The sequence below is a fragment of the Pseudalkalibacillus sp. NRS-1564 genome (assembly GCF_050467905.1).
GTDB lineage: Bacteria > Bacillota > Bacilli > Bacillales > Guptibacillaceae > Guptibacillus > Guptibacillus hwajinpoensis_B.
On sequence record NZ_JBITPM010000019.1, the window covers coordinates 115,344 to 172,774 of the forward strand.

57 protein-coding genes, 1 other RNA gene, 2 pseudogenes and 1 other annotated feature are annotated in these 57,431 nt (G+C 40.2%); of the genes and pseudogenes, 51 read left to right on the forward strand and 9 right to left on the reverse strand.

Annotation, left to right across the window (positions count from 1 at the left end; genetic code table 11):
• Positions 1 to 72: 72 nt before the first annotated feature.
• Genes queA through yajC form a run of 3 tightly spaced genes read left to right on the forward strand, consistent with a single transcriptional unit; the run spans position 73 to position 2,571 of the window.
• Entirely contained in the window at positions 73 to 1,119 is a 1,047-nt protein-coding gene (gene queA / locus ACIFPW_RS10535; protein WP_430244067.1) for a tRNA preQ1(34) S-adenosylmethionine ribosyltransferase-isomerase QueA, read from the forward strand.
• On the forward strand, positions 1,116 to 2,258 hold the full coding sequence (gene tgt / locus ACIFPW_RS10540) for a tRNA guanosine(34) transglycosylase Tgt (RefSeq protein ID WP_430244069.1): 1,143 nt from the start codon (positions 1,116 to 1,118) through the stop codon (positions 2,256 to 2,258). The genes queA and tgt overlap by 4 nt, the downstream gene beginning before the upstream one ends.
• Positions 2,259 to 2,298: 40 nt before the next feature.
• A complete protein-coding gene (gene yajC / locus ACIFPW_RS10545; protein WP_194219645.1) occupies positions 2,299 to 2,571 on the forward strand; it encodes a preprotein translocase subunit YajC in 273 nt (90 codons plus the stop codon).
• A gap of 42 nt (positions 2,572 to 2,613) precedes the next feature.
• Here yajC and ACIFPW_RS10550 read toward each other — a convergent pair whose 3' ends face one another.
• On the reverse strand, positions 2,614 to 3,003 hold the full coding sequence (locus tag ACIFPW_RS10550) for a TIGR04086 family membrane protein (protein WP_194219419.1): 390 nt from the start codon (positions 3,001 to 3,003) through the stop codon (positions 2,614 to 2,616).
• Positions 3,004 to 3,070: 67 nt separating this feature from the next.
• On the opposite strand from ACIFPW_RS10550, the gene ACIFPW_RS10555 reads away from it, so the two are divergent.
• The gene (locus tag ACIFPW_RS10555) at positions 3,071 to 4,420 is read left to right on the forward strand and encodes an ArsB/NhaD family transporter (RefSeq protein WP_430244071.1); all 1,350 of its coding nucleotides are present in this window, start codon (positions 3,071 to 3,073) and stop codon (positions 4,418 to 4,420) included.
• A gap of 154 nt (positions 4,421 to 4,574) precedes the next feature.
• A complete protein-coding gene (locus ACIFPW_RS10560) occupies positions 4,575 to 5,240 on the forward strand; it encodes a YetF domain-containing protein (protein WP_430244073.1) in 666 nt (221 codons plus the stop codon).
• Positions 5,241 to 5,269: 29 nt separating this feature from the next.
• Here ACIFPW_RS10560 and spoVB read toward each other — a convergent pair whose 3' ends face one another.
• The gene (gene spoVB, locus ACIFPW_RS10565) at positions 5,270 to 6,823 is read right to left on the reverse strand and encodes a stage V sporulation protein B (protein WP_430244075.1); all 1,554 of its coding nucleotides are present in this window, start codon (positions 6,821 to 6,823) and stop codon (positions 5,270 to 5,272) included.
• Between the two features lie 120 nt (positions 6,824 to 6,943).
• Between spoVB and ACIFPW_RS10570 the strand changes: the two genes are divergently transcribed.
• The 9 genes and pseudogenes from ACIFPW_RS10570 to dtd all read left to right on the forward strand — a co-directional run bounded on the left by ACIFPW_RS10570 (position 6,944) and on the right by dtd (position 17,336).
• Entirely contained in the window at positions 6,944 to 7,429 is a 486-nt protein-coding gene (locus ACIFPW_RS10570) for a COG2426 family protein (RefSeq protein WP_194219422.1), read from the forward strand.
• A gap of 89 nt (positions 7,430 to 7,518) precedes the next feature.
• Positions 7,519 to 7,776, forward strand: a complete 258-nt coding sequence (locus ACIFPW_RS10575; protein WP_226614507.1) for a post-transcriptional regulator — start codon at positions 7,519 to 7,521, stop codon at positions 7,774 to 7,776.
• A 111-nt stretch (positions 7,777 to 7,887) separates the two neighbouring features.
• Positions 7,888 to 10,102: pseudogene (secDF, locus tag ACIFPW_RS10580) on the forward strand (protein translocase subunit SecDF).
• A gap of 134 nt (positions 10,103 to 10,236) precedes the next feature.
• Positions 10,237 to 11,146, forward strand: a pseudogene (locus ACIFPW_RS10585) (cation diffusion facilitator family transporter).
• Between the two features lie 38 nt (positions 11,147 to 11,184).
• Positions 11,185 to 11,520 (forward strand): LapA family protein, encoded by a 336-nt coding sequence (locus ACIFPW_RS10590; protein WP_430244078.1) that lies wholly within the window; start codon positions 11,185 to 11,187, stop codon positions 11,518 to 11,520.
• Positions 11,521 to 11,652: 132 nt separating this feature from the next.
• Positions 11,653 to 14,010, forward strand: coding sequence for a single-stranded-DNA-specific exonuclease RecJ (recJ, locus tag ACIFPW_RS10595; RefSeq protein WP_194219428.1), 2,358 nt, complete (start codon positions 11,653 to 11,655; stop codon positions 14,008 to 14,010).
• A complete protein-coding gene (locus ACIFPW_RS10600; protein ID WP_194219429.1) occupies positions 14,011 to 14,523 on the forward strand; it encodes an adenine phosphoribosyltransferase in 513 nt (170 codons plus the stop codon).
• A 187-nt stretch (positions 14,524 to 14,710) separates the two neighbouring features.
• Positions 14,711 to 16,873: a RelA/SpoT family protein gene (locus ACIFPW_RS10605; RefSeq protein ID WP_430244352.1), complete on the forward strand. Its 2,163-nt coding sequence runs from the start codon at positions 14,711 to 14,713 to the stop codon at positions 16,871 to 16,873.
• Positions 16,874 to 16,892: 19 nt separating this feature from the next.
• The gene (dtd, locus tag ACIFPW_RS10610) at positions 16,893 to 17,336 is read left to right on the forward strand and encodes a D-aminoacyl-tRNA deacylase (protein WP_194219431.1); all 444 of its coding nucleotides are present in this window, start codon (positions 16,893 to 16,895) and stop codon (positions 17,334 to 17,336) included.
• Between the two features lie 93 nt (positions 17,337 to 17,429).
• Here dtd and ACIFPW_RS10615 read toward each other — a convergent pair whose 3' ends face one another.
• Positions 17,430 to 18,851, reverse strand: a complete 1,422-nt coding sequence (locus tag ACIFPW_RS10615; protein ID WP_430244354.1) for an N-acetylmuramoyl-L-alanine amidase — start codon at positions 18,849 to 18,851, stop codon at positions 17,430 to 17,432.
• A gap of 149 nt (positions 18,852 to 19,000) precedes the next feature.
• Here ACIFPW_RS10615 and ACIFPW_RS10620 point away from each other — a divergent pair, with 149 nt between their 5' ends.
• From ACIFPW_RS10620 to ssrS, 4 genes are all read left to right on the forward strand, one after another.
• Complete coding sequence (locus ACIFPW_RS10620) at positions 19,001 to 19,174, forward strand: RNA polymerase subunit sigma-70 (RefSeq protein ID WP_194219659.1); 174 nt, start codon at positions 19,001 to 19,003, stop codon at positions 19,172 to 19,174.
• An 81-nt stretch (positions 19,175 to 19,255) separates the two neighbouring features.
• Positions 19,256 to 19,480 (forward strand) — a binding site (T-box leader).
• Positions 19,481 to 19,586: 106 nt separating this feature from the next.
• Positions 19,587 to 20,873 carry a histidine--tRNA ligase gene (gene hisS, locus ACIFPW_RS10625; protein ID WP_430244082.1) on the forward strand — a complete coding sequence of 429 codons (1,287 nt, stop codon included), beginning with the start codon at positions 19,587 to 19,589 and terminating at the stop codon, positions 20,871 to 20,873.
• Positions 20,870 to 22,657, forward strand: coding sequence for an aspartate--tRNA ligase (gene aspS / locus ACIFPW_RS10630; protein ID WP_283153941.1), 1,788 nt, complete (start codon positions 20,870 to 20,872; stop codon positions 22,655 to 22,657). The genes hisS and aspS overlap by 4 nt, the downstream gene beginning before the upstream one ends.
• A gap of 78 nt (positions 22,658 to 22,735) precedes the next feature.
• Positions 22,736 to 22,919, forward strand: a non-coding RNA gene (gene ssrS / locus ACIFPW_RS10635) — 6S RNA.
• A 610-nt stretch (positions 22,920 to 23,529) separates the two neighbouring features.
• Here ssrS and ACIFPW_RS10640 read toward each other — a convergent pair.
• Positions 23,530 to 24,198, reverse strand: a complete 669-nt coding sequence (locus ACIFPW_RS10640) for an RsfA family transcriptional regulator (RefSeq protein WP_430244084.1) — start codon at positions 24,196 to 24,198, stop codon at positions 23,530 to 23,532.
• Between the two features lie 150 nt (positions 24,199 to 24,348).
• A complete protein-coding gene (locus ACIFPW_RS10645) occupies positions 24,349 to 25,692 on the reverse strand; it encodes an AAA family ATPase (protein ID WP_194219437.1) in 1,344 nt (447 codons plus the stop codon).
• Between the two features lie 147 nt (positions 25,693 to 25,839).
• On the opposite strand from ACIFPW_RS10645, the gene ACIFPW_RS10650 reads away from it, so the two are divergent.
• From ACIFPW_RS10650 to ACIFPW_RS10735, 18 genes are all read left to right on the forward strand, one after another.
• Positions 25,840 to 26,547: a YczE/YyaS/YitT family protein gene (locus tag ACIFPW_RS10650; protein ID WP_430244087.1), complete on the forward strand. Its 708-nt coding sequence runs from the start codon at positions 25,840 to 25,842 to the stop codon at positions 26,545 to 26,547.
• Entirely contained in the window at positions 26,480 to 26,899 is a 420-nt protein-coding gene (gene cymR / locus ACIFPW_RS10655; protein WP_160918687.1) for a cysteine metabolism transcriptional regulator CymR, read from the forward strand. The genes ACIFPW_RS10650 and cymR overlap by 68 nt, the downstream gene beginning before the upstream one ends.
• Positions 26,900 to 26,936: 37 nt before the next feature.
• Positions 26,937 to 28,079, forward strand: a complete 1,143-nt coding sequence (locus tag ACIFPW_RS10660; protein ID WP_430244089.1) for a cysteine desulfurase family protein — start codon at positions 26,937 to 26,939, stop codon at positions 28,077 to 28,079.
• A 44-nt stretch (positions 28,080 to 28,123) separates the two neighbouring features.
• Entirely contained in the window at positions 28,124 to 29,239 is a 1,116-nt protein-coding gene (gene mnmA / locus ACIFPW_RS10665) for a tRNA 2-thiouridine(34) synthase MnmA (protein ID WP_430244092.1), read from the forward strand.
• Positions 29,240 to 29,348: 109 nt separating this feature from the next.
• Complete coding sequence (locus ACIFPW_RS10670) at positions 29,349 to 30,017, forward strand: tetratricopeptide repeat protein (protein ID WP_226614495.1); 669 nt, start codon at positions 29,349 to 29,351, stop codon at positions 30,015 to 30,017.
• Positions 30,018 to 30,121: 104 nt separating this feature from the next.
• Positions 30,122 to 32,314 (forward strand): SF1B family DNA helicase RecD2, encoded by a 2,193-nt coding sequence (gene recD2 / locus ACIFPW_RS10675; RefSeq protein WP_430244096.1) that lies wholly within the window; start codon positions 30,122 to 30,124, stop codon positions 32,312 to 32,314.
• A gap of 177 nt (positions 32,315 to 32,491) precedes the next feature.
• On the forward strand, positions 32,492 to 32,680 hold the full coding sequence (locus ACIFPW_RS10680; RefSeq protein WP_194219443.1) for a hypothetical protein: 189 nt from the start codon (positions 32,492 to 32,494) through the stop codon (positions 32,678 to 32,680).
• 29 nt (positions 32,681 to 32,709) lie between these two features.
• Positions 32,710 to 33,765, forward strand: coding sequence for an AI-2E family transporter (locus ACIFPW_RS10685; protein ID WP_430244100.1), 1,056 nt, complete (start codon positions 32,710 to 32,712; stop codon positions 33,763 to 33,765).
• Between the two features lie 375 nt (positions 33,766 to 34,140).
• Positions 34,141 to 36,774: an alanine--tRNA ligase gene (gene alaS / locus ACIFPW_RS10690; RefSeq protein ID WP_430244103.1), complete on the forward strand. Its 2,634-nt coding sequence runs from the start codon at positions 34,141 to 34,143 to the stop codon at positions 36,772 to 36,774.
• Between the two features lie 79 nt (positions 36,775 to 36,853).
• Positions 36,854 to 37,117 (forward strand): IreB family regulatory phosphoprotein, encoded by a 264-nt coding sequence (locus tag ACIFPW_RS10695; RefSeq protein ID WP_048312684.1) that lies wholly within the window; start codon positions 36,854 to 36,856, stop codon positions 37,115 to 37,117.
• A 9-nt stretch (positions 37,118 to 37,126) separates the two neighbouring features.
• Positions 37,127 to 37,546 (forward strand): Holliday junction resolvase RuvX, encoded by a 420-nt coding sequence (ruvX, locus tag ACIFPW_RS10700; RefSeq protein WP_226614489.1) that lies wholly within the window; start codon positions 37,127 to 37,129, stop codon positions 37,544 to 37,546.
• A gap of 12 nt (positions 37,547 to 37,558) precedes the next feature.
• Positions 37,559 to 37,846 (forward strand): DUF1292 domain-containing protein, encoded by a 288-nt coding sequence (locus tag ACIFPW_RS10705; protein ID WP_194219446.1) that lies wholly within the window; start codon positions 37,559 to 37,561, stop codon positions 37,844 to 37,846.
• A 273-nt stretch (positions 37,847 to 38,119) separates the two neighbouring features.
• Positions 38,120 to 39,280, forward strand: coding sequence for an endolytic transglycosylase MltG (mltG, locus tag ACIFPW_RS10710; protein WP_430244107.1), 1,161 nt, complete (start codon positions 38,120 to 38,122; stop codon positions 39,278 to 39,280).
• An 86-nt stretch (positions 39,281 to 39,366) separates the two neighbouring features.
• The gene (locus ACIFPW_RS10715) at positions 39,367 to 40,011 is read left to right on the forward strand and encodes an O-methyltransferase (RefSeq protein WP_430244110.1); all 645 of its coding nucleotides are present in this window, start codon (positions 39,367 to 39,369) and stop codon (positions 40,009 to 40,011) included.
• A gap of 60 nt (positions 40,012 to 40,071) precedes the next feature.
• Positions 40,072 to 40,707 carry a uridine kinase gene (gene udk / locus ACIFPW_RS10720; RefSeq protein ID WP_430244112.1) on the forward strand — a complete coding sequence of 212 codons (636 nt, stop codon included), beginning with the start codon at positions 40,072 to 40,074 and terminating at the stop codon, positions 40,705 to 40,707.
• 82 nt (positions 40,708 to 40,789) lie between these two features.
• Positions 40,790 to 41,266 carry a transcription elongation factor GreA gene (greA, locus tag ACIFPW_RS10725; protein WP_430244113.1) on the forward strand — a complete coding sequence of 159 codons (477 nt, stop codon included), beginning with the start codon at positions 40,790 to 40,792 and terminating at the stop codon, positions 41,264 to 41,266.
• A gap of 148 nt (positions 41,267 to 41,414) precedes the next feature.
• Positions 41,415 to 43,142 carry a peptidoglycan D,D-transpeptidase FtsI family protein gene (locus ACIFPW_RS10730; RefSeq protein WP_430244115.1) on the forward strand — a complete coding sequence of 576 codons (1,728 nt, stop codon included), beginning with the start codon at positions 41,415 to 41,417 and terminating at the stop codon, positions 43,140 to 43,142.
• Between the two features lie 80 nt (positions 43,143 to 43,222).
• A complete protein-coding gene (locus tag ACIFPW_RS10735) occupies positions 43,223 to 43,903 on the forward strand; it encodes a DUF1510 family protein (protein ID WP_430244118.1) in 681 nt (226 codons plus the stop codon).
• Between the two features lie 31 nt (positions 43,904 to 43,934).
• Here the strand turns inward: ACIFPW_RS10735 and ACIFPW_RS10740 are convergent, their stop codons facing one another.
• Positions 43,935 to 44,141, reverse strand: coding sequence for a YrzA family protein (locus tag ACIFPW_RS10740; RefSeq protein WP_194219452.1), 207 nt, complete (start codon positions 44,139 to 44,141; stop codon positions 43,935 to 43,937).
• 160 nt (positions 44,142 to 44,301) lie between these two features.
• Here ACIFPW_RS10740 and ACIFPW_RS10745 point away from each other — a divergent pair, with 160 nt between their 5' ends.
• From ACIFPW_RS10745 to ACIFPW_RS10770, 6 genes are all read left to right on the forward strand, one after another.
• A complete protein-coding gene (locus tag ACIFPW_RS10745; protein ID WP_430244356.1) occupies positions 44,302 to 44,940 on the forward strand; it encodes a class I SAM-dependent DNA methyltransferase in 639 nt (212 codons plus the stop codon).
• A 19-nt stretch (positions 44,941 to 44,959) separates the two neighbouring features.
• Positions 44,960 to 45,664 (forward strand): 5'-methylthioadenosine/S-adenosylhomocysteine nucleosidase, encoded by a 705-nt coding sequence (gene mtnN, locus ACIFPW_RS10750; protein ID WP_226656728.1) that lies wholly within the window; start codon positions 44,960 to 44,962, stop codon positions 45,662 to 45,664.
• Positions 45,657 to 46,124, forward strand: coding sequence for an S-ribosylhomocysteine lyase (locus tag ACIFPW_RS10755; RefSeq protein WP_430244121.1), 468 nt, complete (start codon positions 45,657 to 45,659; stop codon positions 46,122 to 46,124). The genes mtnN and ACIFPW_RS10755 overlap by 8 nt, the downstream gene beginning before the upstream one ends.
• 15 nt (positions 46,125 to 46,139) lie before the next feature.
• Positions 46,140 to 47,063 carry a PLP-dependent cysteine synthase family protein gene (locus ACIFPW_RS10760; protein WP_430244124.1) on the forward strand — a complete coding sequence of 308 codons (924 nt, stop codon included), beginning with the start codon at positions 46,140 to 46,142 and terminating at the stop codon, positions 47,061 to 47,063.
• Positions 47,064 to 47,066: 3 nt separating this feature from the next.
• Positions 47,067 to 48,200 (forward strand): bifunctional cystathionine gamma-lyase/homocysteine desulfhydrase, encoded by a 1,134-nt coding sequence (locus tag ACIFPW_RS10765; protein ID WP_430244126.1) that lies wholly within the window; start codon positions 47,067 to 47,069, stop codon positions 48,198 to 48,200.
• Positions 48,201 to 48,315: 115 nt separating this feature from the next.
• Positions 48,316 to 48,522, forward strand: a complete 207-nt coding sequence (locus tag ACIFPW_RS10770) for a YrhC family protein (RefSeq protein WP_430244129.1) — start codon at positions 48,316 to 48,318, stop codon at positions 48,520 to 48,522.
• 94 nt (positions 48,523 to 48,616) lie between these two features.
• On the opposite strand, the gene ACIFPW_RS10775 is transcribed toward ACIFPW_RS10770, so the two are convergent.
• Both ACIFPW_RS10775 and ACIFPW_RS10780 read right to left on the reverse strand, forming a co-directional pair.
• A complete protein-coding gene (locus tag ACIFPW_RS10775; RefSeq protein WP_430244131.1) occupies positions 48,617 to 49,306 on the reverse strand; it encodes an OmpA/MotB family protein in 690 nt (229 codons plus the stop codon).
• Positions 49,303 to 50,844, reverse strand: coding sequence for a hypothetical protein (locus ACIFPW_RS10780; RefSeq protein ID WP_430244134.1), 1,542 nt, complete (start codon positions 50,842 to 50,844; stop codon positions 49,303 to 49,305). The genes ACIFPW_RS10775 and ACIFPW_RS10780 overlap by 4 nt, the downstream gene beginning before the upstream one ends.
• Before the next feature lie 504 nt (positions 50,845 to 51,348).
• On the opposite strand from ACIFPW_RS10780, the gene ACIFPW_RS10785 reads away from it, so the two are divergent.
• The 6 genes from ACIFPW_RS10785 (at position 51,349) to ACIFPW_RS10810 (ending at position 54,018) form a co-directional block, all read left to right on the forward strand.
• Positions 51,349 to 51,495: a hypothetical protein gene (locus ACIFPW_RS10785; RefSeq protein ID WP_194219461.1), complete on the forward strand. Its 147-nt coding sequence runs from the start codon at positions 51,349 to 51,351 to the stop codon at positions 51,493 to 51,495.
• Between the two features lie 27 nt (positions 51,496 to 51,522).
• Entirely contained in the window at positions 51,523 to 51,657 is a 135-nt protein-coding gene (locus tag ACIFPW_RS10790; RefSeq protein ID WP_276511805.1) for a hypothetical protein, read from the forward strand.
• Positions 51,658 to 51,778: 121 nt separating this feature from the next.
• The gene (locus tag ACIFPW_RS10795) at positions 51,779 to 51,922 is read left to right on the forward strand and encodes a YrzI family small protein (RefSeq protein WP_194219462.1); all 144 of its coding nucleotides are present in this window, start codon (positions 51,779 to 51,781) and stop codon (positions 51,920 to 51,922) included.
• A 196-nt stretch (positions 51,923 to 52,118) separates the two neighbouring features.
• Positions 52,119 to 52,940, forward strand: coding sequence for an ammonia-dependent NAD(+) synthetase (gene nadE, locus ACIFPW_RS10800; RefSeq protein ID WP_430244136.1), 822 nt, complete (start codon positions 52,119 to 52,121; stop codon positions 52,938 to 52,940).
• A gap of 92 nt (positions 52,941 to 53,032) precedes the next feature.
• Positions 53,033 to 53,464 carry a hypothetical protein gene (locus ACIFPW_RS10805; RefSeq protein WP_430244139.1) on the forward strand — a complete coding sequence of 144 codons (432 nt, stop codon included), beginning with the start codon at positions 53,033 to 53,035 and terminating at the stop codon, positions 53,462 to 53,464.
• A gap of 107 nt (positions 53,465 to 53,571) precedes the next feature.
• Entirely contained in the window at positions 53,572 to 54,018 is a 447-nt protein-coding gene (locus ACIFPW_RS10810; protein ID WP_430244141.1) for a hypothetical protein, read from the forward strand.
• Between the two features lie 42 nt (positions 54,019 to 54,060).
• Here the strand turns inward: ACIFPW_RS10810 and hmpA are convergent, their stop codons facing one another.
• Positions 54,061 to 55,275, reverse strand: a complete 1,215-nt coding sequence (hmpA, locus tag ACIFPW_RS10815; protein ID WP_430244143.1) for an NO-inducible flavohemoprotein — start codon at positions 55,273 to 55,275, stop codon at positions 54,061 to 54,063.
• A 197-nt stretch (positions 55,276 to 55,472) separates the two neighbouring features.
• On the opposite strand from hmpA, the gene ACIFPW_RS10820 reads away from it, so the two are divergent.
• The 3 genes from ACIFPW_RS10820 (at position 55,473) to sigK (ending at position 56,962) form a co-directional block, all read left to right on the forward strand.
• Entirely contained in the window at positions 55,473 to 55,913 is a 441-nt protein-coding gene (locus tag ACIFPW_RS10820; protein ID WP_430244145.1) for an Rrf2 family transcriptional regulator, read from the forward strand.
• Between the two features lie 53 nt (positions 55,914 to 55,966).
• Complete coding sequence (locus ACIFPW_RS10825; protein ID WP_303531793.1) at positions 55,967 to 56,125, forward strand: hypothetical protein; 159 nt, start codon at positions 55,967 to 55,969, stop codon at positions 56,123 to 56,125.
• 123 nt (positions 56,126 to 56,248) lie between these two features.
• Positions 56,249 to 56,962: an RNA polymerase sporulation sigma factor SigK gene (gene sigK, locus ACIFPW_RS10830; RefSeq protein ID WP_404681504.1), complete on the forward strand. Its 714-nt coding sequence runs from the start codon at positions 56,249 to 56,251 to the stop codon at positions 56,960 to 56,962.
• Positions 56,963 to 57,431: the final 469 nt, after the last annotated feature.

Consider the following 57,431-nt stretch of genomic DNA (forward strand, 5'->3'; position numbering starts at 1 on the left):
GGGTGCGCCAACAGGTAGAGCTGTGGTAAAATCAATAAAGTTGAACACTTTCTAGAAACAGTGGTGAATAAAATGAACGTAAATGATTTTGATTTTGAACTTCCAGAACGGTTAATTGCTCAAACGCCGTTAAAGGAACGGACAAAGTCCAGATTGATGGTATTAGATCCATTAAAGCAAAAGCTTCAGCATCGCGAATTCTCCAATTTAGAGGATTACATAAATCCCGGTGATTGTCTTGTGTTGAATGATACACGAGTCATGCCAGCTAGATTGTATGGATCAAAAGAAGAAACAGGAGCTAAAATTGAAGTGCTGCTTCTTAAGCAAATGGAAGAGGATCAATGGGAGACTCTTGTTAAACCGGCTAAGCGAGTGAAGCCAGGCACTGTGATTTCATTTGGCGATGGACGTCTAACAGCCGTATGCAAAGAGTCACTTGAACATGGCGGACGTGTATTAGAGTTTCAATACGAAGGCGTTTTCTATGAAATTCTTGATCAGCTTGGCGAAATGCCTCTTCCACCATATATTACTGAAACGCTCGATGATCAAGAACGATATCAAACCGTTTTTGCTAAGCATAGAGGATCAGCAGCAGCACCAACTGCTGGCCTCCACTTCACAGAAGAAATGCTTCAGCGTCTTGAAGATAAAGGCGTTCATGTCGCATTTATCACACTTCATGTGGGTCTTGGCACTTTCCGACCAGTTTCCGTCGATAATATTCTTGAACATGAAATGCACGGGGAATTTTATCAACTGACAAAGGGCACGGCTGAACTGTTGAACAGTGTAAGGGAATCGGGAGGCCGAATCATTTCTGTCGGTACTACTTCAACGAGAACACTTGAAACCGTGGCATCAGCACATGATGGACAATTTGAAGAAGCTTCTGGTTGGACCGACATTTTTATTTATCCGGGTTATACTTTTAAAGCAATCGATGGGCTGATTACAAACTTTCACCTGCCTCAGTCAACATTGATCATGCTCGTGAGTGCCCTTGCGGGAAGAGATTTTGTGCTTTCTGCTTATCGCACGGCTGTTGAGGAAGAGTATCGCTTCTTCAGTTTTGGTGATGCAATGTTGATTTTGGAAGGGAGTATGAAAGAATGACAGAACCAATTCGCTATGAATTAATAAAAACGTGTAAACAAAGTGGGGCACGTCTTGGAAAGTTGCACACGCCACATGGTACGTTTGATACACCGATGTTTATGCCTGTTGGAACACTTGCGACAGTGAAAACGATGAGTCCAGAAGAACTAAAAGAAATGGGCGCTGGCGTTATCCTTAGTAACACGTATCATCTTTGGCTTCGTCCTGGTCATGATATTGTCAAAGAAGCTGGGGGCCTTCATAAATTTATGAACCGGGATCAGCCGATTCTTACGGATTCTGGAGGATTTCAGGTCTTTAGCTTAAGTGACCTGAGACAGATTGAGGAAAAAGGCGTTCATTTTCGGAATCACATGAGCGGTGAGAAGTTATTCTTATCTCCAGAAGGCGCAATGGAAATCCAAAATGCACTCGGTTCTGATATTATGATGGCATTCGATGAGTGTCCTCCATACCCAGCAGAATTTGATTACATGAAAAGTTCTGTTGAGCGTACGAGTCGCTGGGCTGAACGATGCCTGACAGCTCATGAACGAAAAGACATCCAGGGGTTGTTTGGAATTGTTCAAGGTGGAGAGTATGAAGAGTTAAGAAAACAAAGTGCTGAGGATCTTGTTTCACTTGATTTCCCGGGCTATGCTATTGGAGGCCTTTCAGTAGGTGAACCGAAAGACGTGATGAATCGCGTGCTCGAGTTTACGACACCTCACCTTCCAACTCAGAAACCTCGTTATTTAATGGGGGTTGGTTCACCAGATTCTCTTATTGACGGAGCTATTCGAGGCGTGGATATGTTTGATTGTGTTCTTCCTACTCGTATCGCGCGAAATGGAACACTAATGACTAGCAATGGTCGTCTAGTCGTTCGAAATGCAAAATATGCACGTGATTTCCGTCCGCTTGACGAGAATTGTGATTGTCATGTCTGCCGCAATTATTCAAGGGCGTATATTCGTCATCTTGTAAAATCCAATGAAACATTTGGCTTTAGATTAACGACTTACCATAATCTCTATTTTCTGTTAAACTTGATGAAGCAAGTTAGGCAGGCGATTATGGATGATCGTCTCCTGGACTTTAAGGATGAGTTTTTTGAACAATATGGGTTTAATAAACCAAATGCGAAAAACTTTTAATCCATAGATTGTATGATTGCTGGAAAGGGGTGAAATGAATATGGGTTCTACGTTAATGAATATAGTCCCGCTTCTACTAATGTTTGCGATTTTCTATTTCCTTTTGATTCGCCCGCAACAGAAGCGTCAAAAGAAAACGAAAGAAATGCAAGCAAGCTTAGAAAAAGGAAATAAAGTTGTAACGATCGGTGGTATGCATGGCATCATTGATGCAATGGATGAAGGTACAATTACAATCCGTACTACAGACGGTACAAAAATGGTGTTTGACCGAGCGGCTATCCGCGAATCAATCACTGAAAACAGCAAGTAACATAATAAAGAGCGTCCTCATCAGAGGGCGCTCTTTGTTCGTCTAAGCCTCTCGATGATTTCCGCCTCTAACATTTACCCCCATGATTCCTCCTAGAATGCAAATCAGACCATAACCAGCATGGTAAAGCAATTGTTCAAGATTCATGTTTATTCTGTAACCCAGATACTGAATGAGAAAGAGGAGAATGACGTACATAATGGCTGTTCCTCCTCCTAGTAGCCAACCGCGTTCTCCTCCTTTCCCACCTGAAATAAAGCCACCTATAAAAAATGCAATAACGGTAGCAACAATAATGAACGGGCTTAGTCCGTTTTCTGATACAGATGTGAAACGAAGAATTAAAGAAAAAAGCACGCTAGTTGCAAGCACAATCACGATTATTGCTAATAGCCCTGAGCCCATACTTGAGACTGCATGTTTCGATCTCATTGTCTTCCTCCTTAAACGAGATAGTTTGTACATTCTATTCGTTTGAGAAGGAAATAGAAGTCTATTCATGAAATCGAACAGCTCGTCATACGATGTTAGAAACGGGACAGGGAAGGGGCAGCATGGATTGGAAATGATCATCGCGCTCATCATATTTGTTCTTGCTTATGTCGGCATATTAACTGAGAAAATTAATCGTGCGATCGTTGCCTGTGGCGGTGGTCTTCTCATGCTACTTTCAGGAATTACAACCACAGATTCTGCTTTCATGAACCACGTTGATTGGAATACGATTGCATTATTGTTTTCAATGATGATTCTTGTCTCCATTACAAGTCAGAATGGATTGTTTGAATATATTTCAATCAAACTTGCGCAACAGGTACAAGGAAAACCGCTGCCGCTACTTGCTGTAATAGGGACATTGACTGCAGTTGGATCAGCTTTATTAGATAATGTGACCACCGTTCTTCTTCTCGTACCAATTACTCTTACCTTAACAAGGATACTTAAAATTACAAGCATGCCCTTTTTAGTAACTGTTATTTTATCTTCTAATATAGGTGGAACAGCAACGTTGATTGGTGATCCGCCGAACATTATGATCGGGCAGGCTGTTGATCATTTAGACTTTAATGATTTTCTATATAATCTGGCACCAGTGGTTGTTGTCATTTATGCCGTGATCATGACAGGTCTTTTATTTTTATATCGAAAGGGATTGACTGTAGATGACGACCATCGACAAACGTTGCTTCGAATTAATGCAGATGATTATTTAAAGAGAGGGCCTCTTCTTTATAAATCGTCGGTCGTGCTGCTAATGACGATTTCAGGCTTTCTGCTACATCCTATTTTACATACAGAGCTAACTAACATTGCGATGGCAGGAGCGGTCCTCTTATTACTCATCACACAAAATGAACACAAGATTGAAGAGGTTTTCGAGTCAATTGAATGGGTGACCTTGTTCTTCTTTATTGGATTGTTCATTTTAATCGGTGGATTAGAGGAAGTAGGGATTATTGATGAAGTGGCGAGAAGTATTCTCTTATACACGGACGGCGATTTGCCTAAAACATCGCTTGTGATTTTATGGGGATCTGGTTTTCTTTCAGCCTTTTTAGATAATATTCCATTTGTAGCAGCGATGATTCCTGTCATTACGGAATTTTCGGGTTATGGAATGACAAACCTTGATCCATTGTGGTGGTCGCTTGCCTTAGGCTCATGTCTTGGGGGGAACGGAACGTTAATCGGTGCTTCAGCAAACGTAGTAGTAGCAGGTCTAGCGCTGAAAGATAAACAAGAAGTTCGCTTTATTGAATTTTTGAAAATCGGAATACCTGTTGTTTGTGTTTCACTTGCCATTAGTACAATCTACATTTATTTCCGCTATTTGCTTCCCTACTATTGAGGGAAGCTTTTTTATTTGTGCTAAGATAATCCTATCTTTGGTTTACACGTTATTTTAATGAAATGTAAAAATCCGTTTTTTCAATACATTCCCTCATGCTGAGCTGAAACATGGTTACACTAATCAAAACAAGACTGGAAGGAGGGATTCAGGGATGGAATTTATGACAGTCATAATGAGGACACTTGTTTTATATTTTGTCATCATTTTTGTTTTTCGAGTCATGGGAAAACGAGAAATTGGTCAGTTAAGCATTCTTGATTTTGTTGTCTCCATTATGATTGCTGAGCTTGCCGTTATGTCAATTGAAGACCCTCAAACGCCAATGATAAATACAATTGTTCCAATGGTCATTCTAGTACTTATTCAAATGATTATGGCTTATATTTCATTAAAAAGTGAGAAGGTTAGAGAAATTGTAGATGGAAAGCCGTCTGTTTTAATTGATCGTGGTCGAATTGATGAGATCGAAATGAAAAAACAACGGTATAACTTTGATGATTTGCTTATTCAACTGAGAGAAAATAACGTTGCTTCTGTTTCGGACGTGGAATTCGCCATCCTTGAGCCTTCTGGAAAGCTATCTGTCATTAGAAAAGAGGAAGATGATAAGAAGGAACATCCAGAGACATTGATGCCACTCCCTCTCATTCTCGACGGGAAAGTACAGGAGGAACATCTTGAACGAATTGGAAAAACAGCTTTATGGCTTCGTCAGGAATTAAGAAAAGTGGGTCATAAGGATATTAAACGTATCTCATTTTGTTCTCTTCATAAGAATGGCAGCTTTTTTATTGATTTAAAGAATGAAAAAAGGTAACCAGAGCGGTTACCTTTTTTTCTCTTCATTTAATGCACATATTTTCCGATAAGAGGGATTCTTCTAAGATCATTTCGATTAATTAACCCAAGTAATAGAAGGACGATGCAATAAATAATTGATGTTACACAAATAGCAACAAACGTACCGAGTATATCTGATGATGAAGAAGCGAGGTTCTCATACAGAAAGTGACCAGCAACTCCGGCACCAATAATGGACGCAACCCCTTTCAATAAATCACTCACTACGATGGAGAAACCAATTGCTTTTACGAGTGTTGCAAAATGGAGAAGTGTTACAAGTAATATCCCAATAACAATCGCTAGAGCAGCCCCCATAATGCCGAGTTCAGGTCTTGAAGCTAGGAAGAAGATGGCGGTGAGCTTTACGCCTGCTCCGATGAAGCTATTGATCATCGCTGCTTTAGCTAAATCTAAAGCTTGAAGTGCGGCCGCAAGTGGTCCTTGAAAATAGTAGAAGAAAAAGAAAGGAGCCATTACTTGCACATAGATAGCTACATGAGGTGCTTGATACATAATATCCATTAAAGGAACGGCAAAAATATACGTAACAACAACTGAAAGGCCACCTGCAACCATGGATAGTCGAATCGCCTGGCTGAGACGATGCTGAATCTGTTTGTATTGTTTCTGAGCGTGAGCCTCACTGATTGCGGGGACGAGTGAGACTTGTAAGGAATACGTAATAAAAGTAGGCAGAAAAAGGAGTGGGATGGCAAGGCCTGATAAATGCCCGTATTGTGTGGTGGCAAGCGTTGTCGCAACACCAGCCATCGCCAGACTACGGGCAACCATGATTGGCTCAAAGAAATAAGATAACGAACCAATTAACTGGCTTCCTGTTGTAGGTAGGGAAATTTTCATTAAGCTGTTAAATGTTTCCCTCCCGCCTTTTAAATAATTGAAAAAACCGCTTCGAATTTTAATGCGCTTCTTCATTTTGAACATCGAGAACATAAATAGTAAGGAAGCAAGTTCTCCGAGAACAACGGAAATCATAGCGCCCGCAGCTGCAAACTCAACACCGTATGGGAGGAAAGCTCCTGTTAGAACCGCTACAAGGCAAATGCGGACAATTTGCTCGATTACTTGGGAATAAGCAGAAGGTCGCATATTTTGTAATCCTTGAAAATAGCCTCTTAGCACAGAGGAAAGAGCTACAATCGATACAACTGGAGCGATAGCAATAAGAGGATAAAAGGTACGGTCGTCTGTGAAAACTTCTTTTGATAAGAAAGGTGCAGCTAGTACCATAATTGTCGTAAAAATGACACTAAGGACAGTGGTAATGGAGAGCGATACAATTAAAATTCGTTTAATCTTTTGTCGATCTCCTTCGGCATCCGCTTCCGCGACCATCTTTGAGATTGCAACGGGGAGTCCCATACGTGTTAATGTAATGGTTAGAATTAGCGTTGGAACAGCCATCATATAAAGACCGACACCTTCTTCGCCCATCACACGAACCATCACTATACGGTTAATAAAGCCTAGTACCTTTGTAATTAACCCGGCGAGAATGAGAAAAAGAGTCCCTCTAAGAAAGGTTTGCTTTGACATATTCACCCTACTTTCTATCCAGAATGCACCTGCGAAATTGTAGAAAAGTCTAGATATTTTTTATCACTATGTATATGCTTATTAGGGGACAAAGCATGACAGGCATATAGGAGTGTTTCAATGAAAGAAGAAATTAAACAATTTGTCGTAGAGAACCTTGGTTTTCTACCTCATGAAGTGATTGTAGTTATTGTTTCAGCGCTTCCAATATTAGAGCTGAGGGGTGGATTACCTCTCGCGTATACCTTTGATTTTTCATTTTTAAAGGCGTTCTCACTTAGTCTTTTAGGAAATGTGTTACCGATTATTCCATTGCTTCTTCTTTTTCAGCCGTTAAGCAATTGGCTAATGAGATTTGGCTGGTATAAACGATTTTATGACTGGCTTTATCATAGAACAATAAGCAAAAGTAAAAATGTCGATAAGTACGGTGCAATCGGGCTTATTCTTTTTACCGCTGTCCCGCTTCCGACGACTGGGGCATATAGCGCATGTGTCGCTGCTGCTTTATTTGCGATTCGTTTTAAATATGCTTTTCTTTCCATCCTCACAGGAGTCATTATTGCAGGCCTTGGGGTTGGCGCAGCGATTTATTCCATTTTTTAATCCAGAGTGTAAAATGTTTGAAAGGTTATAGCGCCTCTTGATTTAATGCTATGTTGGACGCTAGCTTATTTGAGAAAGGAGACGGCGAGATGAAAGAGTGGAAGAAGGAAATATCCCCAGCGCTTGAAAGCAAGAGAGACGAGTTTTTGCTGTTAGGGTATAGTGGAGCGACCATGGACGAAATCTGGGAATGTCTCCTTGCACGCCTTGAAAGAAACAATGAATTAGAAGAAGTAAAGTTGCACAGACTTGTGAATGAAATTATGCGTTTATCGGTGAATGAATATATGAATTGGTTAACCATTCATGCGTATAAAGGCACGAAAACGTTTGAAAGTCAGACTTAGAAAAGACTAAAATTGACAGAAAAATTCATATTTCGATATAATAGCTAATATTGTGTGCTATCCGTTTTACATAAGCATTAATGTTGGGGGTTTAGAGAGGAGTTTTATTCCATGGTAAAAAAAGGCCGGATCGTTGCGTTCTTTTTGATCGTCCTTTTACTTGGCGGATTAATTGGAACAACCGTCATGGGTGTAACAAAAGATATTAAATTAGGCCTTGATCTGCAGGGTGGATTTGAAGTTCTATATGAAGTAGAACCGGCTCAAGAGGGCCAGGAACTTAGTCAGGACCTGTTAAACAGCACAGTAAGCGCTTTGTACAAGCGTATTAACGTATTAGGGGTTTCAGAACCTCGTATTACGATTGAAGGGGAAGATCGCATTCGCGTTCAGCTCGCTGGAGTGAAAGATCAAAACCAGGCGCGTGAACTTCTTTCCACTCAGGCTGAGCTCACCTTCCGAACCACGGATGATGAAGAGAAAATGAGCGGAGCTGATCTTAAAGAAGGCGCCGCCAAGGTTGTATTTGATAACAACCAACCCGTTGTTCAGGTAACGCTTAAGGATCCCGAAAAATTTGCAAATATAACTCGAGACCTCAGTCAATTGCCTCAGCCGGATAATCGACTAGTGATCTGGCTTGATTATGAAGAAGGCGATTCTTATAAAGAGGAAGTTACAAAGCCAGCTGATGAACAGAAATTTATTTCCGATCCAGCGGTCAATCAAGTGCTTTCTCAAAATACTGTAGTTATTTCAGGACCACCATTTCAGCTTGAAGAAGCTGAAAATCTAAAAGAGCTTTTAAACGCAGGTTCTTTACCGGTTCAGCTAGATGAAATTTATTCAACTTCAGTGGGTGCACAGTTCGGCGAACAGTCTCTTGATAAAACGGTTATAGCAGGATTTATTGGAGTCGGTTTGATTTTCTTATTCATGCTGTTCTATTACCGTTTGCCGGGAGCAATTGCGGTGATTACGTTAACTACGTACATCTATTTGATTCTTGTTGTCTTTAATTGGATGAACGCAGTATTAACTCTCCCTGGTATTGCTGCACTCATCCTCGGCGTAGGGATGGCGGTTGATGCGAATATTATTACGTATGAACGAATTAAGGAAGAGCTTCGTTCAGGTAAATCCGTCATGTCGGCCTTCAAGGCTGGGGGAAGACGTTCGTTTACAACTATTTTTGACGCAAACATCACGACGTTAATTGCAGCAGGAGTTCTATTTGCATATGGAACAAGCTCTGTTAAAGGATTTGCAGTGATGTTAATTACTAGTATCGTCGTTAGCTTTTTGACTGCCGTTTGGGGTTCACGAATTCTTCTCGGCCTATGGGTCAAGAGCAGGGCACTGAATAAAAAGCCCGGACTTTTTGGCGTAAAGGAGAGTGAAATCGATGAGCTCTAAAGTAAGAGACATTAAATTTGATTTTGTCAAACATCGAAATAAGTTTTTTGCGATTTCACTAGCTTTAATCGTTCTTGGTGGGTTAGCGATTGCTATATTTGGTCTAAATTTAGGAATTGATTTTTCTAGTGGATCACGTGTTGATCTCCAATCTGATAGTAAACTAACAACAGAAGAAGTAAGCGACGAATTCGATGGACTTGGATATAAACCCGAATCAGTAACTCTTGCTGGTGGTGGTGATATTGCCGTTGCTGCATTTAAGGATGAGCTTGACAAAGATGAAGTTGCTGAAATTAAAAATCACTTCACAGAGCTTTATGGTGCTGAACCAAGTATTAGTACGGTCTCACCTGATGTAGCAGTTGATCTTGCTAAGAATGCGTTTATCGCAGTTGCTATTGCTTCGATAGGAATTATCGTATACGTTGCACTAAGGTTTGAATGGTTACAAGGGCTTGCCGCTGTCGTTGCGTTATTCCATGATGCGTTCTTCATAATTGTGGTATTCAGTATCCTGCAGATTGAAGTGAACATTACGTTTATAGCAGCAGTACTAACGATTGTCGGTTATTCCATAAATGATACGATCGTTACCTTTGATCGCATACGTGAAAATATGAAGTTTGAAAAAAAGGTCAAAACATTTGAGGACGTCGCACGTGTTGTGAATAAAAGTCTTGTTCAAACGCTTGCTCGTTCCATTAATACAGTGCTAACGGTTGTCTTTGCTGCTGCTGCTCTTACGGCCTTTGGCGGCGAAGCAATTAGACCATTTGCGATTGCCTTATTGATTGGACTAGTCGCAGGTACGTATTCATCTCTCTTCATTGCCTCGCAGCTTTGGGCAGTATGGAAGGGGAAACAATTGAAGAAGAAAAAGTTCGCCCCTGTTGAAGGTGAAGCATAAGAGAATTCCTTTGAGGGTGCCCGGATGAAGTGAAGCCATGGCTTAGCCATGGCTTTTACGTGTCCAAATGGTGCGGTGTGAGATTTTGAAATAAGGGAAAAGCTATAATGACTTGTTACGTAAGAGGTGAAAAAATGAATAAAGAAGAGCGGTTTCGAAAAGCTGAGATTGCAGCGATCATTGGTATACTAGGAAATATTATCCTAGCAGTACTTAAAGGCGTTATTGGGTCGATCTCCAATAGTCGAGCTCTTATTGCCGACGCCGCACACTCGGCATCAGATGTAGCTGGCTCATTTGCTGTTTTTGTTGGTTTGCGAGCCGCTAAGCTACCACCCGATAAAGATCATCCCTACGGTCATGGTAAAGCAGAGTCAATTGCAGCTATTATTGTAGCTGTGTTGTTGTTATTAGTTGGCGTTGAAATTGGAATAAGTTCAGGGAAGGCGATATTCGAACCTATTGAGGCCCCCGGTACTCTTGCTCTCTATGCAGCTCTCATCTCGATTGTGGTCAAAGAAGCGATGTTTCGATATAAGTATCGGTTGGGTAAAAAGATAAAAAGTGATGCACTGATCGTGAATGCGTATGAACATCGCTCAGATGTCTATTCTTCTATTGCTGTTTTAATAGGGATTGCAGGTGCCATTTTAGGAAGCAAATTTAGCTTGCCATGGCTCATTTATGCCGATCCGATTGCAGGAATTTTCGTTTCTGTTCTGATTGCTAAAATGGCTGTGAAGCTTGGTTTCGAATCCATTCACACAACACTCGATCATGTGCTGCATGAGGAGGATACGACGGAGTATAAAAAAAGTGATTACCGGGATGCCAGGGGTTGTGAACCTTGATGAGTTCTATGCTAGAGAGCACGGACACTATGTTATTATTGATATCAAGCTTGGTGTAGACCCGGATATTTCTGTTAAAGAAGGACATGACATCGGTAAGGACGTGAAGAAGCGACTTCTTGAAGAAGATGACGTGCATGATGTGTTAGTCCACATTAATCCTTATGAACCGAAGGAAAAAAAGAGAGAGTAATGGAATAGGTATTGTAGTAGAAGAGGAGGTAGATAAGGATGAAGGGACAATGGGGATTAGTTGTAGCACTTATTTTCGCCTTAATTATAGCGGTGTTTTCAGTCGTGAATGTAGATCCTGTACAGGTGAACTATGTATTTGGAACTTCGGATTGGCCGCTTGTGCTTGTCATATTGGGATCTGTATTGATGGGTGCGATTCTTGTGCTTGGTTTTGGAATGGTTAAGTATTACAGACTGAAAAGAGAGCTGAGAAAGTTACAAAAAGAAAATGAAAGGTTAATAACAGAACCAGTATCAAATGAATCAAAAGCTGTCCATACTCCACTTGATGGTGAGGCAGCAGATGAGGGCACCGGTACTGAAGGGGAATAATGACGAGAAAGCCTTGATTAAGTTCAAGGCTTTTTATAGTGGAGTGAAGAGGGATTGTAAAAGATTCCTCTTCTTGAACTATGGTCAAACCTCCTGAAACTATATATAATGAACAAGTTAAGAGGTGATTCGATGTTAAGGTCTAAAACACGCTGGAAACTGGCTGAAACAGATGAAACAAACATTGATCGGCTCCAGAGTGAACTTGGAATTTCTCGACTTGCTGCTTCGCTTTTAGTTAATCGAGGTATTGAGGGAGAAGAAGAAGCGAAAAGATTTCTATATAAAGAGAATTTAACTTATCACGACCCATATTTAATGGATGGTATGAAGGAATCGGTCGAAAGAATTCAACAGGCGATTGCTTCTGGTGAGCGAATCCTTATTTTTGGTGACTATGATGCCGATGGCGTTAGCAGCACGACTGTACTTGTCTATACGTTGCGCGAGCTTGGCGCTATATTTGATTACTATATTCCTAATCGATTTACAGAGGGATACGGTCCGAACGAAGCTGCTTTTAGGCAGGCAAAAGAAGATGGGTATCAACTAATAGTGACTGTAGATACAGGGATATCCGGTGTACATGAGGCGGAAGTTGCTAAAGAAATCGGTATTGATCTCATTATTACTGATCATCATGAGCCTCCTCCGGTTCTGCCCGATTCCTACGCGACAATAAACCCTAAAAAGCCAGGGTGTGGTTATCCATTCAAAGGTTTAGCAGGAGTAGGGGTTGCATTTAAACTTGCGCAGGCTTTGCTTGGAAGAATTCCAGGGGATTTATTAGAGATCGCCGCAATGGGTACCATCGCTGATCTTGTGCCACTTCAGGATGAGAACCGTCTTTTAGCAAGCGAAGGTATTCGCGCCCTTCAAAATTCAAATAAGCCAGGAATAAAAGCTTTGCTAGATGTATGTGGTCTAAAGGGTCAGGAGCTTAACGAAGAGCATCTTGGTTTTGGGATAGGACCGAGACTAAATGCTGCGGGCCGTCTTGATAGTGCAGACCCAGCAGTTGAACTGCTGACAACAGATGATCCGATTCTTGCTGAACAGCTGGCATCTGATATTGATGCTCTTAATAAGAATCGTCAGGAACTAGTTAATACAATGACGAAAGAAGCGATTGAAGAGGTTGAGTCAAAGTACTTGAGTGATGAAAGCAATCGTGTACTCATCATTGCTAAGGAAGGATGGAATGCGGGGGTCATTGGAATCGTGGCTTCACGACTTGTTGAAAAGTATTATCGTCCAACCATCGTGATGAGTATTGATCGTGAGAAAGGTGTCGCAAAAGGATCTGCACGAAGTATTGAGGCCTTTGATATGTTTGCAAACCTTTCTGAGTGCAGAGACATTCTCCCTCACTTCGGTGGTCATCCAATGGCCGCTGGTATGACCATTGATTTAAGCTACCTAGAAGATTTGCGTTCAAGATTAAACGAACAGGCTTTAGATAAATTAACAGAAGAAGATTTGACACCACTTACAAAAGTAGATCTTCACTGTCGTGTAGAGGATGTTACTCTTGAGACAATTGAAGAAATGAATCTTTTGGCTCCTTTTGGAGTAAGTAATCCGAAACCAGTCGTTATGCTAAAAGACGTTCATCTCTCTCAAATCAGAAGGATTGGGAGTCAGGACAATCACCTCAAGGTAGGTCTTGAGGAAAACGGCGCTACGCTAGATGGCGTAGGGTTTCATTTCGGTTATGCATTTGAAGAAATAGCATCAAGAGCTGCTGTAAGCGTAATTGGCCAACTCTCCGTCAACGAGTGGAATGGACTTCGAAAGCCACAAATCTTTGTGAAAGATATCGCTGTGAATGAATGGCAGCTCTTTGATTATCGTGGCATTCGAGATTTGAAAAAACGACTTGAAATGTTGCCGCTCGATAAGCTTGTTATGGTAGCTTTCCAAAAAAACACCATGACAAAGCTTGGACTTGAGAATTGGAAAGACTACATTATTGTTGATCCAACAGAACAAGAGAAACTAGCAATTGAGAATAAATATGTTATGCTACTCGATCTTCCGGATTTAGAGGAAGACCTTGTCAATCTGTTTCGAAAAGGTGGATTACCAGATCGAACGTATGCGGTATTTGAGCATGAGGAGGATCACTTTTTCTCAACGCTTCCGTCACGTGAGGATTTTAAATGGTTCTATGCTTTCTTAATGAAGAGAGGTAGCTTTAACTTACGCGATGCTGAAAAGCTCGCAAAGCATAAAGGTTGGTCAAAAGAAACAGTTCCGTTTATGTCAGAGGTGTTTTTTGAGCTAGATTTTGTTACAATGGATAATGGACTGATTTCTCTAAATCCACAATCTGTAAAAAGTGAATTAACTTCTTCTAAAACGTATAGGAGTAAGCTTGAAAAAGCAAAGCTCGAAAATGATTTTTGCTATTCCTCCTATCATGCTTTGAAAAGTTGGTTCGATCAATCAGTTAATTGTTTCAATAGCACTGAGGAGGCCATTAAGTAAATGAATTATAAAGATTATATCGCAGTGGTTGAAGACTATCCGAAAGAGGGTATTCGTTTTAAAGACATCACTCCGTTAATGCAAAACGGCGAAGCTTACCGAGGAGTCGTTAATGATATTGCGGATTTTGCGAAAGATAAAGATGTTGATGTTATTGTAGGACCTGAAGCAAGAGGATTTATCGTAGGATGTCCGGTTTCATATATTCTTGGTATCGGTTTTGTACCTGTTCGAAAAGAAGGTAAATTACCACGCGAAGTAGCTAAAGTAGACTATGGTCTTGAATATGGTAAAGACGTCCTTACGATTCATAAGGATGCTATTAAGCCAGGTCAACGAGTATTGATTACGGATGATTTGCTTGCGACTGGTGGTACGATCAATGCAACGATCGAGCTAGTTGAAATGCTTGGTGGAGTTGTTGTAGGACTTGCTTTCATGATTGAGCTTTCCTATCTCGAAGGGCGTAAAAACCTTGACCGCCATGATATCTTTACTCTAATGACATACTAAAGAATGGAGTGTCCGAATAGCCGGACGCTCTTTCTCTTTATGCACCTTAGACACAAAGATTGAGCGTTTACTAATTAGGGAAAACGACATTTTTCTCTTAATCTCTTTACATGCTGACTTTTTTTAACGATAATAGAAGCAATATACCAACAGTAATCAAGGTGATTTGATGACGATAGAAGAAGTGATGGAAAGAGCGGAGAAGTATCTGTCTGAGGACGATCTCTCTTATCTTAATAGAGCATTTGAATACGCGCGAAACGCACATGAAGGCCAGTACCGCAAATCGGGTGAACCCTATATTATTCATCCTATTGAGGTTGCTGGCATTCTTGTGAACCTTGAAGTAGACCCTGTGACAGTGGCTGGGGGCTTTCTTCATGATGTCGTTGAAGACACCGACGTGACGCTTGAACAAATTTCTGATGAATTCAGCCCGGAACTTGCCATGCTCGTTGATGGCGTTACGAAGCTGAAGAAAATCAAGTATAAGTCCAAGCGGGAGCAGCAAGCTGAGAATCACCGGAAGATGATGATCGCTATGGCTCAAGATATTAGGTGCATTCTGATTAAATTGGCTGATAGACTTCATAACATGCGTACGCTTAAGCACATGCCAAAAGAAAAACAAATGCAAAAAGCGAATGAGACGCTAGAAATATTTGCGCCTCTAGCCCATCGTCTAGGTATTTCCACTATTAAGTGGGAGCTTGAGGATACGGCGCTTCGTTATTTAAATCCACAGCAGTATTATCGCATCGTGAATTTAATGCAAAAGAAACGGGCTGAGCGTGAAGGGTTTGTCCATGAAGTTGTGGACGAAATTCAAGAGCGTGTGAAAGAAGTTTCCATTGAAGCTGAAATTTCAGGTCGTCCGAAACATATCTATAGTATCTATCGGAAAATGGCTAAGCAACATAAGCAATTTAACGAAATTTATGATTTGCTCGCGGTACGTATCGTTGTGAATAGCATCAAGGATTGCTACGCCGTTCTTGGCATTATTCACACATGCTGGAAGCCTATGCCTGGTCGTTTCAAAGATTATATTGCTATGCCAAAAGCGAATATGTACCAATCGCTTCATACGACAGTCATTGGACCAAAAGGTGATCCTCTCGAGGTGCAAATTCGAACGTCTGATATGCACAAAGTTGCTGAATACGGGATTGCCGCTCATTGGGCCTACAAAGAAGGCGATGAGAATCAGGTGAATAGCTCATTTGAGAAAAAGCTATCATGGTTTAGGCAAATTCTTGAATGGCAAAATGATGTTTCGAATGCTGAAGAATTTATGGAGTCTCTTAAGATTGATCTATTCAGTGATATGGTTTTTGTCTTCACGCCTAAAGGAGACGTATTTGAATTGCCTACTGGCTCGGTACCTCTTGATTTCGCCTACCGCATTCATACTGAAATTGGGAATCATTGCATTGGCGCAAAAGTGAACGGCAAAATGGTACCACTAGATCATCGGTTGAAAACAGGGGATATCGTTGAAGTTCTAACTTCTAAGCACTCTTATGGTCCAAGTAAAGACTGGTTAAAAATCAGTCAAAGCTCCCACGCTAAGAATAAGATTAAGCAATGGTTTAAGAAAGAAAAGCGTGAAGAAAACGTTGAAAAAGGCCGAGAGCTTGTTGAGAAAGAAATTAAAAACCATGGCTTTGAGTTAAAGGCTGTTTTGACTTCAGATAACATTGCAAATGTATCTAAGAAATTTAACTTTACAAGTGAAGAAGATATGTACGCAGCTGTTGGATATGGTGGAATTACAGCTGCACAAATCGCAACAAGGCTGACAGATAAGGCTCGTAAAGAACGGACGAAAGAGCAGGAAGAAGAGCTAGCAAAATCAATTATTGAAGGTAAGATTCATTCACCTTCTCGGCCGCCAAAGAGAGCAGAGTCGGGTGTGCGAGTGAAAGGGATAGACAACCTGTTAATCCGCCTTTCACGATGCTGTAACCCTGTTCCAGGTGATGATATTGTGGGCTATATCACGAAAGGGAGAGGTGTCTCGATTCACAGGAAAGACTGTCCTAATGTGAATGAAGAGAATGGTCAGGAACGCCTCTTAGAGGTTGAATGGGAAAGTGACTCTCCAAAAAACTATAATGTTGATATCGAAATCAGTGGTTTTGATCGCAGAGGTCTTCTGAATGAGGTTCTTCAGGCTGTAGCAGAAACCAAAACCGACATGACGTCTGTTTCAGGTCGATCAGATAATAACAAGATGGCAACAATTAGTATGACTGTCTCCATTCGGAACACAGCTCATCTTCAAAAAGTGGTTGAGCGCGTTAAACGAATTCCAGATATTTATGCTGTTCGTAGAATTATGCAGTAGTTAAGAAAGGGAGTTCTCCATGAAAGCCGTTATACAACGTTCAAAGCAAGCCTCAGTCACCGTGAATGGAGAAACTACAGGTGAGATCGAACATGGCCTTGTGGTGCTCCTAGGGGTCACGCACGAGGATACAGAAGAGGATGCAGGCTATCTTGCCACTAAAATTGCAAACCTTCGTATATTTGAGGACGAAAATGATCGAATGAACCTGTCAGTGAAAGACAAAGGTGGAGCTATTCTATCTATATCACAATTCACGTTATATGGTGATTGTCGTAAAGGGCGACGTCCAAACTTTATGAAAGCGGCAAAACCTCCTGAAGCCAGCGTACTTTATGATAAGTTTAACGCTTTACTTAGAGAAGAGAGTCTCGAGGTGCAGACAGGTGTTTTTGGTGAGATGATGGACGTACAGCTTACGAATGACGGACCTGTAACTCTTATCATTGAGAGCAAAGAATGACAAAAAACCGCAATTCCTAATTGGAATTGCGGTTTTTTGGTTCATCCATATAGATAGAAAAGCAAGTCAAACTGTTCTTCATCTTAAGCGTTACTACTGTAAAAAAGTAAGGATGCCATTTGAAATTTCAGTAGTCACTTTTGATTGGTAATCCAACCTATTCACTAATTGCTCTTCCCATGGATTTGAGAGAAAGCCAAGCTCAAGAAGGACAGAAGGCTGCTTATTGTTCCTTAGAACATAATAATTTCCATATCGAATACCGCGATCTCTCAAAGTTGTATCATCTCCGATTTTGGCGTGTATCGCTGAAGCTAGGGACATATCATTCTCACCATAATAATACGTTGTTGCTCCATTTGCAGTTGGATCAACTGTGCTATCGAAATGAATACTTACAAATGCGTCGGCTTTATAACGATCTGATAAAAGAGTTCGTTCAGAAAGAGAGACAAATGTATCATCATCTCTCGTTAAAATAACTTGAACCCCTGCATTCTTTAATTTTTCCGCGATAGTTGTTGTCGTCTTCAATGTAAGGATTTTTTCAAGTGTCGTAATGCCTAGGGCACCACTGTCGTAGCCACCGTGACCAGCATCAAGAACAACTGTTTTTCCAGATTTCAAGACAGGCGAAGTGGATAGTTTAGATGCAGTAGAGACGACCCAGTCAGCAACGTATGCTGAACGACCATCGTCAAGAAGGATACGAAACCATTTGCCTTCTTTTGCAGCTATTTTGTAGCGCGCTTTTGCAGGCGCTTGTTTAATAACTTCATAATTCAACCCCGGCCCACTTCTTAAGTTTGTTGCCTGGTATAGAATTGTAAGAAATTCTGACTCCTCTTGTTTGTCTGTTTCTTGCAAATAGGTACTGTCTACCCAACCAGTCTGTCCATTCTGATAGCGAATGAAGCTCCAGTTTTTTTCTTGACGAACTTCTTCTACAATTGTTCCTGAAGGGAGTTGAAATATGATCCGGTTCTCTGTTCCTGGGAAGTCACGAACGTTTAAGATACGCGCCTTTACTTCTTTTACCTGGCTTGTTTTTTGATCTGGGCTAGCTGTTGTAGAACTTACTAACCAGGACGCTACCCATCCGGTCTGTCCTTTAAATTGAATGGAGGTCCAATCGCCTGCAGTCTCAAGCACATTCCACTCAGAATCTTGAGTGATATTTCCAATAACTTTGTATTCTTTACCAGGGCCAGCACGGACTTGAAGATCAGACACGGTTGATTGTATTGATTTCCTCTCTTTGGAATCAGAAGAAATGCTTACTAGTCTACTTGAAACCCAACCTTCTTCCCCAGTATGAAGTTGAATGTTTGTCCAATCGGTCTTACTTTCGAGAACGATGGCTGAATCCCCTTTATGAACCTGTGTGATAACAGATGAAGTAAGAGAGGGTTCGGCGCGAACATTTACAGTTTCCTCAAAATAAGCATTTTTCTCAGCCGAAGCAGAAGTAGAGAAAATAATGGATATGACAAAAAATAAAAATGCAAAAATCATTTTTTTCAAGTGATGACTCCTTTCAATGACGCCTGCTGCTTTCATAGATAATTTCTTTATCGGATAAAAAGATTCCTTCGTTAAGTAGTAAAATGCATTCTTTTTGGTGAAACTAAGAAATAATTGAACTAATAAAAGGGTGGGGTCTTGTGAGATCAACTAATAAAGAAATGATGAGCTATCATATGTCACAGCCGGAATTTGGTATCGACTTTCATGATTTTCTACAAAAAGAACAGTGTTTGTCAAATATGGAACTCGCGGAAGAATTTGGACTGTCATTAAAAAGTGTGAAAATCATGAAACAAAAAATGAAGCGATAATGTTTTGTAAAACCAATCCTAATATACTTGACAAAAAAATCACTGACTCGTATGATAGAAAACAATTCAGTAAATCGATACGAAGCTCCGAAGAGGAAGAAAAGTAAAAAAATACCGGGTTGATCAGAGAGGAAATGCCGCTAGGCTGAGAGCATTTCTCGATACCGCTTTTTTGAAAGACACTTCCAAGGATCGTCTCCGAACAGATAACTCAGTAGGGGACGACGTAGACAGGCGTTAACTGTTTTAAGAGGAAAGATTTATCTTTCCATTAGGGTGGCACCGCGGGTAACTCTCGTCCCTGAATTTCGATTCAGGGATGGGAGTTTTTTTGTATCCAAAAAAAGGATTTAGCCCATTAGAATTAGCCGTTAGAAGAGCTTCTTGCTAGTGATTAAAGGAGGATATAAACATGAGTTTTCAAATTCCTAGAGGTACTCAGGATATTGTTCCTGGTACGTCGGAGTTATGGCAATACATTGAAGATGAGGCAAGAGATATTTGCCGCAGATACAATTATCATGAACTTCGAACGCCAATATTTGAGCATACCGAGTTATTTCAACGCGGAGTAGGCGATACAACAGATATCGTTCAAAAAGAAATGTATACATTTGAAGACCGCGGTAATCGTAGTTTAACACTCCGACCTGAAGGAACAGCTTCGGCGGTTCGAGCTTATGTGAATAACAAGATGTACGGTTTACCCGAGCAGCCAGTTAAACTGTATTACATCGGCCCTATGTTCCGCTATGAACGTCCTCAATCTGGGCGGATGAGACAATTTGTTCAGTTCGGAATTGAAGCGTTAGGAAGTAATGACCCTTCGATTGATGCCGAGGTTATTGCGCTTGCGATGAGTTTGTATCAAGAATTGGGACTTAAAAAGCTTAAACTATATTTGAATAGTCTCGGTGATAAAGAAAGTCGTGAGGCACACCGTCAGGCATTAATTAATCATTTTGAGCCAAGAATCGGAGAGTTTTGTAGCGATTGTCAAAATCGCCTGGAGAAAAACCCCTTACGTATTCTTGATTGTAAAAAGGATCGTGACCATGAATTAATGGGAACTGCGCCTTCCATCATCGATTATTTAAATGAGGAATCGACTGTTTACTTTACAAAAGTAAAAGAAGCCTTAGATCAAATGGGAATTGATTATGTTCTTGATGACCGCCTTGTACGCGGATTAGATTATTATAATCACACAGCATTTGAAATCATGAGCGACGCTGACGGCTTTGGAGCTATTACGACGTTGAGCGGTGGTGGTCGCTATAATGGACTTGTTGAAGAGATGGGTGGCCCATCAACACCTGGAATCGGTTTTGCAATGAGCATTGAGCGTCTATTAATGGCATTGGAAGCAGAAGGTGTTGAGCTCCCGATTGAAAAGACAATTGATTGTTATGTTGTCACAATGGGGGAAGAAGCACAAAAGGTTTCTAATGGCCTTGTTCAGAAGCTTAGAAATGCTGGGATTTCCACAGAGCGAGACTACCTTGATAAGAAGATGAAAGGTCAGTTTAAAGCGGCTAATCGACTCAAATCAAAGTACGTAGCTATTCTAGGTGATGAAGAAATTGAAAAGAATGAAATTAACATTAAAGATATGAACTCAGGTGAGCAAGAATCAATAGATTTAACACATGTTGATTCTTATCTGAAAGGGGAATTAAAGGAGGAAGTTGGAGAATGATCGGAAGAAGCCATTCATGCGGGAAAATTCGTGAAAGCGAGATCGGGCAAACAGTAGAATTAAAAGGTTGGGTTCAAAAGCGTCGTGATCTTGGTGGATTAATCTTCATTGATTTTAGAGACCGTTCAGGTATTGTACAGGTTGTATTCAATCCAGACCTTTCAAAAGAAGCGCTTGAACTTGCTGAGAAAGTTAGAAGTGAATACGTACTAGGCATTACTGGTAAAGTAGTATCTCGTGCGGAGGGAACGGTTAATCCGAATCTTCCAACAGGGTCGATTGAGGTACATGCTGAATCACTTGAAATCCTCAATGCTGCGAAGAATCCTCCCATTAGCATTGCGAACGATGTAGAAGTTGGAGAAGATATTCGCTTGAAATATCGCTACCTGGACTTGAGACGTCCGGTGATGCAAGAGACATTCAAGCTCCGTCATCGAACAACTAAAGTCATTCGTGATTTCCTGGATCATAATGAATTTCTTGAAATTGAAACTCCAATGTTAACAAAAAGTACACCTGAGGGCGCTCGTGATTACTTGGTACCAAGCCGTGTGCACGAAGGAGAGTTCTACGCTCTTCCGCAATCTCCGCAGCTCTTTAAACAACTGTTAATGGTTTCAGGATTTGAACGTTATTACCAGGTCGTTCGCTGCTTCCGAGATGAGGATCTTAGAGCGGACCGTCAACCTGAATTTACTCAAGTCGACATTGAAACATCCTTCCTTCCAAAAGAAGATTTAATTGCGATGATGGAAGAAATGATGAGTGCGGTATTGAAGGAAACGAAGGGATTAGAAATTGAAAAGCCATTCCAACGCATGACTCATGCTGAAGCGATGAATCGCTACGGATCAGACAAACCTGATACGCGTTTTGAAATGGAATTTGTGGATGTATCTGATCTTGTAAAAGACTCTGACTTTAAAGTATTCTCTAGTGCTGTTTCTTCTGGTGGAGCTGTTAAAGGTATTAATGCAAAAGGTGCAGCAAGTAAGTACTCACGTAAAGATATCGACGCTTTAACAGAGTATGTGAAAACGTACAAAGCAAAAGGACTTGCATGGTTAAAAGTAGAGGAAGATGGTTTGAAAGGCCCTATTTCTAAATTCTTTGACGAGGCTCTTGCATCTCAACTAAAAGAAGCATTCGATGCAGAAGCGGGTGACCTTCTTCTGTTCGTAGCTGACAGTAAATCTGTTGTATCAGACAGTCTCGGTTCTCTTCGTTCAAAGCTTGGAAAAGACCTCGACCTTATTGACTATTCCAAGTTTAATTTCCTTTGGATCATGGACTTCCCACTGATGAGTTACGATGAAGAAGCTGATCGTTATTTTGCGGAACATCATCCGTTTACAATGCCGTTGAAAGAAGACCTTCATCTTCTTGAAGAAGAGCCAGGAAAAGTTCGTGCAGATGCATATGACCTTGTCCTAAATGGTTATGAGTTAGGTGGAGGTTCCCAACGTATTTTCCAGCGTGATATTCAGGAAAAAATGTTTAAAGCGTTAGGATTTACAAAAGAAGAAGCAGAGGAAGAATTTGGTTTCCTTCTTGAAGCGTTCGAATACGGTACCCCACCACATGGTGGAATTGCATTTGGTCTTGATCGTCTCGTGATGTTGCTTGCAGGAAGAACGAACCTTCGCGACACAATTGCTTTCCCTAAAACAGCTAGCGCAAGCTGCCTGTTAACAGAAGCTCCTTCTCCAGTTAGTGAGGATCAACTAAAGGAGCTGAATCTTGAGCTAGCTAAGAAGCCAGTGGGTGCTGAGAAAGAGTAAAAAATAATAAAAAGGACCTAATACCTGATGATTGAAATCGGTTTGAAGGTCTGCTATAATTCAATTACAAGTTAACGAAGAGTCCTGAAGTGTTCGTTTACTTCCATAATAATTTGAGCCAACACTTTTACAACGGGAGCCTGACTCTTTCCATTCAAAGTACATGCCTCGGTAGCTGAGGACTTACGGAGAATGGGATAAGGCACCCACCTGCCAATGCAGGTTCAACGATTATGGAAAGGACGGCACAGTTGGGGCTCTTCTATTTTTATGACAATTAATAAAGCATCCGTTCATTTTGAACGGATGCTTTTTCTGTTTGAATGGTTTATTAAGTGTTCTAGTTCAAGAGCTCCAATATCTCCGTTTCTAAACGCTCGTCTTCGCTTTTTTTGTCCAGCTGCAGTGGGCAGACCTTCGGTCACTTCACCCTCCAAATCGAACACAAAGGGCGTGTTCAATTTGGAGGGCTCCAGTGCCTGCCGTGTCTAAACGCCCACTTCCGCTTTTGGTGTCTAGCTGCGACTCACAGAAACTGCGATATTTCGCTCTTGAACTAGAACACAAAAGGCGTGTTCTAGTTCAAGAGCTCCAATATCTCCGTTTCTAAACGCTCGTCTCCGCTTTTCGTGTCTAGCTGCAGCGCCCAGCCTCTCGATCGCTTCACCCTCTAAAATGAACACAAAGAGCGTGTTCTTTTTAGAGGGTTCCAGCGCTTGTCGAGGCTAAACGGACGCTTCCGCTTTTCATGATCTAGCTGCAGTGGGCAGCCACTCGGTCACTTCACCTTTTCATCCGAACACAAAGAGCGTGTTCAAATGAAAAGGCTCCAGTGCCTGCCGTGTCTAAACGCCCACTTCTGCTTTTCGTTTTCACCTTGCGACTTTTTCTAGGTTCCCATTCTTATCCATTTTAAATGTTGGGACGTTGTGGTCTTCGTTGTCGTTTAGGACGACCATTCTTCTGGCTCGGTCCATGATTTGGATGAGGGATTGGTAATCTTCTTTCATGATTTGTTGTTCGTTCTCGAGTGTTTTGATTTTTTGATGAAGAAGGGTGTTTTCTTCTTTTAGGTGTTGATTCTCTGATTCTAGTTTCTCGACATTTGTTCTGAGTCTGTTTGTTGAGGAAGCGGATTGTTCTAAGTTTGATAAGAATGAGATTACTTCTCTCATAGTCATTTCTTTTTTCATTTGTACCGGTTCGGTATATGATATTGAAGTTTCAATTAATGGTTGTGAGATTGGTTGTTCTTGGGTGGAAACAGTCGTATGTGTTTCTTTATTTGTGTATTCAGGCTGCCTTCGTTCGGCTCGTTTCATTTCTTTTCGCTGCTTTTTCGCTAGCTTTAAGGCCTGCTCGTATCTTTCGCGGACAATGGCATTCCAGCGGAATCCTACAGCGGCTGATGTGCGACTTAGTCGATCACCAACTTCATCAAAGGCTTTTAATTGCGTACTGCCTTCTCTTACATGCCGCAGCACTGTTTCGGCAAGCATTAAATCATCTTCATGAGACCAGGCATCTTGTCTTACTTTCATTTTCATTCAGCTCCTTTATGTGATTAACATTTTTGCGTTTTGAAAGTAATCATAGCTTTGCCAGTATGGAAGAATTTATACAGAAGTCTTGTAAATTTGAGGTAGATTGCAAGAGTGAATAGAAAAAACAGCAGAGCATAAGCCCTGCTGTTAAGATTTCTTGCTATCGGATTTGATGCGTTCAGCGAAATAATCAAGTCTCTTTTGGATCGTTCTTTCGTGCCCGCGCTCAGTAGGTTTATAGAACGTTTTTCTGACCATGTGATCAGGAAGGTACTGTTGAGGGACATATCCTCCTGGATAGTCATGCGGGAATTTGTAGTCAATCCCATGCCCTAGTTCTGAAGCTCCTTTGTAGTGTGAGTCACGTAAATGAATAGGAACTGTTCCGTTTTTTTCTTTTTTTACTGCTGCAAGTGCAGCGTCTATACCTGAAATCACCCCATTGCTTTTTGGAGCGGTGGCAAGATATAACGCTGCTTCGGCTAGTGGAATTCTAGCTTCCGGCATACCGATAAATTCGACCGCATAGCTGGCCGCATGGGCAATCAGAAGTGCGTTTGGGTCGGCTAATCCAACATCCTCGGCAGCATGGACATAAAGGCGTCTCGCGATAAATCTAGGATCTTCACCTGCATAGATCATTTTTGCTAACCAGTAAAGCGTAGCGTCTGGATCAGATCCTCGTATACTTTTAATAAAGGCCGAAACGGTATCGTAGTGATTATCGCTATCCTTGTCATATTGAAGCACGCGTTGCTGGATGGATTCTTCTGCAATTGCAAGACTAATTACAAGCTTCCCATCTTTATTTGGAGTCGTTGTAAGGATGGCGAGTTCTAACGCGTTTAGAGCTGTTCTAGCGTCTCCATTAGAAACGTCTATGAGATGCTCAATGGCTTCATCCTCGATTTCAACATCGTATCTTCCAAAGCCACGATCCTTGTCGTTAATCGCCTGATAAAGAATGTTTTTAATAGTTGTTTCATTAAGATGTTCAAATCGAAATAATCTTGAACGAGAAAGAAGAGCCGCATTGATTTCAAACATTGGGCTTTCTGTTGTTGCTCCGATTAACACGATCGTTCCATCTTCAACAAAAGGAAGAAGTGCATCCTGCTGTGATTTATTAAAGCGATGGATTTCATCTATAAAGAGCACCGTTTTTTGATCATCAAGCTTTAAGCGATCTTTTGCTTCAGACGTGAGTCTTCTAATGTCAGCTACTCCTGAAGTAACAGCATTTAACTGTTCGAAATGAGCAGATGTAGTGTTGGCTATAATACGTGCAAGTGTTGTTTTACCGGTTCCTGGTGGACCGAAAAAAATCATTGGAGTAAGTTGATCAGCTTGGATGGCTCTTCTCAATAATTTGCCATCACCAATAATATGGTCTTGGCCGATAAATTCTTCAATGGATCTAGGTCGCATTCTGCTAGCGAGAGGTCCAGAAGAAGTATTGTTGTTTTCTTTTGGGTAATCAAATAAATCCATAGAACACCCGTCCTTTCATAGTTATTTGAAACATACTATACGGGTTTTGGAAATGCAAGAAAAACCGGTTCGTGCTATAATAGCGAAGGTTTACTAACAGAATCAATCGCTAAATAGATGAGAGAAGATTGAGTTAAGAGGGATGAGATGAAACCAGATAACAAAGGCATACCATGGTTCTGGATGAGCTGGGGAATATTTGTATTAGGTCTTTTGGTTATGGCTTTTGGCATTTCTCTGATGATTAAAGCTGAATTCGGTAGCGCGCCATGGGATGTCTTCCATATTGGACTGTATCAGCAGTTTGGATTAACAATTGGCACATGGTCAATTCTAATTGGTTTTCTGATTATAGGCTCGACTTCATTATTAGATCGAACCTGGCCAAAATTAGGTGCTTTTCTAAACATGCTGCTCGTAGGTATGTTTATCGATATTTATTTATGGGTTCCTTTTTTAAAAACTCCGGATCATTTGATAGGCAAATTGGTTATGCTTGTTAGTGGTATTCTGATCATGGGGTACGGCATCGGTCTCTATATTGCAGCAGATCGTGGAGCAGGTCCAAGAGATAGTTTGATGCTTGTATTAACAGAACGAACGGGATGGAAGGTACAACATATCCGACTTACTATGGAAATAGTTGTCCTTTCTCTTGGATGGCTTTTGAATGGTCCTATTCATGTGGGAACACTTTTGTTTTGTATTACGATAGGGCCAATTGTGGGTTATTCATTGCCACAGTGCAAAAAACTTGTGGCTCGATTGATAGAAAGAGGTGGCAGATTTGAAGATATCAACAAAAGGAAGATACGGGTTAACAATTATGATGGAGTTAGCAAAAAAGCACGGTGATGGTCCGATTTCTTTAAAGTCCATTGCTAGAAGCAAAGATTTATCAGAGCATTACCTTGAACAGCTAGTCGCTCCATTAAGAAATGCTGGTCTTGTTAAGAGTGTTAGAGGGGCATATGGTGGTTATATTCTAGCGCAAGAAGCAAGTTCAATTACAGCGGGAGATATCATTCGTGTTCTAGAAGGACCCATTAGTCCTGTTGAAGTTATGGACGATGAAGAACCTGCTAAACGTGATCTGTGGTTAAAAATACGAGACGCTGTGAAAGATGTTCTCGATTCTACAACGCTAGAAGATCTTGCCACCTATGAAGGTGAAGGAGAGCAAGATAGTTATATGTTTTATATTTAGTAGCCGGCTCACTGCTGGTAGTAAGAGGTGACTAATAATGAGTGCAATTTATATGGATCATGCTGCGACTTCTCCGGTCCATCCCGATGTTATTGAAGCGATGGTTTCATCACTAAAAAGTGATTTTGGTAATCCTTCAAGTATTCATCAGTTTGGCCGTAAGTCGCGTCATGCACTTGATGAAGCGAGAAACAATCTTGCGAGCAGTATTCATGCTCGAGCTAATGAAATTATTTTCACAAGTGGGGGTACAGAAGCAGATAATCTAGCAATTGTAGGAGCTGCTAAAGGAAACCTTGCTAAAGGAAACCATATTATCACAACAGAGATTGAGCATCATGCTGCACTGAATGCTTGTAAAGTACTTGAAAAAGAAGGATATGTTGTAACGCACTTACCTGTAGATGAGAATGGTAGAATTTCTATAGATGATCTAGAAAAGGCGATTCGGCCAGAGACAATCTTAATAACAGTTATGTATGGTAATAATGAAGTTGGGACAGTACAGCCAATTGCAGAGATCGCCAGGTTGGCAAACGATTCTGATATTCTGTTTCATACCGATGCCGTTCAAGCGTATGGCTTAATCGATCTTGATGTAAAGCAACTTGGCGTAGATCTTCTTTCTGTTTCAGCACATAAAATCAACGGTCCAAAGGGCGTTGGCTTTCTTTATGTTAAGGATGGGACAAAGCTGTTGCCTCATTCATTTGGCGGTGAACAGGAGAGAAAACGACGAGCAGGTACGGAGAACGTTGCTGGCATTGTAGGAATGGAGAAGGCAGCTGAATTAATGCGGATTGATCGAGAAGCGAAAGTGGAGCTTTATCAGAATATGAAGCAAGTGATGCTAGGTGTTTTTGAAGAAGCATCCATTCCTTATCGTATCAACGGTGATCAGGATCATATTCTTCCACATGTATTCAATGTTAGTTTTTTAGATGCAAAAGTGGAACCGATGTTAATGAATCTAGATCTTGCAGGTATTGCAGTATCGAGTGGTTCGGCCTGTACGGCTGGATCGCATGAACCTTCACATGTGTTGACAGCGATGTTTGGTGATAATGAGAGAACACAAACGGCCATTCGTTTTAGCTTTGGATATGGAAATGCAATTGAAGATGCCACAAAAGCTGCGAGTGAAGTCGTTAAGATTGTCAATCGTTTGAAGAAGTTATAAAATAGTCAGGACACAATTTGTGTTAAAGAAGAGGAGGTGCAACCATGGCAGCACGTAAGAATGAAGATATACGAGTCGTGGTTGGAATGTCCGGAGGTGTTGATTCATCAGTAGCTGCATTAATGTTGAAAGAACAAGGCTATGACGTGATCGGCATTTTTATGAAAAACTGGGACGACACCGACGAAAACGGGGTATGCACAGCAACAGAAGATTACGATGATGTTATTCGTGTATGCAACCAGATCGGCATTCCGTACTACGCAGTCAACTTCGAGAAGCAATACTGGGATAAAGTGTTTACTTATTTCCTAGATGAATATAAAGGTGGACGTACACCAAATCCTGATGTTATGTGCAACAAAGAAATTAAATTCAAAGCATTTCTTGAACATGCACTAACGCTTGGAGCAGATTACCTTGCGACAGGGCACTATGCGCAAGTGGTCGAACGCGACGGAGAAGTCAAAATGCTTCGTGGTGTAGACGACAATAAAGATCAAACTTACTTTTTGAATCAGCTCACGCAAGAGCAACTTTCTAAAGTAATGTTCCCACTTGGAGGCATCGAGAAGAAAAAAGTTCGAGAGATTGCGGAAGAAGCGGGTCTTGCTACAGCTAAGAAAAAGGATAGCACAGGAATTTGCTTTATCGGCGAGCGTAATTTCAAAGAATTTCTTGGACAATATCTTCCTGCTCAACCAGGCAAAATGATGACGCTTGGTGGAGAAGAAAAAGGACAGCATGATGGATTGATGTATTATACAATTGGTCAGCGTCATGGCCTTGGAATTGGTGGCGACGGTGAACCATGGTTCGTGGTAGGTAAGAATCTTGACAATAATGTTCTTTATGTTGACCAGGGTTTCCATAATGATCTCTTATACTCTGATTCCCTTATTGCAGTGAATTCAAGCTGGGTTTCGAATCTTCCGATAGAAGAGCATATCTCTTGCACAGCGAAATTCCGCTATCGTCAAAAAGATTCAGGCGTTACGGTGGAAAAGCTGGATGACGATCGCTTGAAAGTAACATTTGATGAACCAGTACGCGCTATTACACCTGGACAAGCCGTTGTTTTCTATAACGGTGATGAGTGTCTCGGCGGAGCAACGATTGATCAAGTATTTAAGAATGCAAGTGAACTAACATACGTTTAACAATTAGCCTCATTTCGAAATGAAATGAGGCTGTTTTTTGAGGTGGAGAAACCGCCGCTAACTTATGCTAAACTAGAGATTAAGTTAAAGAAATAAGGAGTTTTTTTAAATGAGTAATAAAAATGAACAAGCGATTGAAGCAATGAATAATGGACAATTAGAAAAAGCTGTAACGCTACTTTATGAAGCAATAGAAGAGAATCCTAAAGATCCAGTTGCTTATACGAATATTGGAAATCTCCTCGCACAGGCAGGAGAAATTAAGCAGGCTGTCGCATATTTTGAAAAAGCGATTGATTTGGATGAAACGCAGGGGACTGCTTATTATGGCGCAGGAAACGCATTCTTTGAACTAGAGCAGTATAAAGACGCTGCAGACATGTACCAGAAAGCAATCCAGCAGGGGCTTGACCAAAGTGATGTCCACTTTATGATTGGTCAGTGCTTTATGATGCAGGATGCACTTCGATTAGCATTACCTTTCTTCCAGAGAGCTGTTGAGCTCAATGAGGAAGATACGGAAGCGCGTTTTCAGTATGCACTTTGTCTCGCGCAAGATGGGGCAGTCGATGTGGCTCTTCCTCAGTTTGAGAGAGTTGTTGAAGAAGATCCAGATCATGCAGATGCATGGTTTAACTTGGGTGTGAGCTATGCTTATCAAGAAAATTTGACGAAAGCAATAAGCTGTTTTGATCGTGCACTCGCTATCCAACCAGATCATCTCTTAGCAGGAAACGGGAAGAAACAAATGGAACAAGCGATGAACAATAACAATTAAATTTTAAGTTATTGGAGAGAAGATCTTATGGATCAGCCACAAAAAGGGTATATCAAAGGAAGACCCATTCAAATGATTTTTTTAATGAAGATAGTTTGTATGGAGTGGCAAGACTTCGGATTTCTGAAACGAACGAACCTTATGATGAGAAAGAAGTCGTCGTGAATGGAATGATTCCTCGACTTCTTGAAGATGAGACGTATGTATTTTACGGACGCTTTACGGATCATCCCCGTTATGGGAAACAGTATGCTGTTGAATCATTTGAGAGACAGATGCCTGAATCAAAGCCAGGGCTAATCCAATACTTATCTAGTGATTTATTCCATGGAATTGGTGAAAAGACAGCTGAATCGATTGTTGATGTGTTAGGTGAGCGCGCCATAGCTAAAATTATGCGTGATCCATCAATATTAAGTAAGGTTCCAAAGCTATCTGAAGAAAAAGCAAAGGGACTATATGATTCTCTAATGGAGCATCAGGGGCTTGATCAAATTATGATTCGATTAACTGAGTTAGGATTTGGACCGAGACTATCGATGAAAATTTTTAAAGCCTATAAGCAAGAAACGCTCGAGATTGTTGAGAAAAATCCATATCAGCTTATTCAAGATGTGGAAGGTATTGGTTTTCGACGTGCGGATGATTTAGGGAGATCGATTGGTATTGAAGGAAAGCATCCTGATCGCATTCGGGCAGCATGTCTTCATACGTTAAATGAACAAACGTTACAGGTGGGACATGTGTATCTTGAGTACGATGCATTGATTCAATCTGTGAATGAGTTACTAGGTGATAAGCTTGATGAAGCAGATATTTCAAGGGAACTGATCTCTCTTTACGAGAGTGATAAATTGATTCTTGATCGAGAGAGAATCTATTTACATTCACTTTACTATGCTGAAAAAGGTCTTGTGACTGGATTAAATAATGTGATGTCACAAACGGAGTATGCTGACTCTTTTCCGGAATCTGAATTCTATCGTGCTCTAGGAGACCTTGAAGAACGACTTGGTATTCAATACGCTCCCTCACAGCGTGAAGCGGTACAAAAAGCAATCGCTTCTCCGTTTATGATTTTAACTGGCGGACCAGGTACGGGGAAAACCACGGTTATTAAAGGGATTGTTGAGCTCTATGCTGAGTTAAATGGACTTTCACTCGAACCGAAAGATTACTCAAAGGATAAGCCGTTTCCAGTGCTACTTGTAGCACCAACAGGAAGAGCAGCGAAACGGATGAGTGAAGCAACAGGACTACCGGCTTTTACGATACATAGATTACTTGGGTGGAAAGGTGAGGCGGGATTTGAGCATGATGAGAATAATCCGATTGAAGGCAGGTTGTTAATTGTCGACGAAGTATCCATGGTTGACGTGTGGCTTGCCAATCAATTATTTAAATCCTTACCATCTCAAATTCAAGTGATTGTTGTTGGTGATGAAGACCAACTTCCTTCGGTAGGGCCAGGACAGGTGCTCAAGGATATGATCGATTCACATGCAGTTCCCGTTAGTAAACTGACGGACATTTATCGACAAGCTGAAGGCTCTTCGATTATTGATCTCGCGCACTCTATTAAAGAAGGAGAGCTTCCAGAAGAGTTTCGGAAACCAACGCCTGATCGGAGGTTCTTTCCTTGTTCCCAAGCACAGATTATAGAGGTTGTCTCGCAAGTGTGTGGCAATGCATTAAAGAAGGGATACTCTCCTCGGGATATTCAAGTTCTGGCTCCAATGTATCGAGGATCGGCAGGAGTGGATCGGCTAAATCAGGAGCTTCAAAAGCTATTTAATCCTGCAACAGAGCAGCGAAGAGAGCTTTTGCATGGAGATCTCGTTTATCGAGTCGGTGATAAAGTTCTTCAACTTGTAAACAATCCTGAAGACAATGTCTACAATGGTGATATGGGCGAAGTTGTTTCTGTATTTTTTGCGAAAGAAAATATTGAAAAGCAGGATCAGCTTGTTGTTTCATTTGATGGACAAGAAGTAGTTTATGACAGGCCTGACTTTAATCAATTAACACATGCCTACTGCTGCTCCATTCATAAATCCCAGGGTAGTGAGTTTCCGATTGTTGTTCTTCCTATTGTAAGAGGCTATTATCGGATGCTACGAAAAAATCTTCTTTATACAGCCGTTACAAGGAGTAAGGATTATTTGATTTTATGTGGAGAAGAAGAGGCCATTAAACTAGCTATCCAAACAGAAGATGATCAGGTTCGAAACACGCAATTAACGGAGAAACTGCAAGAAATGATTGGGGAACAAAAGACAATTGAAGAGTCGATGTAGAAGCCAGAGAAAATCTCTGGCTTTTTTCTATTTAGCTTTACTAGGTAATTCACGCCTTATGAACATGAGGCTCTGTTGAAAAGAAGCGATTACTTTACAAATGCCGTATAGAATGATTTCAAACTGGACAGGATGGTGTATATCTTCTTAAATAGCTGGATTAGGAGGCATATGGAGATGGAATGTCCAAATTGTAAAAGTAAAAATATAGGGAAAATCGGGGCAAATCAATTCTATTGTTGGAACTGTTTTGTGGAAATGTCGATTATTAAAGGAGTTCTTTCCTTACACCAGGTGGAAGAGGACGGATCGCTGACATCCCTGGATGATTTATTTGAAGACTATGATATGCGAGTTGAGTTGTAGATGGTATTTGCTAGCAGGAGGGATTGACAGTGAAGCGTGAATGGAACCTGAACTGGATCATTTATTTAACGACCCTTCTGCTAGTTTTTTTATGCATTTATTTATTGCTGAAGCTTTCTCCAATTTGGGATCCGATCATCGATGTGTTAACTGTTTTAATTGTTCCATTTTTAATTGCTTCTCTTATAACTTATTTGCTTCATCCCATTGTAGAGAAAATTCATAAAGAAGGTTTGCCAAGAGGGATAGCTGTACTTTTAATCTATGTTCTGTTTTTTGGAGGTACTGGCTATGCGATTTTTAAGGGGCTTCCTCATATTGTGAAACAGTCACAGGAGTTAATGGAGAACGTTCCAATGTTCATTGATATGTATCGGGATGCTGTGCATCATACATATGACTTTACTTCAAACTTACCTCCTTCTTTACAAGGAAAGGTTGATCAAACTTTTCAGGATGTTGAAGATGCTGTTAACAATACATTGACATTGGCGGTTGAATTAGCAAAAAAGTTACTTAGTTCTTTTTTTGTCATTATGATTATTCCTTTCATCGTGTTCTATTTACTGAAGGATTTTGAGACGTTAAAAAAAACAGCATGGAGAATAACGCCACCTAAGTGGAGAGCACCCGGAAAGAACCTACTCATCCGAATAGATGAATCACTTGGTAATTATATTCGAGGTCAATTTTTTGTCATTTCGGTGTTAGGTGTTCTTGCGGCACTGGGGTTCTGGTTGATTAAGCTTCCATATGCCATTCTACTGGGGATTATCGTTGGTATAACAGATATTATCCCATACTTTGGACCTTTTCTTGGTGCGGCTCCAGCACTATTAATTGCATCGACCGTTTCAGTTAAAATGACGATCATTACGATTATCGTTATTGTGGTTCTTCAGTTTATCGAAAGTAATATTCTATCACCCTATATTGTTGGGAAAAGTCTGCACATTCACCCGGTCATCATAATTTTTGGACTTCTTGCAGGGGGAGAGATTGCTGGCGTAATCGGACTAATTCTTGCAGTGCCTGCTCTTGCGGTTCTAAAAGCACTCTTTCTCTATCGAAACGAAGATGAATGAAGCAATTGACAAACGAATGTTGCTCTGACTATAATAATCCCAGAGATTAAGAATTAAACACATTGACGGAACGAGTATGTTGACCCCTATTCTTGAATACGAACTGTATTCGTTAGAGAGAAGCTCCCTGGCTGTAAGAGCTTTAAGAACAAGATCAGCAGAAAGCTAATCCTGAGTGCGGGTTAATCCCCGCCGTCTCGACCTCGTTACGGTCGCTTGAGGTGATAGACAGTTTTGTCTATAACCAGGGTGGTACCGCGTGAGCATTTAAAAAAAACTCTCGTCCCTGATTTATTCAGGGGTGAGAGTTTTTTTGCGTTCAAAAAACACCACCCCCAAAATCCATTACTGAGTAACTAAAGGAGGATAATTAGTATGAAGAACTTATCATCAGCAGATGTAAGACAAATGTTTATCGATTTCTTTAAAGAAAAAAGTCATTCGGTGGAACCAAGTGCATCGCTCGTTCCACATGAAGATCCAACTTTACTGTGGATCAATAGTGGTGTAGCTACGCTTAAAAAATATTTTGACGGTCGCGTAACACCTGACAACCCAAGAATTGTAAATGCTCAAAAATCAATTCGTACAAACGATATTGAGAATGTAGGCAAAACAGCACGCCATCATACGTTCTTTGAAATGCTTGGGAACTTCTCTATCGGAGAATATTTTAAAGAAGAAGCGATTGAATGGGGATGGGAATTCCTAACTAGCGAGAATTGGATTGGCTTTGATGCTGATAAATTATCTGTCACAATTCATCCGGAAGATGATGAAGCATTTACCATTTGGAAAGAGAAAATTGGACTTCCAGAAGAGCGTATCATCCGTCTAGAGGGTAACTTCTGGGATATCGGGGAAGGGCCAAGTGGACCGAATACGGAAATTTTCTATGATCGTGGAGAAGAGTATGGTTTCGAAGATTCTAAAGAAGAACTTTATCCTGGTGGAGAGAATGAGCGTTATCTTGAAATCTGGAACCTTGTTTTCTCCCAATTTAATCATAACCCTGATGGTACTTATACACCATTACCTAAGAAGAATATTGATACGGGCATGGGACTTGAACGGATGGTATCGGTTATTCAGGATGCAAAAACAAACTATGATACAGACCTCTTTATGCCAACCATTCGTGAAACAGAGCGAATGGCAGAAGTGAACTATGGAGATTCCAGAGAGGGAGATACAGCATTTAAGGTAGTCGCTGATCATATTCGAACAGTTACATTTGCCATTGGTGACGGTGCCCTTCCATCGAACGAAGGTTGCGGATATGTACTAAGAAGATTACTTAGAAGAGCAGTTCGGTTCGCTAAGCAAATTGGTATTAACCGTCCATTCATGTATGAACTTGTACCAGTCGTTGGGGACATCATGGTTGAATTCTATCCTGAAGTTAATGCGAAGAAGGAATTCATCCAAAAAGTAATTAAGAATGAAGAAGACCGCTTCTATGAAACATTAAATGAAGGACTGTCAATTCTTTCAGACATTATGAAGAAAGAAAAAGAAGCTGGTAATCATGTCATCTCTGGTAGCGATGTGTTTCGACTTTACGATACGTACGGTTTCCCTGTGGAATTAACGGAGGAATATGCTGAAGAAGAAGGCATGGAAATTGATCGTACAGGTTTCGAACAGGAAATGGGAATGCAGCGGAAACGTGCTAGAGATGCTCGTCAGGATGTAGGTTCCATGCAGGTTCAAGGTGGCGCGCTTGGCGACATTTCAGTCGAAAGCGATTTTGTCGGTTATGAAGAGCGGTCTGTTGATACAGAAGTAGTCGCAATCATAAAAGATAAAGAGCTGACTGAGGTAGCGTCAGAAGGCGACGAAATCCAGGTTATTCTCCAAAGCACGCCTTTCTATGCTGAAAGCGGCGGGCAAGTTGCAGATCCTGGTATCATTCGTTGCGAGGATGTTCAACTTCGCGTAACGGATGTACAAAAAGCGCCAAATGGCCAACACGTCCATACGGCGGTTGTAGAATCTGGAACGATAAAAACTGGAGCAAAAATAATAGCTGAAATCAATCGTTCGAACCGTTCTGCAATTGTAAAGAATCATACGGCAACTCACCTGCTTCATCAGGCATTAAAAGATGTTCTTGGTGAGCATGTAAACCAGGCTGGTTCACTCGTTGGTTCAGAGCGACTTCGCTTTGACTTCTCTCACTTTGGACAGATTACATCTGAAGAGCTTGAAGAGATTGAAAAACAAGTGAATAATCAAATTTGGGCTAATATTCCAGTGAATACGATGGTAAAGCCTATTGAGGAAGCTAAAGCAATGGGAGCTATGGCGTTGTTTGGTGAAAAGTATGGAGATTCTGTTCGTGTTGTACGTGTTGGTGATTATAGTCTAGAACTATGTGGCGGTACTCACGTTCAAAATACAGCAGAAATTGGATTGTTTAAAATTCTTTCTGAGTCAGGTATTGGTGCAGGAACGCGTCGTATTGAAGCTGTAACAAGCGAAGGAGCTTACCAGGTTTTAAATCAACAAGTATCAATTTTGAAAAATACGGCTGACTTGTTAAAATCAAATGTGAAGGATGTTCCATCAAGAACAGAAGCACTACTTGGTCAGATTCGAGATTTACAACGCCAAAATGACTCACTGACGTCAAAACTTGCAAATGTTGAAGCAAAACAGATGGCAGGAAATGTTCAAGAAGTAGACGGTGTGAAAGTAGTTGCTAAACGCATCGACACAGATATGAATAACCTTCGTAGTATTGTCGATGATCTGAAGGCTCAGATTGGCAGTGTCATTGTTGTACTTGGTAGCGGTGCAGACGGGAAGGTTCAGTTAGCTGCTGGAATTACAGATGACCTCGTAAAAGAGGGATATCATGCGGGGAAATTGATTAAAGAGCTTGCTACTCGCTGTGGCGGCGGTGGCGGTGGCCGACCGGATATGGCGCAGGCAGGGGGCAAAAATCCAGAGAAACTGGATGATGCTCTTGCTTACACAACAGATTGGGTGAAATCCATTTCCTAATTTGGTTTTAGTAGTGTACAATAAGAATTAGTTGACTAGTTACGATTCTAGATGGGGATCGGAGAAAGAGGTGTAAGGAATGAGTTCGATGGACAAAACAATGAAATTTAATTTTCCAGACGACGCATATAATCATGATGTCCAGGAAGTGTTACTCACCGTCTATAGTGCTCTTCAAGAAAAGGGCTATAATCCGATTAACCAGATCGTGGGTTACCTCCTTTCTGGGGATCCGGCTTACATTCCGAGACACAATGATGCGAGAAGCTTAATTCGTAAGCTTGAAAGAGACGAATTAATTGAAGAGCTTGTAAAATCGTATCTTACTCATCATCAGGGATAAGGAGACAGCATGAAAACACTTGGATTGGATGTCGGTACAAAAACAATCGGCGTAGCGCTAAGCGATGCAATGGGATGGACGGCACAGGGATTAGAAACCGTGAAACGTAACCCGGAAGCGCAGGATGTGATTCCTGATCGTTTAATGGAAATCATTAATGGGAATGATGTCAGCAAGATTGTCGTTGGACTTCCTAAGAACATGAATGGCTCAATTGGTCCGAGTGGCGAAGCCTGTCAGGCATTTGCAGAACTTATTCAGACAACGACTAATATTCCAGTTGACATGTGGGATGAAAGACTAACAACCGTCGCTGCAGAACGCATGCTGATTAGTGCTGATGTGAGTCGTAAGAAGCGTAAGAAAGTGATCGACAAAATGGCTGCTGTTATGATTCTGCAAGGATACTTAGACAGCAAGCAAAATTAATGAGGTGAAAACATGGAGGAAAAAGAACGTATTATCATTCCAGATGAAAATGGAGACGAGCATCTATTTGAAGTTCTCTTTACATTTGATGTAGCTGAGAACGGTCAATCTTATATGACTGTAGTTCCTGCTGATCAAGCTGATAGTGAAGAGGAAGTGGAAGTTTATGCTTTCCGCTATGAAGAAGAGGACAATGAAGAGCGAGACTATAAGCTTTTCCCTATTGAATCAGATAAGGAATGGGAAATGGTCGAGGAAATGCTCAACACTTTCTCTGAAGAAGAAGAAGATAGCGAGTAAATTTCAATCAAAAGCTGCCGGTGAAAATCGGCAGCTTTTTTTCTTGATTATACGTTTAGAATTACTGTGTCATGATCGGTTTGAGTAAGATTTCTTATGTGTTTGGATACCTTAGGGCAAAGAATCTTCTTACTGTTTTTTGGAAATGACTACAAACCTTTCAAATAACCTTGTATAATACATAATGGATAATTTTTGGCGAACGTTGGCATCCTTGCCGACAATATGTCGGCATATAGTATAATAGATGAAGAATGAAAGGAGGCCACGGCGTTGTCTGATTTTAAGGACTTGTATAAAGAGAAGCTTATGAAGCGCCAGACCGAGAATCAAACGGTAAGAAAAATAGTGTTTATTATTTTACTGCTTTTAACCATAACGGTGGCTGCCGTTATAACAGGTGGTTACTTCTACATAAAAAACATACTCGAACCAGTAGATTCTGATAGCAAAGAAAAAGCAGCTGTGACTATTCCAATTGGATCTTCAACATCTTCAATTGGAGCTAAACTAGAAGAAGAAGGCATCATTAAAGATGGCACAGCTTTCCGTTATTACGTGAAATATAAGAATGAAAGCGGCTTTCAAGCGGGTGATTATGAACTTTCTCCTTCTATGACGATGGATGAAATTATTGCTATTATGAAGAGTGGGAAAGTAATGAAAGAAGCTGTTGCCACTATATCTGTACCAGAAGGAATTTGGTTAGAAGACATAGCTGCTCGTATTGCGAAGGAACTTGAGTTAAAGAAAGAAGATGTTGTTAAGAAATTAGATGATGAGAAATACTTGAAAGCTTTAGTGAATGAATATTGGTTTTTAACAGATGATATTTTAAACGAAGACATTCGTCATCCGTTAGAAGGTTATCTCTTCCCTGCTACTTATGATTTTGAAGAAGAGCCTTCAGTGGAAGTCGTTGTGAAAGATATGTTAGACAAAACTGATAGCGTCTTAAAAAAATATCGCTCTGAAATAGAAGATCGTGATTATTCCATCCATGAAATGATGACACTTGCTTCGATCATTGAAGAAGAAGCGTCAGCAAAAGCTGATCGAGCAAAAATTTCGAAGGTGTTTTATAATCGTCTCGATAAGAATATGATCTTACAAACTGATCCTACCGTTGTATATGCAAGAGGAGAGCAATCAGGAGAAATCACCCAGGATGATCTTGATGCAAAGTCGCCTTATAATACGTATAAGCAAAAAGGTCTGCCTGTTGGCCCTATTGCCAACCCTGGTGAGTCGTCGATCATAGCGGCAATAGAACCAGCCGATACAGAAGCACTTTATTTCTATGCTCGACCGAGTGGCGAAACGCTGTTCTCAGAAACTAATGAAGAGCACAATAAAAAAGTAGCTAAGTATAAGGAAGAGTGGACACAGTATTATAAGAAGAAAGAGAAAGAAGATAAAGAAAAAGAAGAATAAGAAATTTATGGGGAATGGCGAGTAAGACTACCATTCCCCTTTCGATTATGATAAAATTATTCGGGTTACATGAAGGAGGACCGATCATGATATCCGATCATGTGGAACAATATCTGGAATCTTTACGCCCGAATAGAGAAGACTTAATAAAAGAGATAGAAGAATACGCACGGGAAAAACATGTTCCAATTATGGAACAAACGAGTCTTGATGTGATGCTTCAACTCCTGACCTTTTTAAAACCGGGCCGAATATTGGAAATTGGTGCAGCTATTGGCTACTCAGCAATCCGTATGGCTGAGCGTTTGCCAAATACTGCTATACTCACTGTTGAACGAGATGAAACTCGTTATAATGAAGCGATCGCAAATATTGAAAAAGCAGGATACTCAGATAGAATAACCGTTTTATTTGGGGATGCATTTGAGCTGGCTGATGAGCTTAAGAGCTATGGTTCATATCAAGCGCTCTTCATTGACGCGGCCAAAGGTCAATACCAGCGTTTTTTTGATGAATTTTATGATGAATTAGAAAAGGGCGGAGTAGTGTTTTCGGATAATATTCTCTTTAGAGGTATGGTAGCAGAAGAGGAGATCGAAGAGAAGCGCTTTAGATCAATGGTAAAAAAGCTCCGTCTTTATAATGAATTTTTAATATCCCATCCCGAACTAGATACTACAATATATCCTATTGGAGATGGATTAGCTGTTAGTCAGCGTAAAAACTCATGATAAAGAAAAGCCGACGTACGAATGTACGAGCGGTTTTTCTATAATAGAAGGGGAAGAATTATGGTTAATAGACCCGTAGTAATTGGTGTTGCCGGAGGCTCAGGCTCAGGTAAAACCACTGTAACAAGAGAGATATTTAAACAGTTTGCTGATCAATCAGTGTTAGTCATTGAACAGGATTCTTATTATAAAGATCAGAGTGAAAAGTCAATGCCTGAAAGACTAGGTACAAACTATGACCATCCACTAGCGTTCGATAATGACCTGTTAATTGACCATGTGAAAGAACTAATGTTATATAACCCTATTCAAAAACCTGTCTATGACTATACAGTTCACACAAGATCTGATAAAATTATCCCTGTCGAACCAAAAGATGTCATTATTTTGGAAGGTATCCTAATTCTTGAAGATGAACGTCTCCGTGATTTAATGGATATTAAGCTATTTGTAGACACGGATGCTGATCTCCGTATTTTAAGAAGAATGGTTCGGGATATCCGTGACAGAGGGAGAACGCTTGATTCTGTTGTAGAGCAATATACTTCAGTTGTTCGCCCTATGCACCTTCAGTTTATAGAACCTACAAAGCGTTACGCAGATATTATTGTTCCAGAAGGCGGGCAGAATAGAGTAGCCATCGACCTAATGGTAACGAAGATTCATACGATACTCGAAGAAAAAGCCATGTTATAACGATTAAACGAGGTATATTTACCTCTTTTTTTCATACAGTTTATTACGATTGATGCCCTTAATTGATGAAGGAGTGAAAGAAATGGCAGAGGATAAAAAGTATTACATGACACAAGAAGGTAAAGAAAAGCTTGAAAATGAACTTGATTCCCTTAAAACAGAGAAAAGAAAAGAAGTAGTAGAACGAATTAAAATTGCTCGTAGTTTTGGAGATCTATCTGAGAACTCTGAGTATGACGCTGCAAAAGATGAGCAGGCATTTGTTGAGGCGCGTATTCAAACAGTTGAAAATATGATTCGTAATGCTGAAATTATTGAAGAAGACAATAGCTCATCGAATGTTGTATCAATAGGTAAGCGGGTTAAATTCGTTGAGATTCCAGATGGAGATGAAGAAGAATATATTATCGTTGGTAGTGCTGAAGCTGATCCATTTGAAGGGAAAATTTCAAATGACTCACCTATGGCAAGAAGTCTTCTCGGCCGTCAAATTGGAGAAAAGGTTAACGTGCAAACTCCAGGCGGAGAAATTCGCGTTGAAATTCTAGAAGTTAGCTAATAAATGCAATGTTTAAAAAGACAGCCAATCCGGCTGTCTTTTTCTATGGAATATCAATTGAATTAAAGTTATAAGTCAACAGCAAGTCCCAGGTTACTTATGTTTGAAATAGGGGACATCGGTCGACACTCATATAGAGGTGAGTGGTATGAGTAGGAGAAGGGTGACCGGAGTTGGTTTCCTCTTTATGTGCTTGATGTTCGTGCTAGTTGGGCGATTGATTCAGCTACAATTAGTTGAAACGGAATCTTATTCAAAGCATGAAGTGAATTTAATAGAAGCTAGCATCGATCAGCGTACCCAATCTTATGTACTAGATGAAGGAAGGGGAACGATGCTAGATCGAAATGGTATTCCGATGAGTGAGACCATTCCAGCTTTGGTTCTATTTCCGTTTTTGAAAGATCGGGACTGGCCGATTGAAGAGGTAGCAAAGATTATAAAGACTTCTCCTGATGAAATCGACCGCTCTTTTGATAAGCGAAAGCAACCATTTAATTATGAAAAAAGACTAACATCTGAACAGATGAGGCAAATAAACGAATTAAGTATTCCGGGTGTTTACGCTGTAAATAAACCATTGAACGAAAATCCGTTAGCTGCTCATGTTATTGGAAGTGTAAGACCAAATCCAGATCTAATCAAATCGAAATATCCTGAGAAATGGGCAGAAGGAATAATTAATGAACACACTAAATTAGGTATTTCAGGACTCCAGGCTGCTTTTGATCCCTTTTTAATATCTGAAGGAGATACCACACTCCTTTATCATGCTGATCGTCAGGGAAATCCTCTACTCGGACTTGATGTGAAGCTTTTTTCAACAACAGACTCTTTCTACCCCCTTCAAGTGAAGACAACGTTGGATATGGAGATCCAGAACAGTCTTGAGGAAGCGGTAGATGAAGCAGGTATTACAAATGGTGGAGCAGTTTTACTTGATATCGAATCGAACAATCTTATTGGAATGGTGAGTCGTCCTCTCTTTGAATCGGATGATCCACTTGGAAAAGGCGCAGTCAATCAAATGGTAAAAGGATATTTTCCAGGTTCGGTATTTAAAACGATTATTCTAGCAGCTGCCTATGAGAACGGGATAAAAGACACCCGCACATTCAACTGTGATCTAAATTTATATCGAGATGGACCTGGGAACCGTGACCTAGGAATCATGAACCTAAAGAGTAGCTTTGCAGCTAGCTGCAATGCCGCTTTCACAGAACTTGCTGAAGAGCTCATCAAAATTGATCCGGATGTGATTGAAAATACTGCAACAAAACTAGGGATTGGCAAAACTGTTGGTTGGGAAGATATGCTCTATCATTACGAAGATTTTAAACAGTTTCCCGACGAGTCGGAACCGGTCTTTTTTAAAGATGATAAAGATAAAGTTGTGATTAAGGCGATTGACCAAACAGCGATTGGGCAATTAAATGTTAAGTTAAGTCCACTGGCTATCGCCAATATGATGGCGACAATTGGAAGAGAGGGAGAAGCAAAACAGGTGAGGGCCGTTAGTGACATACTTTATAAAAATGGCACAACTTTCCATAGTTTTAGTGAAAGAAACTTGAACGGAAAACTTTCGAATAAGGTAGTAAAGTCACTACAAGAATCGCTTCGAGAAGTAGTTGTAAGTGGAACCGGTCGTACATATTTAGCTGATTTACCAGTAAAAGTAGCTGGTAAGTCAGGTACTGCTGAACTTGGTGAAGATTTGTCATTTGATCATCAGTGGTTCGCTGGTTACTTTCCTTATGATTCTCCAAAGTATGCTTTGGTTGTTGTTGATTTCGAACGAAAGGAGAAAGAATATAAAACTTATGAAGCTTTTGCTTCAATCGTTAAGCTGTTGCAACAATTTGAGAGACGATAACGAAACAAAAGTCAAGCCTTCTACGAATCATTTAGAGATGATAAAATAAGAGCAACAGCTAAATAGAGGAGTGGATGGGTTTGAGATCACGATATGGGGACCGACATTCAAAGAGAAAACAAAATATCGTATTAAATAGTTTAATTGGAATTGTTCTCGCAGTGATACTTGTACTTGTTGCCAACATTGTGTTTACGGGTAACGACTCTCAACAAACAGCAAGTGAAGAACAACCAACAGCACAAACAAGTTCAGATGAAGAATCGAATAAGAGCAGTGACGATTCCATTACTTCTGATGAAGCCGACTCGAAGGATTCAGAGTCCAATGATTCAGATTCTGACAGTAATGCTGATCAAGATAGTTCAAAAGATGAAAGTACTGACGAAGAGAAAGAAAAAGAAGAGAACGATAAAGAGAAAGAAGATAAAGAAGACCAGGACAAAGAAGAAGCTGATCAAGAGCCAGGTGAACCAAATCTTGAAGGACCGTGGGAGCCTGTGGGTACAGTGCAATCAGGTCCACATAAATCTAGTTATACCAAAGGTACTGATGACTGGAATGAAAAAATAAAAGCAGCAGAATCTGTTATGGGTCTATCAGAAGATCAAATGACTATCTGGAGAATAGGTGGTAATGGTGGGCCTCAAAAATCCTTTGCACGTGTAAGTAAAGCAGGATCGGGAAACCAAGTCTATTACATCGAACTTGAGTGGGTTGATGGAGAAGGTTGGAAGCCGGTTAGTGTAAAGCCCGAATAACAAAAAGCAGGAGCAAATGCTCCTGCTTTTTTTATTTTGCTTTAAAATGAACAACAGCAGAGTAATAAGGTCTGCCTGTTTTTTCATGTGTAAGAGCGTGATGCTGAACAGAATGAACTTGAAGCAGCAGTGCACGGTTGTTATCGATCTGAGTCTGAATTTTATTCTCGATTTCTTCAAGCGAAAATCCTTCGAAAAATTCTACTTTATCATCTATCCGTTCAAGGGAAAAACTCATTTAGTGCTCCTCCTTAAAATACTTTCACATAACAGTGTACACATTTTTGTTAAATCATACAAATTGATATTCAAAAAAGAATATGATAAGTTAGAACCATAATGCATATTATTCATACCTTAATACTATGAATTAAAAACAGGAAAGCGATGTGACAGCAATGGGAAGAGAGTTTATTGATTTATTTGAGCGCTGGGCTGACTCGTATGATACGACGGTGTCTGGTCAAGATGAAGAGTATCGTGATGTCTTTAAGGGATACGACGGCATTCTATCTGCAGTTGCTCAAGCTTCCTCAGGCCACGTGTTAGAATTTGGCGTCGGAACAGGAAACTTAACTTCTATTCTACTTAAGAAAGGCTTGTCGGTAACAGGTATAGAGCCATCAAAAGCGATGAGAGATAAGGCGAGTGAAAGGTTACCTCATGTCACGCTTCATGATGGTGATTTCATGGATTTTCCAACTCCGACTAACCCTGTACAAACAATCGTGAGTACCTATGCATTTCACCATCTCACTGACGAAGAAAAAAGTATCGCCATTCACAAATATAGCCAACTACTGGCTCAAAATGATAAAATTGTATTTGCGGATACAGCATTTAAGAATGACAAAGCTAGAGTAGAGATGCATGAGAAAGTGAAAGCAAAGGGATATTACAATTTGCTACAAGATTTACAGTCGGAATATTATACGACGATTTCAGTGTTGGAGACATTATTTCGACAGCATGGATTCGACGTTACTTTTACTCAGCTAAACGATTTTGTTTGGTTGATGGAAGCCGTCAAAAATTGAACAAGTAAAGGAGTTCGTCATGAAGATCGGTATTATTGGAGCAATGGAAGAAGAAGTTAGAATTTTACGTGACCGTCTCGATCACAGAGAAGAACAGGTGATTGCAGGATCTGAGTTCACTACAGGAAGCATAGATGGCCAGGAGGTAGTTCTCTTAAAATCAGGCATTGGTAAAGTGAATGCGGCCATCGGAACAACATTAATGAATCAACTATTTAAACCAGACTACATTCTCAATACAGGCTCTGCGGGTGGATTTAATCCTGAATTAAAAGTAGGCGACATCGTGATTTCTTCAGAAGTTCGTTACCATGATGTAGATGCAACCATTTTTGGTTACGAATACGGCCAGGTTCCTCAAATGCCGGCTCTTTATGAACCGAACAGCATGCTTGTTGAAGCTGCTGAGCGAAGTGCTGAGAAAGTAACGGAACATCAGGTAGTAAAAGGAATGATCGCGACTGGCGATTCCTTTATGAATGATGCGGAGAGAGTTGACTATGTTAGGTCAAAACTTGCGAACCTAGACGCTGCAGAAATGGAAGCAGGAGCGATTGCACAAGTTTGTTATCAGTTCGGTACACCTTTTGTGATTATCCGCTCACTTTCTGATATTGCAGGGAAAGAATCAAATATTTCTTTCGATCAATTTCTTGAGACAGCTTCAATTAATTCAGCAAACTTAATTTTAAATCTAGTGGAGGAGTTGAGTAAGAATGGCTAAAAAAATGAATGTAGAAAGTTTTAATCTTGATCATACAAAGGTAGCAGCACCATATGTTCGTCTAGTAGGCGTAACAAAAGGACCAAATGGTGATGAAATTTATAAGTATGATATTCGTTTCAAACAACCAAACAAAGAGCACATGGAAATGGCTGGTCTACACTCGATCGAACACTTGATGGCAGAAAATATTCGTAACCATATGGAGAACGTCGTTGATATTGGTCCGATGGGATGCCAGACTGGGTTTTATCTTGCTGTTCTAAATCATTCAAACTACGACGAGATTCTAGAAGTACTCGAGAAAACATTGCAGGATGTTCTAAATGCAGAAGAAGTACCAGCGTGCAACGAAGTACAATGCGGCTGGGCTGCTAATCATAGTTTAGAAGGGGCAAAAGAAATCGCAGACGAAATGCTGACACATCGTGATGAGTGGCACATTATCTTCGCCAAATAGAAAGGATTTCACGCTATGGAAATCTTTCATAATATTCATGAGCTCGTAGGCCGAACTCCGGTCATCGAGCTCCATCATTTTGATCTACCAGTAGGCGTTCGCCTTTTTGCAAAGTTAGAGTTTTATAATCCTGGGGGAAGTATTAAAGATCGTCTTGGTCAGGAACTACTTCAGGAAGCGATTGATCATAATCGAATAGCCCCGGGCGGAACATTTATTGAGCCTACAGCTGGAAATACAGGCATTGGTCTTGCTCTTGCAGCGGTTAATCGAGGGTACACCGTGATGTTTGTGGTTCCAGAAAAATTCAGTATGGAAAAACAGGATTTAATGAGGGCGCTTGGTGCGAAAATTGTCAATACCCCTACTGAGCTTGGAATGAAAGGGGCAATAGCTCGAGCTGAAGAGCTAATTGAGGAAATCCCTAATTCATACATGCCTCGTCAGTTTGGTAATCCTGCTAACCCACTAACCTACTACAAAACACTTGGTCCAGAGTTGTGGAAGCAGCTTGACGGTGAGCTTGATGTTTTTGTAGCTGGGGCTGGAACTGGTGGAACATTTATGGGTACAGCTCGCTATTTGAAGGAGCAGAAGGCGAATGTGAAAACCGTTATTGTAGAACCCGAGGGATCCATTTTAAATGGTGGAGAATCTGGTCCTCATAAAACAGAGGGGATTGGTATGGAGTTTCTACCTGATTATATGGACGAAGCCTACTTTGATAGTATTCATACCGTAACAGATGAAGTAGCCTTCAAACGTGTAAAAGAGCTCGCTGAAAAAGAGGGCCTTTTAGTTGGAAGTTCCTCTGGAGCAGCGCTCGAGGCGGCTCTTATCGAAGCACAGCACGCTCGTCCCGGAACAAATATCGCTACGATTTTTCCAGATAGTAGTGAACGATACTTAAGTAAGAAGATTTATCAAGGAGGCATTTAACCAATGAAGCCAAAAACAAAACTTATTCATGGTGGGATTACCGGTGATCCACAAACTGGAGCTGTATCGGTACCGATCTATCAAGTAAGTACTTACAAACAAGAAGCCGTAGGAAAGTTCAACGGCTATGAATATTCCAGAACAGGGAATCCAACACGTCATGCACTAGAAGAGCTGATTAAAGACCTTGAAAATGGCGTCGCAGGATTTGCATTTGGATCCGGAATGGCAGCCATTTCCTCTATTATGATGATGTTTAATTCTGGAGATCATGTTGTTATGACAGATGACGTTTACGGTGGAACTTACCGTGTAATGACAAAGGTTTTAAACCGTCTTGGTATTGAATCAACTTTTGTCGATACGACTGATTTAGCTGTTGTTAAAGCTGCGATTCAGGATAATACGAAAGCGATTTACGTTGAAACACCAACGAATCCGTTGTTGAAGGTGACCGATATTAATGCCATCTCCAAATTGGCAAAAGACCACAATCTTCTAACAATCGTTGATAATACGTTTAATACGCCTTATTGGCAAAATCCAATTGACCATGGTGCTGATATCGTTCTTCACTCAGCAACAAAGTATTTAGGCGGGCATAGTGATGTCGTTGCTGGACTTGTTGTTGTTAATTCAAAAGAGCTGGCGGAAGAAGTGCATTTTGTTCAAAATTCGGCAGGTGCCATTCTTGGACCGCAGGATTCATGGCTGCTTATTAGAGGATTGAAAACACTTGGGGTTCGTATGGAAGAGCATGAGAAAAACACAGCGAAAATTGTCCAATTCCTTAGTAATCACCCATCAGTCGAGAAAATATATTATCCTGGGCTAAGTACACATCCAGGTAATGATATCGCTGTTAATCAGTCTCGTGGCTTTGGTGGTATGATCTCTTTTGATATCGGAAGTGCTGATAAAGCAGATGAGCTGTTAAGCAAAGTGAAATATTTTACTCTTGCTGAAAGTTTAGGAGCGGTGGAAAGTTTAATTTCAGTTCCTGCTCGCATGACTCACGCTTCTATTCCGAAAGATCGACGAGATGAGCTCGGCATCACAGAGGGTCTTGTACGTATTTCTGTTGGACTTGAGGATGCAGATGATTTAATTGAAGACCTTTCAAACGCATTAGGATAATAGTAGAACCCTTATCTGATATATTTGGATAAGGGCTCTTTAATGATTGGAAAGAGTTACATCTCTAGTAGACCCGTTTCTTATGGTAGAATAAGAGACGGGAGAGGTGAGCGCTATGAAGCAACTTCAAGACAAAATGACAGATTATAAACGTTTTGCGTTTGTATTGCTTAGTCTTAGTGTTTTCTTATATATTGGTTCTTTTCTTCCAGTTGAAGGGAAGACGGATGGTGCAGCCCTTATTTTAACGGGTGGTGGGTTTGTACTCGTTGGGATTGCGATTTTCTTCTATTCTCGCGCTATCGCTATTCAAAAAAAATAAACGAGCAAGATATAAACTATTAAACGATATATGATGAATGATCCATATGTTTTAATGAAAGCCGCTTCCTTTTTGGGAGCGGCTTTTGTATTTCCTAATAAGTCATGATTTCTTTAAGGCGTCCCTGCCATTTCTCGTCATCAAGAATAATTTGAAAAGAGATTCTTCTGTTTTTCTCATACGCGTCACTTGTATTTTCTTCAACCACTGGTTTATATTCTGAATATCCTGTTGCCGCTAAATATTTTGCATATTCTGGAGTATCTAGTTTAGGGTTTGCTTTCATCAATTCCTTTACAACTGCGACAGAGCGATCAGCTGAAAGTTTCCAGTTATCATAGGGAACTTTATCAGTATGTCCTTCGATTAAGATGATATAGAGATACTGACTAATATCTTCTTCATCGATTAAATTAGCAAAAACATCCGCCAGGTCGTTTAAAACTTTTTTCCCCTGAGGGCTAATTTCGGCGCTTCCTGTATCAAATAAAATATCTCCTTCGACTGAAATCGTATTATTTGGTCCGCGAACGATCTTATCTTTGCCAACGTTTTCTTCAAGCTGTTCCTCAATTAAATCACTAATATGCTTTTTGACATCTGCTACTTTGGCAAGCTCTTGTTTCATAACCGTTTGGTCATATGCATCATAGATCATTTGAACGAACGCGATGATCGCGATAAAGAGCATGACAAGAACGATCATCGCCATCATATCAGCAAAACTAGGCCAATAATGTTCTTCATCACTCTGTATTTGAAATCGCCTTTTTCGATTTTTCATCGATTGTCACCAATCACCCTTGATTGGACATGCTGCTGTGCCATTGATTGACGACGCATTTGCTCCTCGTACAAGCGTAGCTGTAATTGATGTGATTCTGAGAGCTGGTGTTGAATATCTTTTAGCTCTCGAGCTAGACCTTGGTAAAGAGAATCAAGACTGTTTGATAGAGCTCTCATTTCATGCTGAAGAGGTTGATCACGCTGGTCTCGTTCCATTCGATGAATAATTGGCTCCAGTGCTTCACGCTTAATTTTATCGAGAGAACTATACCAGGCTTTTTCAAGCTGTAAAACTGATTCAGCGAATTCTTGAGAAGCTCTTCCGTATTGATTTTGCTTATCTTGATAGCGGTAATACCATTCATCCTGCATTTGGTGGACGCGTCTCCCAAGCTCCTCCTGCGAGCCCTGGAACCGCTGCATTTGTTCATCTAAGCCTCTTAAGTAATGTTGCCCTGTTTCTTCTGCTTTCTTTTGAGTTTCCTTGATTAATTGATCCGATCGTTGAACAAGCTGCTCGAATTTACGCTGACCAGATTCATGGTGTTTAGATAAAGATTGAAGTTGACTCTCAAGTGTTTTTAATCGATTCCCAAGGTCGATAATTCCGTTCGTTGCTTTTTCTTGAACACCGTCAAGCTGGGTAAATGAGTCTTTAAGTTTTATGCCGAATGATTCCAACGTCTCGGTGCTACTTGAGAATTGTTCGGTATATTCACGTTGAGCTGTTAATGTAGCTTGAACGTCTTTCATCGCCTGTTCAAGACCTGCTGTAAAGTGGACCATATTGGTCGAAAAATCTCCAAGTGTTTCATGAAAACTATCTTGAATCCTACCTGCAAGGCGATCTAAAATTCGTTCCATTTCATCGTGAGGTTTTTCCTGAGTTAAGCTTGCATTTAGATTATGATCAAGAAGGGACTCACAATCCGAAATAATTTTCTCCAAATAATAAGCAGTTGTTCGCCCATTTGTTAATACACCATTTTGGATAAGTGTTAAAAATAGAGCATTACCAATCCCGGCTATGCTTGTGATGAATGCAACGCTCATTCCTTGAAAAGGACTTGAGATCGCTTCAATCACGGAGGCAAGATTAAGGTTTGCATCTTCTGGTTTCTGTGAAAGAAACATGAGCGTTTCTTGCATCGATGATATGGCGAGTGTAAGTCCGATAAAAGTTCCTAGTATTCCTATGATAATGGAGGTAGGGGGTAGCTGCTGCATGAATCGCATCATTCCACCTGCTGGAACACGAGCAAAGCCAAATAGAGGAACGGATTCTTTATAGAAATGTTTCTCAATAAGAGCTTGTGTATTGACTTGAGATACGCCCGCTAAGTGGTATGACTTGTATTCTTTCATAACATTTTGAATCCATGGTGCAGTCTGAGTCGTTGAATCATTTTGTATCTCAGCATTCTCAATATCTCGGAGCCATTTTTTCATTTGTAAACTAATCTGAATCGTTGCTGTTACCCCGAACACAGCAAGAAATCCAATGATAAAGAGGACGATTGTTGTCACGTTCAGCATATGTTCACCTCCACTTTGTATATATGTATGTCCTCTTTAGCAGAACTTTCTTGGTTTCTTATAATATAAGGGATTTAGGACAATGTTGAAGATTGTCGAAAATATTCATATAAATAAAATATTTAGGAAATTTAGTAAAAAAGGTTTACTTAAATGGTGGATATGGATATACTTACCTTTGTAAACAAATATGAAAAAAGGAGGTCGAACAGAATGATGAAGATGATGAAAGCAGATGCAACGACTGTAACTGAATATGCACGATCTGTTCGACCAGTGCCTCGATAAGAGGAATCCTTTTTCATATCGGATTGAAATGCCGCAGGTCGATGCCTGGGGCTTTTCTATGCTTTTTTTGCCGCAGGCTCATATCCTGCGGCTTTTTTTTGTCCAAAAATGGAGAGGAGGAATGAAAATGGAGAATGGAAAAGTGTTGAACGTAAAGCTAATAAAAAGGAAAAAATGGGTCCCCAGAAGTAATTGAATAGAAAGGAGGTCGTTAACATGTTGCCATTCCATTTAATGATCATAACAAAAGTGAAGGGTGCTTTTCATCGTAGTTTATCTACAGAACTACATCAGCGCTCCATTCATCAACGCATGTCAGAAGCCGAAATGAAAAGAAACCGAGCTTCGATGTGGTTATCCTAATTTAAAAGACAGTAAGGAGAAATGATCATGTTAACGATACATTTAGTTTTTGTCACAATTCGTCTTCGCGTTCATGAACGAACTTTAGCTGAGGAACAACATTATTTGCGAGTGAAAAGACAAATGAATGTAAGAAGTGAAAAACCAATCTGGATGCATTAATACCAAAACGGAAAGGAAGAGAATGATGATTATCGATCAGAAGAAATTAGCCATTCAAAAATGGATCGCAGTAGAGAAAGGGTTAACCTGAAGTAATCTAACTGGAAAGGAGTGGAGTGGAATGACTTTACATTTATTGTTTGTTACAATCACTTTTTCGATCAAACGTAATCGGCATACGCTTGATCAGGAATTAGACCATAAGAGAAGGCAAGAACTGATTGATTCAAATCAATACAAACAAAGTTTCTATATTCATCAATAAGCCATAAGGCAGGGGCTACCTGCCTTATGACTATTTTCTTGAATGCAATGCTCTTTTGTATGAAAAGGTAAGATGCGAGTCAAAATAGTAGTGTACATATAGCTGAATCTGTTTTTAAAAGTAGGCAAAGGGGTATTGATTAGTAGAGAAAATTATATAAAAATAAGAGATGTGGTATTTAAAAGGAGTGACAATTATGAGAGAAATGCAAAAAGAAATTATTGAAGAGCTTGGTGTACAACCTTCAATTGATGTAAAAGAAGAAGTCAAAAAGCGCGTTGGATTTTTAAAAGATTATCTCAAGAAAAGTGGAACAACTGGATTTGTTCTTGGAATATCAGGTGGACAGGATTCTTCACTTGCAGGGCGTCTTGCACAAATTGCAGTTGAGGAACTTCGTGAAGAGGGAACTGATGCAAGTTTTATTGCTGTGCGACTACCATACGGAGAGCAAAGTGATGAAGATGACGCTCAGGCCGCACTCAAGTTCATTAAGCCTGATCAAACGGTTACGATTAATATAAAACCTGCCGTTGATGCTTCAGTCTCAACATATCTTGAAGCGACAGGAAATAGCCTTACTGATTTTACAAAAGGCAATAACAAAGCTAGAGAGCGAATGATTGCTCAGTATAACATTGCAGGCGATGAGAAGAAGCTTGTTATTGGAACAGATCACGCAGCGGAAGCTGTGACGGGCTTCTATACGAAGCATGGCGATGGGGCATGCGATATCACCCCTCTTTTTGGTTTGAATAAACGTCAAGGTAGAGCGATTCTTGAAGAAATCGGTATGCCAGACCATCTTGTGGAGAAAGTGCCGACAGCTGATTTAGAAGATGATCGCCCAGCACTTCCTGATGAAGAAGCGCTAGGAGTAAGTTATAAGCATATCGATGATTACCTTGAAGGAAAAGAAGTTCCTGAAGAGGCTTCTAAGACAATTGAGAATCATTTCATTAAAACAAAGCATAAGCGAAACATGGCCGCAACAATATTCGATAGCTGGTGGAAGTAAGATGAGAAAGAGACCTGAATAAGGTCTCTTTTTTTTGCGTATGAATAAATAAAACAGGAGATGGCGCTATCAAGGTGAAAGGGTTTGGGGACATGAGCGATAATATAAATTATCTTCAAGACATTAGTCACAAGCTTCTCAGAGATTCAGGTTTAGATGTGCAAATTCAATTAAAAGACTATTTTCCCGAGCGAAGACTAATAGGAGGAAAATATTCATTAGAAACGAATCAAGTCACAATTTACGTAGAAGAGGTACGAACGCAGTGTGTTAAGTTAATTGGATCAGAGGAACAATTTCTTGATTTTTTCACTGTGATTTTGGCTCATGAACTTGGTCATGCCGCAGACTCTAACCTTCCTATATTAGCTAGTAAGAGGGCACATACTGAGTGTTTAGAAATGAAGAAGCAAGTATCCGTCCTAATTGAAAATAATGCCTGGAACTATGCTTACAATCTTGTTCCACAATTCAAGGACATTCTAGCGCTTCTAAAAGAACACTCTATGAAGCTTTATAAGTAAAACTTTATAATATGTAATTTTCTGAAAACATATACAGATGATAAACACCTTGTTAAAATAAGTGAAAAACGTGCTTCACATCCATTTAACGTAAAGGTGTGACGTTTATGAAGGTAATCAAAACGTATTATCCGAAAGTGAAAGTAATCGAACTTTTTATGATGCTTGTGTATAGTATTGTCGTTTGCTTTGGCACCCTATTGTTGTGGTTAAAAGAAGATTTAACATTTGAACGCTGGCGAAGTTTCATGCTAATTGGGCTCATTTATGTCTTGTTTTGTACCTTTCTTAGTTTCTGCATTCGAACACAGCGAATCGAACTAACAGAATATAGGATCGAACACAAGTTACTAGGATTTAGCTGTCGAAGTGTAGCTTTTTCGTCCGTTAAAGAAGTTATGTTTGGAAAAATAAACGGTTCCCCAGTTATTGCTATTATTAACGAAAATAATCAAAAGCCTATCTTTGTCCCTTATATTCCATTTGAAAAGGACTGGGCTGAAATTAGTTCTTTCATAAAGGAACGAAATCACACGGTTATTATAACAATTTAAAGAAGCGCCTATTTGGCGCTTCTTTAATGTTTAGAAGTTCGGTTATGGCATTGATGGTTCTAGAGCGACGGCTGGACCGAAAAACTCGAAATGCATTTTATCTTCATCGACTCCGAGCTTTGTTAATGCTTCTTTAACAGCCTTCATAAATGGAAGTGGTCCACAGAAATAATAATGCGTATTGCGTTCTAATGGAAGAATTTCTTTTAACCATTCGCTCGTTACAAATCCTTCTTTTTGATAACTGTTTTTCATAGAATCCTCTTTCGTAGGGGATTCGTAACATACGAAATAGTCCATAGATGGATGATTGAGAGTCTTAAGTTCTTCGTCAAAAGCATGGACATTTCCATTAAGTGCTGCATGAACAAAAGTCGTTTTTCTATTTTGATCTGCGCTGGTCTTCAGCATACTTAGCATAGGTGTTATACCTACCCCACCACTTAAGAGAACGATTGGAGATTGATCTTCCTTCAAATAAAAGTCACCTGCAGGAGCGGTTAAGCTTAACTCATCATTTTCTTTAACATTGTCGTGTAAATAGTTGGAAACGATTCCGTCAGGTTTTGAAGGATTTTCTTCTTTTTTCACAGATATACGATAGTAAGGTTTACCAGGAACGTCAGATAAACTGTATTGACGAATATGAGTGAATTGATCTCCTGGAATATGAACTTTGACACTAATATATTGACCAGGTTTAAATGAAGCAATTGGCTCCCCGTCAGCTGGTTTTAGATAGAATGAGGTAATTACATCACTTTCTTTCTGTTTCCTGTCGACTACAAAAGTGCGTTCAAGGTCCCAACCACCCTGTTGTTTTGCTGCATCTTCATACATCTCTTCTTCCACCTCGATGAAAACGCTAGCTATGACGCCATAGGCCTCTTCCCATGCAAGTAAAATTTCTTCTGTTGCATCTTCTTTAAGAACTTCTTTAATAGCCTTAAGCAAATATTCTCCTACAATTGGGTAATGTTCTGGTTTAACACCAAGGCTACGGTGTTTATGAGCAACTTGTTTAACAACAGGAAGAATAGTTTCTAATTGATCAATATGTTTGGCAGCTGCATAAACTGCATTTGCAAGAGCTTGTTGTTGTCTTCCTTGTTTTTGATTAGCGCGGTTAAAAATATTTAATAGTTCAGGATGGTTCTCAAATAGCATTTCATAAAAACGCTTTGTAATTTCAGTACCGTGAACTTCGAGGACAGGTACTGTTGATTTAATTGTAGTAATGGTTTTAGGTGATAACATAGATAAAACCTCCAATATTTTAAAGATGCATTTTTAATACATCTTTATGGTATCGAATTGTTATTTGAAAAGCAATATAAAATATACATCTTTAAAGAAACGTTCACATCTTATAGAAAGCATTGTAGAACACTATGTTTTAGGAGGTGTGATAAAATAGACCCATGAACAATGGAGCGAAAAGAGGTTGAAGGAACATGCGTTTAACTAATTACACGGATTACTCGTTAAGAATGCTGATTTATCTTGGTAGTATGAAAGAGGATAAGTTAGCTAGCATACAAGAAATCGCTAGTGCCTATCAAATTTCAAAAAATCATCTCATGAAAGTAGCACATGAGCTTGGGAAAAATGGATATATCGAAACGATTAGAGGGCGAAATGGAGGATTGCGACTCGCTCATCTCCCAGAAGATATTAATGTAGGAAAAGTTGTAAGAAGCACTGAAGAAGACTTCAATTTAGTGGAGTGCTTTGATAAGGAAAATAATAGTTGTGTGATTAGTCCTGCTTGTCGATTAAAACATGTCCTACATGATGCCTTATCAGCTTATTTTGAAGTCTTGGATGGTTATCAGCTGTCTGATTTAATTATAAACGATGAGATGCTCGTTAAACTATTCAACACTAATCTATAGCGTAGCAATCTAATTATTTATGAATATACTGTCATTAGAGGAGAGTGGCAGGTATGGAATGGTTAGAGCTGACAGGTCTTGGCGGAATCGTTGCTATCCTAACAGTTATACGTTTGAAGTATGGACGTTACTCCACCCATCATCGGTATTTAAGGGAAGAAGTTATGTCTGAGAAGTGGGCAAGAGAAAAGAAGAGAGATCATAACGGTTGATAAGACGTTCCAGTCAGGGGCGTCTTATTTTTTTAATTAGAATTCCATAAGGACAGACACGTAGGGGTAGGCATTCACATAAACATAAGGTATAGTAAAAGCCCATCTTTGGGAGGTGAGTATGTGTCATTACTGGCAGCACTTGCTTACGTATGTAAGGAAGTTCTTTTCTTTGTCTCGTTTGTGAAGAACAATGCTTTTCCTCAGCCTCTTTCAAGAAAGGACGAAAGAAAGTATTTAGAACTGATGGCAAAAGGTGATGAAGATGCACGAAATCGTCTGATCGAGCATAACCTCCGTCTTGTCGCTCATATTGTGAAGAAGTTTGAAAATACAGGTGAAGACCCTGAAGATCTCATTTCGATAGGGACAATCGGATTAATTAAAGCAATTGAAAGCTACTCTACTGACAAGGGTACTAAGCTAGCAACCTATGCTGCAAGATGCATTGAGAACGAAATTCTGATGCATCTCCGCGCTTTGAAGAAAACGAAAAAAGACGTATCTCTTCATGACCCCATAGGTCAGGATAAGGAAGGGAACGAAATTTCTCTGATCGATGTCTTAAAAGCAGAAACGGAAGATATTGTTGAATTAATTCAGTTAAACATGGAGAAAAAGAAGATATATGAGTACATTCATATTTTAGATGACAGAGAAAAGGAAGTTATTGTTGGGCGATTTGGTCTGAATCTTGAGAAGGAATTAACACAGCGAGAAATAGCCCGACAGCTTGGGATCTCACGAAGTTACGTATCTAGAATTGAAAAGCGAGCACTAATGAAACTGTTTCATGAATTCTATCGTAATCGAAAAGAAAAAGAGAGTGGAGCCTAAACCTGCCAAAGTGCAGGTTTTTTTATGTTTGTTACATCAATTGGTCATAACGCTAATAGGAAAAATAACTTCTCTCTTCTCGTGAGAATTATTGGCAGTTTGTTCGTAATACGATCGGAACAAACAATCTGAATGAGGGGGTGTATGAAGTATCAAAAATAAAAAGGGTATCTAACTCATCATCAGTCGGTCGAAATAGTCTATTTATCAAAAGAAAATCAGATTTCTGAATGAGTTGTAACATTTTATGTTGTAAATGTAGAAGAAACAATTGGATTTTGTCATTTAAGAAAGATAGTTTGAATGTTTAAAACTGAACAACTCTTTGTTGACTAACCATGTCAATTTGCCAGGAGCAAGGACTCATTAATGAATTAAAAGCTAAAAAGAGCAAAAAAAAAGGACTCCGGAGGTTTTCCTCCGAAGCATTTTAAGGTTGGTCTCTTATAGTTTAACACACAAAAGCAAA

Coding starts and splice junctions, on each gene's coding strand:
- ACIFPW_RS10645 (WP_194219437.1), bottom strand. CDS start 25,692: ATGGATTTATTTGATTACCCAAAAGAAAACAACAATACTTCTTCTGGA.
- ACIFPW_RS10670 (WP_226614495.1), top strand. CDS start 29,349: ATGAGTAATAAAAATGAACAAGCGATTGAAGCAATGAATAATGGACAA.
- ACIFPW_RS10680 (WP_194219443.1), top strand. CDS start 32,492: ATGGAATGTCCAAATTGTAAAAGTAAAAATATAGGGAAAATCGGGGCA.
- tgt (WP_430244069.1), top strand. CDS start 1,116: ATGACAGAACCAATTCGCTATGAATTAATAAAAACGTGTAAACAAAGT.
- alaS (WP_430244103.1), top strand. CDS start 34,141: ATGAAGAACTTATCATCAGCAGATGTAAGACAAATGTTTATCGATTTC.
- ACIFPW_RS10555 (WP_430244071.1), top strand. CDS start 3,071: ATGAAATCGAACAGCTCGTCATACGATGTTAGAAACGGGACAGGGAAG.
- ACIFPW_RS10615 (WP_430244354.1), bottom strand. CDS start 18,851: ATGATTTTTGCATTTTTATTTTTTGTCATATCCATTATTTTCTCTACT.
- recJ (WP_194219428.1), top strand. CDS start 11,653: ATGTTAAGGTCTAAAACACGCTGGAAACTGGCTGAAACAGATGAAACA.
- nadE (WP_430244136.1), top strand. CDS start 52,119: ATGAGAGAAATGCAAAAAGAAATTATTGAAGAGCTTGGTGTACAACCT.
- ACIFPW_RS10810 (WP_430244141.1), top strand. CDS start 53,572: ATGAAGGTAATCAAAACGTATTATCCGAAAGTGAAAGTAATCGAACTT.
- ACIFPW_RS10590 (WP_430244078.1), top strand. CDS start 11,185: ATGAAGGGACAATGGGGATTAGTTGTAGCACTTATTTTCGCCTTAATT.
- ACIFPW_RS10755 (WP_430244121.1), top strand. CDS start 45,657: ATGGCTAAAAAAATGAATGTAGAAAGTTTTAATCTTGATCATACAAAG.
- ACIFPW_RS10650 (WP_430244087.1), top strand. CDS start 25,840: ATGAAACCAGATAACAAAGGCATACCATGGTTCTGGATGAGCTGGGGA.
- hmpA (WP_430244143.1), bottom strand. CDS start 55,275: ATGTTATCACCTAAAACCATTACTACAATTAAATCAACAGTACCTGTC.
- ACIFPW_RS10575 (WP_226614507.1), top strand. CDS start 7,519: ATGAAAGAGTGGAAGAAGGAAATATCCCCAGCGCTTGAAAGCAAGAGA.
- ruvX (WP_226614489.1), top strand. CDS start 37,127: ATGAAAACACTTGGATTGGATGTCGGTACAAAAACAATCGGCGTAGCG.
- ACIFPW_RS10740 (WP_194219452.1), bottom strand. CDS start 44,141: ATGAGTTTTTCCCTTGAACGGATAGATGATAAAGTAGAATTTTTCGAA.
- ACIFPW_RS10715 (WP_430244110.1), top strand. CDS start 39,367: ATGATATCCGATCATGTGGAACAATATCTGGAATCTTTACGCCCGAAT.
- yajC (WP_194219645.1), top strand. CDS start 2,299: ATGGGTTCTACGTTAATGAATATAGTCCCGCTTCTACTAATGTTTGCG.
- ACIFPW_RS10660 (WP_430244089.1), top strand. CDS start 26,937: ATGAGTGCAATTTATATGGATCATGCTGCGACTTCTCCGGTCCATCCC.
- ACIFPW_RS10570 (WP_194219422.1), top strand. CDS start 6,944: ATGAAAGAAGAAATTAAACAATTTGTCGTAGAGAACCTTGGTTTTCTA.
- dtd (WP_194219431.1), top strand. CDS start 16,893: ATGAAAGCCGTTATACAACGTTCAAAGCAAGCCTCAGTCACCGTGAAT.
- ACIFPW_RS10730 (WP_430244115.1), top strand. CDS start 41,415: ATGAGTAGGAGAAGGGTGACCGGAGTTGGTTTCCTCTTTATGTGCTTG.
- udk (WP_430244112.1), top strand. CDS start 40,072: ATGGTTAATAGACCCGTAGTAATTGGTGTTGCCGGAGGCTCAGGCTCA.
- mtnN (WP_226656728.1), top strand. CDS start 44,960: ATGAAGATCGGTATTATTGGAGCAATGGAAGAAGAAGTTAGAATTTTA.
- ACIFPW_RS10760 (WP_430244124.1), top strand. CDS start 46,140: ATGGAAATCTTTCATAATATTCATGAGCTCGTAGGCCGAACTCCGGTC.
- hisS (WP_430244082.1), top strand. CDS start 19,587: ATGAGTTTTCAAATTCCTAGAGGTACTCAGGATATTGTTCCTGGTACG.
- ACIFPW_RS10600 (WP_194219429.1), top strand. CDS start 14,011: ATGAATTATAAAGATTATATCGCAGTGGTTGAAGACTATCCGAAAGAG.
- ACIFPW_RS10765 (WP_430244126.1), top strand. CDS start 47,067: ATGAAGCCAAAAACAAAACTTATTCATGGTGGGATTACCGGTGATCCA.
- ACIFPW_RS10605 (WP_430244352.1), top strand. CDS start 14,711: ATGGAAAGAGCGGAGAAGTATCTGTCTGAGGACGATCTCTCTTATCTT.
- queA (WP_430244067.1), top strand. CDS start 73: ATGAACGTAAATGATTTTGATTTTGAACTTCCAGAACGGTTAATTGCT.
- ACIFPW_RS10640 (WP_430244084.1), bottom strand. CDS start 24,198: ATGAAAGTAAGACAAGATGCCTGGTCTCATGAAGATGATTTAATGCTT.
- mnmA (WP_430244092.1), top strand. CDS start 28,124: ATGGCAGCACGTAAGAATGAAGATATACGAGTCGTGGTTGGAATGTCC.
- ACIFPW_RS10805 (WP_430244139.1), top strand. CDS start 53,033: ATGAGCGATAATATAAATTATCTTCAAGACATTAGTCACAAGCTTCTC.
- ACIFPW_RS10770 (WP_430244129.1), top strand. CDS start 48,316: ATGAAGCAACTTCAAGACAAAATGACAGATTATAAACGTTTTGCGTTT.
- ACIFPW_RS10820 (WP_430244145.1), top strand. CDS start 55,473: ATGCGTTTAACTAATTACACGGATTACTCGTTAAGAATGCTGATTTAT.
- ACIFPW_RS10550 (WP_194219419.1), bottom strand. CDS start 3,003: ATGAGATCGAAACATGCAGTCTCAAGTATGGGCTCAGGGCTATTAGCA.
- ACIFPW_RS10785 (WP_194219461.1), top strand. CDS start 51,349: ATGTTGCCATTCCATTTAATGATCATAACAAAAGTGAAGGGTGCTTTT.
- spoVB (WP_430244075.1), bottom strand. CDS start 6,823: ATGTCAAAGCAAACCTTTCTTAGAGGGACTCTTTTTCTCATTCTCGCC.
- ACIFPW_RS10790 (WP_276511805.1), top strand. CDS start 51,523: ATGTTAACGATACATTTAGTTTTTGTCACAATTCGTCTTCGCGTTCAT.
- greA (WP_430244113.1), top strand. CDS start 40,790: ATGGCAGAGGATAAAAAGTATTACATGACACAAGAAGGTAAAGAAAAG.
- ACIFPW_RS10795 (WP_194219462.1), top strand. CDS start 51,779: ATGACTTTACATTTATTGTTTGTTACAATCACTTTTTCGATCAAACGT.
- ACIFPW_RS10745 (WP_430244356.1), top strand. CDS start 44,302: ATGGGAAGAGAGTTTATTGATTTATTTGAGCGCTGGGCTGACTCGTAT.
- aspS (WP_283153941.1), top strand. CDS start 20,870: ATGATCGGAAGAAGCCATTCATGCGGGAAAATTCGTGAAAGCGAGATC.
- ACIFPW_RS10695 (WP_048312684.1), top strand. CDS start 36,854: ATGAGTTCGATGGACAAAACAATGAAATTTAATTTTCCAGACGACGCA.
- ACIFPW_RS10775 (WP_430244131.1), bottom strand. CDS start 49,306: ATGAAAAATCGAAAAAGGCGATTTCAAATACAGAGTGATGAAGAACAT.
- ACIFPW_RS10560 (WP_430244073.1), top strand. CDS start 4,575: ATGGAATTTATGACAGTCATAATGAGGACACTTGTTTTATATTTTGTC.
- ACIFPW_RS10780 (WP_430244134.1), bottom strand. CDS start 50,844: ATGCTGAACGTGACAACAATCGTCCTCTTTATCATTGGATTTCTTGCT.
- ACIFPW_RS10825 (WP_303531793.1), top strand. CDS start 55,967: ATGGAATGGTTAGAGCTGACAGGTCTTGGCGGAATCGTTGCTATCCTA.
- ACIFPW_RS10705 (WP_194219446.1), top strand. CDS start 37,559: ATGGAGGAAAAAGAACGTATTATCATTCCAGATGAAAATGGAGACGAG.